The organism is Kitasatospora sp. NPDC034035, from assembly GCF_055575755.1.
In genome coordinates this window covers 1-55,023 of sequence record NZ_JBVISA010000002.1, presented here as the reverse complement: position 1 = coordinate 55,023, position 55,023 = coordinate 1, and the positions used below count along the sequence as shown (strand labels likewise).

Genomic DNA, 55,023 nt, shown 5'->3' with positions numbered 1-55,023 from the left:
GCGCCCCAGACCGCCAGGCCGAGCCAGACCGTGCCGGTGACCAGGTGCGGGGCGGCGGCGCCCCAGCTGCCGAGGAAGTCGGTCGGAGCGGCCGAGCCGTCGGTGCCGAACCAGCCGACCCGGATCAGCTGGAAGGCCGGGGTGGTCGGCAGCAGGCGGCACACGTCGGCCAGCTGCGAGGGCATCACCTCCAGCGGGACGAACAGGCCGGAGCCGAACTGCATGACCAGCATGACGGGCATGGTGGTGATGCCCGCGCTCTCCACGGTCTTGGTGAAGGCGCTGGACAGCGCGGCCAGGGCGATCATGGTGGCCAGCGTTAGCACCAGGCCGACCAGCATCAGCAGCGGGTTGACCGGCACCGCCAGGTGCAGGCCGAGACTGCCGCCGACCCCGATCAGGGCGGCCATCAGCAGGCCGAGGGCGAGCGAGGGGACGGCGGTGCCGAGCAGGATCTCCAGGTCCCTGGCCTCCCCGGTGCGCAGCCGCTTGAGCACCAGTTCGCCGCGCCGCCCGACGTAAGCGGCGGTCAGGTTGTAGTACACGACGAAGGCCAGGACCATCCCGACCGAGCCGTAGACCAGCATCGAGTCGATGTCCAGGCCGGGGTTGTCCTCGGCCTGCTTCTTGAGGATTCCGCGCAGCGAGCTGATCAGCACCACCGGCAACACCACGGCGGTGAACAGGGCGGTGCGGTTGCGCAGCAGCAGGGTGGCCTCGGCGCGGCCGAGGGCGAGCAGACGGCCGGCGGTGGTGCTCGGGGCACCCGTGCGGGTGGCGGGGGCGGCGGTGGTCATCGGGCGGATCCGATCAGGCGGCGGCGGGCGGGACGGGCGGGGGCGGCGGGCCCTGAAGGCGGTGCGGTGCGCGGCGGGGCCTGGTGGGCGGCCTCGGAGGCGATGGCGAGGAAGGCCTCCTCCAGGGAGGCACTGCGGGCGTCCAGGGCGCCCAGTGCGATCCCGTGGTGCCGGGCCCAGCCGAGCAGGTCGGTGAGGGTGTCCTGGAGGCCGGTGCTCTGCACGGTGACCTTGCGGCCGTCGACGGTGACCTCGGCGCCGGCCAGGACGGGCAGCGCGACCCCGGCGAATTCAGGGAGTTCGAAGGTGATCCGGGACGGCCGTCCGGCGATCACCTCGGCGACGGTGCCGGTGGTGACGACCCGGCCGCCGTGCAGGATCGCCAGCCGGTCGGCGAGCTCCTCGGCCTCCTCCAGGTAGTGCGTGGTGAGCAGCACGGTGGTGCCCTGGGCGCGCAGTTCGCGGACCAGCCGCCAGACGGCGGCGCGCGCCTCGGGGTCGAGGCCGGTGCTGGGCTCGTCCAGGAACAGCACCTCGGGGCGGCCGAGCAGGGCCATCGCGAGGTCGAGCCGGCGCCGTTCGCCGCCGGACAGCTGCTTGACCCGGACGGTGCGGCGGTGGGCGAGGCCGACCAGTTCCAGGGCCTCCTCGACCGGACGGGCGCCGCTGGTCATCCCGGCCCAGGCGCGGCCGGTCTCGGCGGCGGTGAGGTCGCCGGGGAAGCCGCCCTCCTGGAGCATGATGCCGATCCGCGGGCGGACGGCGGCGCGCTCCCGGTGGGGGTCGTGGCCCAGCACCCGGACGGTGCCGCCGCTGGGGGCGGCCAGGCCCTCGATGAGCTCCATGGTGGAGGTCTTGCCCGCGCCGTTGGTGCCGAGCAGGGCGAACAGTTCGCCGCGGCCGACGGCGAGGTCGACGCCCTGGACGGCGTGGTAGCCGGTGGCACCGCTGCCGTAGTGGCGGTGCAGGTCGGTGACCTCGATCACGGTGTCGCGGTGGCTGGCGGGCCGGCTTGTTTCCATGCCCCAAGCCTTCCGCCGCCCGGGCCGCGCGGGCAGTGCGCGCCGTCATGACATCGCGGTGCGGATCCACGGGTCGGCGATGACAAATGTCATGGACCATTTCGAGGTTCGAGGCTCGGGGCTCGCGGCGGGAATGCCGAAGGGCCCCCTCGATCGAGGGGGCCCTTCGTTCCTGAGCGGACGACGAGATTCGAACTCGCGACCCTCACCTTGGCAAGGTGATGCTCTACCAACTGAGCCACGTCCGCAGGTCTAACTATTGAGTTGTGCTGTGCTCGCGCACTGCGAGCGGACGACGAGATTCGAACTCGCGACCCTCACCTTGGCAAGGTGATGCTCTACCAACTGAGCCACGTCCGCACGGTGCCTTGTGGGGCACCAGCCGCCTCTTCGGATCTCTCCGTTGCGGCGACGAGGAATACTCTACAGCATCGTTCGGGGTGGTCGCCCCACCCTTTCGGTCCAGGCCATTGGGCCTGGGCAGGCAGGGCGACCGGGGGAGCGGGTGCCCCCGAGGGGCGGGGTCAGTTCGCCTCGGCGAACGCCTCGTACACGTGCTTGGGGATGCGGCCGCGGGCCGGCAGTTCCATCCCGCGGGACAGGGCCCAGGCGCGGACGGCGGCCGGGTCCGGGGTGAGCGCGGTGCGGCGGAAGGACTTTCCGGTGCGGCTCTGGCGGCGGCCCGCGGCGACGAACGGGGCGAGGGCCTCCCGCAGCTTTTCCGCGTTGTCCACGGACAGGTCGATCTCGTACGACTTCCCGTCGACGCCGAAGTGGACGGTTTCCGCGGCGGCGCCGCCGTCCAGGTCGTCGGAGAGCGTGACAACTACACGCTGAGCCATGGGTGTCAATCCTCTCGGGCAATTCGGCCACCGGTCCGCGGGGGTACGCCCGGGGCCTGATGTGCACCAACTCGCGCAAGCGCATACGGGCAGGCCTGGTGGCCCGCCTGATACGCAGCACTTGCCGCGACAGGTGGCCCTATTCTGCACCCGAAGGGGGTCGAAATCGAAGAGTCCGGCATTCTTTTCCGGATATTCACGTGTCTTCGCGGGACTGTCGGATACCGGTGAGCGGGACGGGCGGATCTGTCCCCAAGTGCCGTATTCGGGTGTTCTTCGGAGGGGGCCGTTCCGGGCGCCGAATCCGGGGAAACCGGGGGTGCCGGACGGGGGGCCAGGAGGCCGGATCCCTTGTGGCGTAAGGGGCCCGGGTCTACGCGCGTCGCTATCCCCGGCCAGCAATCCGGCCCGAAACCACCGGTAGTCTGGAGTTCCCCCGCCTCACCGAAGACACCACCGGGAGTGCCAGTGGCACGCGTCGTAGTCGACGTCATGCTCAAGCCGGAGATCCTCGACCCCCAGGGACAGGCGGTGCAGCGTGCACTGCCCCGTCTCGGATTCACCGGGATCGCCGACGTCCGCCAGGGCAAGCGTTTCGAGCTGGATGTGGAGGGCCCGGTCGACGACGCGGCGCTCGCCCGTATCCGCGAAGCCGCCGAGACCTTTCTCGCCAACACCGTGATCGAGGACTTCACCGTCCGGGTCGAGGAGGCGGCGAAGTGACCACCCGCGTCGGCGTCGTCACTTTCCCCGGCTCCCTCGACGACCGCGACGCCCAGCGGGCGGTCCGCCTCGCCGGCGCCGAGCCGGTCGCCCTCTGGCACCGTGACAAGGATCTCCACCAGGTCGACGCCGTCGTCCTGCCGGGCGGATTCAGTTACGGCGACTATCTGCGCTGCGGGGCGATCTCCCGCTTCTCCCCGGTGATGGAGACCGTCATCGAGCAGGCGAAGCTCGGAATGCCGGTGCTCGGTATCTGCAACGGCTTCCAGGTGCTCTGCGAATCCCACCTACTGCCCGGTGCGCTGACCCGCAACGACTCGCTGCACTTCATCTGCCGCGACCAGAAGCTGCGCATCGAGAACGCCGACACCGCCTGGACCCGGGATTACTCGGCGGGCCAGGAAATCGTCGTCCCGCTGAAGAACGGCGAGGGCCGCTTCGTCGCCGACGCGCACGTCCTGGACGAGCTGGAGGCCGAGGGCCGGGTCGTCGCCCGTTACCTGGACGTCAACCCGAACGGTTCGTACCGCGACATCGCCGGCATCACCAACGCCGCCGGCAATGTCGTCGGCCTGATGCCGCACCCGGAGCACGCCGTGGAGCCGCTCACCGGTCCGACCACCGAGGGCCTGGGCTTCTTCACTTCCGTCCTGAAGCAGCTGGTGAACGCCTGATGAGCCTCGACACCGTCAAGAACGCCGAGCAGACCCCGGACGCCGCCCAGCCCTGGGCCGAGCTCGGCCTCAAGGAGGACGAGTACACGCGCATCCGGGAGATTCTCGGCCGCCGCCCCACCGGCGCCGAACTCGCGATGTACTCGGTCATGTGGTCGGAGCACTGTTCGTACAAGAGCAGCAAGGTCCACCTGAAGCAGTTCGGCGACAAGAAGCCGGATTCGGACGCGATGCTCGTCGGCATCGGCGAGAACGCCGGTGTGGTCGACGTCGGCCAGGGCTACGCGGTCACCTTCAAGGTCGAGTCGCACAACCACCCGTCGTACATCGAGCCCTACCAGGGCGCGGCCACCGGCATCGGCGGCATCGTGCGCGACATCCTGGCGATGGGTGCCCGCCCGGTCGCCGTGATGGACCCGCTGCGCTTCGGCGCGGCCGACCACCCCGACACCCGGCGCGTGCTGCCCGGGATCGTCGCGGGCATCGGCGGCTACGGCAACTGCCTGGGCCTGCCGAACATCGGCGGCGAGGTCGTCTTCGACTCCTGCTACCAGGGCAACCCGCTGGTCAACGCGCTGTGCGTGGGTGTCATGAAGCACGAGGACATCCACCTCGCGCAGGCCTCCGGCGCCGGCAACAAGGTCATCCTGTACGGAGCCCGCACCGGCGGCGACGGCATCGGCGGCGTCTCGGTGCTGGCCTCCGAGACCTTCGACGACACCAAGCCGGCCAAGCGCCCGGCGGTCCAGGTCGGCGACCCGTTCCAGGAGAAGCTCCTCATCGAGTGCACCCTGGAGATCTTCCGCGAGAAGCTCGTCAAGGGCATCCAGGACCTCGGTGGCGCCGGCCTGTCCTGCGCCACCAGCGAGCTGGCCTCGGCCGGGTCCGGCGGCATGCGGATCGAGCTCGACACCGTGCACCTGCGCGACCACACGCTCTCGCCGGAGGAGATCCTCATGAGCGAGTCGCAGGAGCGCATGTGCGCGATCGTGGAGCCCGACAAGGTCGACCGCTTTCTCGAGATCTGCGAGAAGTGGGACGTCATCGCCAACGTCATCGGCGAGGTGACCGACGGCGAGCGCCTGGAGATCTACTGGCACGGCGAGCTCGTGGTGGACGTCCCGCCGCGCACCGTCGCCCACGAGGGCCCGACCTACCAGCGCCCGTTCGCCCGCCCGAGCTGGCAGGACGCGCTGCAGGCCGACGTCCCGACCGCCGAGCGGCTGGCCCGCCCGACCACCGGCGAGGGCCTCAAGGCCGACCTGCTGAAGGTCACGAGCCACCCGAACCAGGCCTCCAAGTCCTGGATCACCGACCAGTACGACCGCTACGTGCTCGGCAACACCGTGCTCTCGGTCGGCGAGGACTCGGGCATGATCCGGATCGACGAGGAGACCAACCTCGGCGTCTCGGTCGCCACCGACGGCAACGGCCGCTTCGCCAAGCTGGACCCGTACACCGGTGCCCAGCTGGCCCTGGCCGAGGCGTACCGCAACGTCGCGGCCGGCGGTGCCAAGCCGCTCGCCGTCTCCGACTGCCTCAACTTCGGCTCCCCCGAGGACCCGGACGTGATGTGGCAGTTCGCCGAGGCCACCCGCGGCCTGGCCGACGCCTGCCTGGTGCTCGGCACCCCGGTCACCGGCGGCAACGTCTCGCTCTACAACCAGACCGGCGAGGTCGCCATCCACCCGACCCCCGTGGTCGCGGTGCTCGGCGTCATCGACGACGTCACCCGGCGCACCCCGCTCGCCTTCGCCGAGGAAGGGCAGCTGCTCTACCTGCTCGGCGACACGGCGGACGAGCTCGGCGGCTCGGCCTGGTCCCAGGCCGTCCACGACCACCTCGGCGGCCTGCCGCCGAAGGTGGACCTGGAGCGCGAGCGGCTGCTCGGCGACATCCTGATCGCCGCCTCGCGCGACGGCATGATCGACGCCGCGCACGACCTCTCCGACGGCGGCCTCGGCCAGGCGCTCGTCGAGAGCTGCCTCAAGGGCGGCCACGGCGCGCGGATCATCGTGCCCGAGGGCACGGACCCGTTCGTCCTGCTGTTCTCGGAGTCGGCCGGCCGCGCCGTCGTGGCGGTGCCGCGCAGTGAGGAGCTCCGCTTCAACGACATGTGCACCGCGCGTGGCCTGCCGGCCACCCGGATCGGTGTCGTGGACGGCCAGGAGCTGGACGTCCAGGGGCAGTTCAGCGTCTCGCTGGCCGAGCTGAAGGACGCCCACACCGGCGTCATCGAGGCCCTGCTGGCCTGATCGCAGCACCCAGAGGGGCGGACGGTCCGATACGGAACCGTCCGCCCCTCGGCGTATGTTGGGGCCCATGCCTCCCAAGTCCCGTACGTACCAGCCGCAGAAGACGAGCGCCGCGCTGGCGGCGCAGAACGAGGCGCTGCGTGCCGTGGTGCACCGGCTGACCGCGCCGGACCTCGACCGGCCGACCCGGCTCGGCTCCTGGCGGGTGCGGGAGCTGGTGGCCCACCTGGGCCTGGCGCTGGGCCACCTGCCGGCCTCGGTGGACGACCAGGGGCCGGACGGGCCGGTGCTCTCGCTGGCCGGCTACGCGGAGCTGAGCAGGACGATGGCCGAGGCCGTCGACACCGCGGTGACCGAGCACGCGGTGACCGGGTTCGCCGGCCCGCCCGAGGAGGTGGCCGCCGCGTTCGACCGGCCGCTCGACGCCGTGAAGGCCGTGCTCGACGGGCCGCTGGTGGCGGAGCCGGGGCGGCGGATCACCATCCTGGGCGGCCGGTCGATGCTGCTGACCGACTACCTGGTGACCCGGCTGGTCGAGGCCGTGGTGCACGCCGACGACCTGGCCGACGCGCTCGGCCTGGACGCCTTCCCGCACGACCGCCGGGCCCTCGCCGCCGTCACCCGGATGCTGGCCGACGCCTTCGCGGAGCGCGCCCCCGGCGGTGCGGTCGAGCTGCGGATCCCGCCGTACGCCGTGGTGCAGGCTGTCGAGGGCCCCCGGCACACCCGGGGCACCCCGCCGAACGTGGTCGAGACCGACCCGCTGACCTGGATCCGGCTGGCCACCGGTCGGACCGACTGGCCGACGGCGGTGGAGGCGGCCGCGGTGTCCGCCTCCGGCGAGCGCAGCGACCTGGCGGCCCACCTGCCGGTGCTCGGGTAGCGCTCAGCCCAACTGGTCGGCCAGCGCCTGGGCGGCCTTGCGCAGCGGCTCGCCGGTGAAGGCCCGGTCCGGTTCGCCGTCGCCGACGTCCTGGGAGAGCAGCAGGGCGATGTCGCCCGCGCCCCTGGCCCTGATCCGGGCGACGGCCGCGGTGCCCTCCCCGGGGACGAGCTTGGCCTGCCCGGCGTCGGGCTGCTCGGTGGCGAACTGCCGGACCTGCGCGGCCCCGATCCGTGCGGCGACCTGGATGCGCGGGAGCAGCAGGTTGACCGCGCCGTACTGCGGGATCGCCAGCAACTCGATGCCGATCCGGGTCTCGCCGACCCGGTAGCCGCAGGTGACATCGGCGGTCGGGGGCACGGCCGGGACGGACGGCATGGTCGGCGGGTGGCTCATGCCGGACGGCCACGGCTGTGGCGACGTGCCGTCGCTGACGCTGCCGTCGGCCGCGGGCCCGTCCGCGGTGTCGGGGCCGACCGATCCGGGGATCCCGGCGGCCTTGAGGGCCTTGGCGAGGTCGAGGCCGAACGGGCAGCTGTTCTGCTGGTCCTGGTGCAGTTGCCGGGCGACCGACCGGACGCCGTCGTAGGAGACGCTGCCGGAGCCGGGCGGGCCACCCGGGGAGGAGGAGCAGGCGGCCGTGCCGAGGAGGATCCCGGCGGACGCGAACACGGCGGCGAGCCTACGGCGTTGGGCAGCGGTCATGACCGCAGGTTACGGCGCCGCGGCCCCGCCGGTTGCCGATTCGACCTCAACTCTGTTCCGAATCGGCGCTGTTCCGACTCCGCGCTGTTCCGCTCGACGGGGTCTTACGGGACCGGGGGCCCGCTCAGGTAGGTGCCGTCCGCCGAGTACGGCCAGGCGTTGGGCGTGCAGCCCTTGAGGCCGTAGATCTGCTGCATCATCGCGGGCGCGGGCTTTCCCGGGCCGGCGCAGCCCTCGTGCCCGTGGCCGATCCGGTGGCCCACCTCGTGGTTGACGATCAGGGCCCGGTACTCCTCGATCGGCCCGCTGAACTGCGGTGATCCGATGTTCCAGCGCTTGGAGTTGACGAGCACCTGGTTGCCGACGTTGCAGTTGACCTCGCCGTGGGTGTCCAGGCCGGAGGCGCCGCAGATCTTGTCCACGGTGGCGGGCGAGGCGATCTTCACGGTGAAGTCGTACGAGCCGTTCGCGACCAGCTGGAAGCCGTTCTTGTGGTCGTTGGTCCAGCCGCGCGGGTCGCCGAGGATGCCGTGGATCTGGGCGGCGGCGGCCGCGGCGTCGATCCCGATGCCGTCCTCCGCCTCGACCCGGTAGCGGCGCACGGTGCCGCGCCCGACCGCCTTGGCGGTGGCGGGGGCGATGGTGAAGGTGCCCGCGCCCGCGGTGGGGCCGGGGTCCGGTTCGGCGGGGGTGGGCGGGGCCGGCGGCGGGGGCGTCGGGGTGGGCGGCGGGGCGGTGACCGGGGCCGGGGGCGGTGACGCCGTGGTGGTCACCTCGCCCGGCGGGACGGCCCGCGCCTGGGTGGTCGCAGTGGCGGTCGGCGTGCCGGAGGGCCGGTGCAGCATGACCGCGGTGGCGCCCAGCACCAGGGCGGTCAGCACCAGTGCCGTGAGCATGCCAGGCCTTACTCTCCGGCGCGGCCGGCGGCGTCTGCGGCCGCCGTTTCGGGACGGGGCGGCGCGCCTGCTGGCGGGTCGGACTGCGGGCATGATCGTCACCTTGGCATGGCGAACGGGTGAATGTCCATGTACCCGGTATGCACATCTCGGGCCGGATCTCCGCCCGGCTCCCGTGGACCCGGGCGACCGGCAGGCCCAGCGAACGGACCGGGTCCAGCAGCTTGCGCACCGAGCGCACGGCGGCATGGGCACGCCGACCGCGGTGCGGCGGTTGACCCCTGCGTCTCGGGTGGCAGACTTCAGCTCATGGCGATTCACAGGAATCTTCTCGACGGCCCCGAACCGACCCACCTGCCCGAGGAGGAGCGGCCCTACCGGATGCTCGCGGAGGAGTCGGCCTCACCGACCCAGGTGGCGGCCGAGTTCCCGACCTTCTGCCTGGCCTGGGCCATGCTCGCCGACGACGCCTACGCGGCCGGCCGGTACGTCGAGTCGTACGCCTACGCCCGCACCGGCTACCACCGTGGCCTGGACGCGCTGCGGCGCAGCGGCTGGAAGGGCCACGGCCCGGTGCCGTGGGAGCACCGCGGCAACCGCGGCTTCCTGCGCTGCCTGGCGGCGCTCGCGCGGGCGGCCGGCGCGATCAAGGAGACCGAGGAGGAGACCCGCTGCTGGCAGTTCCTGAAGGACAGCAGCGCGGAGGCGTACGCGGAGCTCAAGCAGTAGGAACCCGACGTGCGGGTGCCCCCGGCGGTCCTCCGCCGGGGGCACCCGTGTCTCACGCGGCTATCGCGCCTGGTTCACGCGGCTATCGCGCTCACTTCACGCGGCTGCCGTGCTCACTTCAGGCGCTTGCCGGCCGAACGCAGCTGCTGGGCGGCCTCGAGCACGCGGGCGGCCATGCCGGCCTCGGCGAGCTTGCCCCAGGTGCGGGGGTCGTAGGTGTTCTTCTTGCCGACCTCGCCGTCGACCTTCAGCACGCCGTCGTAGTTGGCGAACATGTGGCCGGCGACCGGGCGGGTGAAGGCGTACTGGGTGTCGGTGTCCAGGTTCATCTTCACGACGCCGTTCTCCAGCGCGGTGGCGATCTCCTCGGCGGTGGAGCCCGAGCCGCCGTGGAAGACGAAGTCGAACGGGTCGGTCTTGTTGTACTGCTTGCCGATCGCGTCCTGCAGCTCGCGCAGCAGCTCCGGCTTCAGCACGACGTTGCCCGGCTTGTACACGCCGTGCACGTTGCCGAACGAGGCGGCCAGCAGGTAGCGGCCCCTCTCGCCCAGGCCCAGGGCCTCGGCGGTGCGCACGGCGTCGTTGACGGTGGTGTACAGCTCGTCGTTGATCTCGTGCGTGACGCCGTCCTCCTCGCCACCGGTCGGGGTGATCTCGACCTCGAGGATGATCTTGGCGGCGGCGGCCTGGGCCAGCAGCTCCTGGGCGATGGCCAGGTTGTCGGCCAGGGTCTCGGCGGAGCCGTCCCACATGTGCGACTGGAACAGCGGGTTCTCGCCCTTGGCCACGCGCTCGGCGGAGACCGCCAGCAGCGGGCGGACGTAGCCGTCCAGCTTGTCCTTCGGGCAGTGGTCGGTGTGCAGCGCGACGGTGATGTCGTACTTGGCGGCGACGATGTGGGCGAACTCGGCGAGCGCGACCGCGCCGGTCACCATGTCCTTGTTGTGCTGGCCGCCCAGGAACTCCGCGCCACCGGTCGAGATCTGGATGATGCCGTCGCTCTCGGCCTCGGCGAAACCACGCAGCGCGGCGTGCAGGGTCTGCGACGACGTGACGTTGATGGCCGGGTAGGCGAACTTGCCCGCCTTGGCCCGGTCCAGCATCTCGGTGTAGACCTCGGGAGTTGCGATGGGCATGCGATCCGCTCCTGTCGGGTTGCGGCGTACGGACGGTGCTGTCCGACGCTGTGTACGCCTTCGTGACGACTCCGTGCCGGCCCGCCGACGCGCGGCGTTGCGGTGTGGCTCTCCGGCACCAAGCTTCGAGGCGACCTCCGCGTACGGCCATGAGGGTGGTGGGCCGCCGCGGACCGGACGCCTGGGCCATCTTCCCAGACTCGTGCCCACAGGTCAGCAGGAGCCCGCCTGTCGGAACAGGGGTCCCGGGCACGGTACGCCCGCTCGCCCGCAAGGTCCGCCCGCTATCCTGCGCCCGTGGACTACAACCAGTTGGCCGTCAATCTGCTCGACGCCAAATCCCTGATCTCGTCCCTCGGCGCCATCGGGCTGATCGCGATCATCTTCGCGGAGACCGGCCTGCTCGTGGGCTTCTTCTTCCCGGGCGACTCGCTGCTGATCATCGCGGGCGTCGCTTCCTCGAGCGCCGCCTCGTCGGTGCTCGGTGAAGGCGCCAGGCTGCCGATCGGGGTCCTGCTCGTCGGCTGCCCGATCGCGGCGATCGCCGGCGCCCAGCTGGGGCACCTGATCGGCGCCAAGGTCGGGCCGAAGATGTTCGACAAGCCCGACTCGAAGATCTTCCGCCGCGAGTACGTGGTGAAGGCGGAGGAGTACTTCAACAAGTTCGGCTCCGGCAAGGCCGTGCTGCTGGCCCGCTTCATGCCGATCGTCCGCACCTTCCTGAACCCGGTCGCCGGCACCCTGGAGATGCCCGCCAAGACGTTCTTCCTGTGGAACGTCATCGGCGGTGTGCTCTGGACCGAGTCCATGCTGCTGATCGGCTACTTCTTCGGCGACGCGCTCGCCCCGGTCATCGACAAGTACCTGATCCCGGCGGTGCTGCTGATCGTGCTGCTGTCGATCTCGCCGATCCTGATCGAGGTCATGCGCGAGCGGAAGAAGAAGAAGGCGGGCGGCGCCGACCACACCGACGACACCTCGGCCCAGGCCGGCGGCGGCCGGCACCGGCGGGGCTGACCGCAGACGCACCAGAGGGCCGGGTCTGTTTCACGTGAAACAGACCCGGCCCTCTGTCGTTCGTCAGGCGGTCCCGTCAGGCTCCCGGCAAGGCGGTCCCGTCAGGCGGTTCCGTGCTGCGGCTCGGACGTCAGAGACCCAGGTCGTCCAGGGTGTACGCGGTCACGTACTCCAGGCCCTGCTCCGCGATGGCACCCGCGCCGCCGCGCTCCACGATCACCGCGACGCCGACCACCTCGGCGCCCGCCTCGCGCAGCGCCTCGACCGCGGTCAGCACCGAGCCGCCCGTGGTGGAGGTGTCCTCGACCGCCAGCACCCGGCGGCCCTTCACCTCGGGGCCCTCGATCCGGCGCTGCAGGCCGTGCGCCTTGCCCGCCTTGCGGACCACGAAGGCGTCCAGCTTCTGCCCGCGCGCGGCGGCGGCGTGCAGCATCGAGGCGGCCACCGGGTCGGCGCCCAGGGTCAGACCGCCGACGGCGTCGTACTCCAGGTGCGAGGTCGCATCCAGCATCACCCGGCCGACCAGCGGGGCGGCCTCGCCGTCCAGCGTGATCCGGCGCAGGTCGACGTAGTAGTCGGCCTCCTTGCCGGAGGAAAGGGTGACCTTGCCGTGCACGACGGCCTTGTCCTTGATCTGTGCCAGCAGGGCGTCGCGGTCGTTGCTCATGAGCGTTCAGTCTAGGGCCTGGCGATCCCCGCGGCGCTCCGGCCGACTAGCGGCGGCGCAGCGCCCTCACCAGCACCACGGCACCACCCAGCAGCGCCACCGAACCGCCGATCACCCACGGCACCGCACTACGGCCGCCGGCACCCGGCACCACGATCCCGCCCGCCTCGCCGCCCCAGCGGGACGCCGCCCGGGCCCGCGCGCTGCGGGACGGCAGCGCCGGGGCGTACGGACCGCGCGGCGGGGCGTGATCCACCTCCTCGGCGGACCGGCCGACGATGCTGCGGCGCACCGGGCCGGTGAGCACCGGCTCCTCCTCGTACGCGAAGAGCGGCTCGACGGGGATCTCCTCGGCGACGGCGTCCTGCTCGGCGGAGCCCTCCTCGACGTCGTCCGCCACCTCGGCGCCGCTGTCGTCCCCGTCCTCGTTCTGCCCGTCCTGGGCGTCCTCGTCCTCGTCCTCGTCCTCGTCGTCGGCGGAGCCGGTGGGGAGACCGAAGCGCTCGGCGTCGGCGTCGGAGAAGGCGATCAGATCGGAGAGGTCGTCGTCGAGGTCGTCACCGGGCTGGTCCAGGCGGTCCTCGATGAAGACCACTCCGGCGGTCCCGGCCTCGGCGTCCTCCTGGTCCTGGTCCTGCTCCTGGTCGCCCTCCTGGTCGCCCTCCGGGGCCACCAGGGCGGCGGCGAACCTGTCCAGCAGTCGGCGGCCGGTGGCGTCGAGGGACTCCCCGTCGAACTCGGTCAGCCGACCGGTGGCGCTCAGATCGCCGGTGAAGCGGATCACGGCGGTGCCGTCCTCGGCGCCGTCCGCGACGCTGACCCGCACGGTGGCCGTCGCCTCACCACTGCCCCGGGCCTCCTGGCCCTCGGCGAGCACGGTCAGCACGCCCTCCCGGCCCCCGATCAGCGACAGCACACCCTTGTACGTGATCGTGGAGCTGCCGATCCGCAGCTTCAGCCGCCCGCTGATCTCCTCGGCCGGCCCGCCCCCGACCGCAGCCGGCTCGGTGCTCAGCCCCGGCACACTCCGCGCCAGCAGTGCCGGATCCTGCAAGGCCTGCCGCACCAGCTCGGCGGGCATCGGGACGACAACCTCATGCTCCATGCCACGGAGCCTACCGACCCGAACCCGCCCGGTCCCTACCCACCACCACCCGACTTTCCCCACCTCACCCGCCCCACCCCGACCGACCCCTCACACCCCCGCCCGGCGCCTCGCGACCCGCCCGGCCCACCGTCGTTCCGATCGCTCGTGCTCCCCCGGAGGCCCGACTGCTCCTGAGGGTGCCTGTGACCGCCGGTCAGCGGGGGCTGAGGAGGGTGAGGGCGGCCGGAGGGTGGGCGGGGCGGAGGGTGGTGAGGCGGGTGGTGGAGGCGTGGAGGGTGTCGGGGGTGAGGGCGAGGGGCGGCGGGGCGTCGGGGGCGAGGGTGAGCGGGGGGCGGGTGGCGGCGGCGAGGAGGTAGTTCTGGGTGGTGTCCGGTGGGCCGGGGCGGCAGGTGGCGGTGGGGCTGCCGGGGACGGCGTACGGGGTGGTCTGCAGCCCGGCCGTGCGCAGACCGGAGTCGATCTGCCAGAGGCCGTCCAGGTCGCTTCCGGCCCGGACGGCGATCCGGCCGCCGGGGGAGAGCAGCCGGGCGGCGAGGCCGTAGAACTCCTGGGAGTGGAACTTGACCGGCCCGCCGTCGGCCGGTGCGGGCAGGTCGGCGAGCACCACGTCGTACGGTCCGTCGCCGCCGGAGGCGTCCGCGTCCGCGTCCGCGTCCGTGCCCGCGTCCGTGCCCGCGTCCGTGCCCGCTCCGCGCAGCCAGGCCATCGGGTCGGCGGCGGTGGTGCGGACCCGGGGGTCGTCCAGGGAGTGGCCGCCGAGGGCGGCGAGGGCGGGGTCGGTGCGGGCGAGCCGGGGGAGGGCTGGGTCGGCGTCGACCAGCCGGACGGAGCGGACGCCCCGGTGTCGCAGGACCTCCCGGAGGGCGAGCCCGTCGCCGCCGCCGAGCAGCAGGACCCGGGTGTCGGGGCCGGCGGCCATGGCGGGGTGGACCAGGCCCTCGCCGGCCCGGTACTCGTCGGGGCCGCAGACCGCGAGTCGTCCGTCGAGGTAGAGCCGGAGGGGGCCCTCGGCGGGGCCGGTGAGCACGATTTCCTGGTGCCGGCTGCGGGTGGCGTAGCGGACCTGGTCGCCGTAGAGGGCGTGCCGGGCGGCGCGTTCGATGCTCTCGGAGCCGGCGGCGGCCGCGGCGAGCACGGCGAGGACGAGCAGGCAGCCGCCCCAGAGGAGCCGTCGTATCGGCGGGGCCGGTTCTTCCCGGAAGAGCCAGAGCACGACGGCGGCGCCGGCGACGGCGTTGACGGCGCCGGTGACAAGTGCGCCGTCGCCGGGGCCGAGCGCGGGCAGGATCAGGAACGGGAAGGCGAGTCCGCCGATCAGCGCGCCCACGTAGTCGGCGGCGAACAGGTCGGCTGCGGCGCGGCCCGCGTCCTCGCGCCGGATCCGTTGGATGAGGGTCATCAACAGGGGGATCTCGGCGCCGATCAGGGTGCCGATGAGGCAGGTGAGGCCGACCATCGCGGCTTGGTAGCGGCCGAGCCAGGCCCAGCAGGAGTAGAGGGTGAGGACGGAGAGTCCGCCGGTGAGGGCGAGCGCGCACTCGACGAGGGCGAAGGCGGTGGCGGGTCGGCGGGTGAGCCGTTTGGCGAGCAGGGAGCCGAGGCCCATCGCGAACACCATGACGGAGAGCACGACGGAGGTCTGGGTGACGGTGTCCCCGAGCAGGTAGTCGCCGAGCGCGACGAGTTCGAGCTCGTAGACCAGTCCGCAGGCCGCGCAGACGAACGCGGCCATCAGGACGGTCAGGCGGGCGAGCCGGGGGCGGCAGCGCAGCCGGGACCGACGGCGGGCGGGCAGTGGGGCGAGGCCGTGCCCGGGGCGGGGTGGGGTGCCGTCGTCGAGGTCCACTCGCGGGCGTGCGGGCGGACCGGCCGGATGGTTGATCACGAACAAACGCTAGGGGACGTGCGGGACGGATAGCTGCGCCCATCCGACGGACAGTGAGCGACGTCGGATTGACGAATCGTTCCTGCGTACGATTCGGAGGCCTTCGTTTTGCGGCGTATGTCCGGATCGGTGCTTCCGTCCTGGCCTTCGGTGGTCATGGCCCCGACACCACGAGCGAGGAGCGGGTGCACACCAGCTGCCCCTCCTGCGGGTAGGCGTGCCAGGTCCGCCAGAGCAGGCGGTCCGTGCCGCCCTGGGTGACCAGTGCGGTGAAGGCGCTGGGGTCGCCCGGGAAGACCCCGGCGAGGCCCCGCGGGTGGCCTTCGACGAGGGTGAGCAGTTCCTGGGCGCGGGCGGCGAAGTCGTGCGGCGGCAGCGCCTCGATCCGGGCGGCGAACTCGTACTCCCAGCCGCCGACCTGTTTGGCCACCCGGGCCGGCAGCGGGGTGCGGCGGCCGGGCAGGCAGGCGACGGTCTCCAGGCACCGGCCGGGACCGGCGTCGATCACCACTTGGTGCGAGGCGCCCAGCAGCCGCAGCTGGAGGGTGCCGGTCGTGCCCGGACGGCCGCCTCCGGAGAGTCTCAGGTCGCGGACCGCGAGAGCGGGCAGCGGGTCGCCGCCGAGGCACCAGGCGAGGTCACCGGCGCGGGTGTCCGTGTAGGAGGTCTGCAGTGTGGTGAGCATGCTCGGCTCCGCGTTTCAGCTCCGTGCGCGCCCGCCGAGCAGCAGCGAGTAGGCCTAGGCGATCGCGAGGCTGTTCGTGGCTGTGCGGCCCTGGGCGCGGCCGACCGTGGAAGGAAGGATTCCGGCTGGAGATTCAGCAGCAGAGAAGCACGAATACGCCGGGTCCGCCGGTGATTTACCCAACTTTGTCAAGCATTCACCGTTTCGAGCACACCTGCTTCCCGGCTCTGATCGACCCGGTGTGCGAGTTTGCACAGCGCGCGCCCCTACCGCCGGGTCGTGCGCCGTGCGCGCCGGGTGTGCGCCGCCCGCGCGCATCACGCGCCGCCGCCCTCCCCGCACGGGGCGGAGAGGGCGGCGGAGGTGTGCCGGAAAGGCCGTCGGATGTGCCTCGCTGGCAGTAAACGGGCAAGCCGACCAAGCAAGTTGATGGCGCCTCAGAACTGTTGTCGGGGCGGGACCGCTCCTGTTCGAAGGGCGCGAAAGGGGGCGCGCGGGCCCTCAGAGGCGCTGCAGACGGGTCACGGCCTCCTGGAGGACATCGTCCTTTTTGCAGAAAGTGAAGCGGACCAGGCTACGGCCGGCGTCGACGTTGTCGTAGAACACGGCGTTCGGGATGGCGACGACCCCGCAGCGCTCGGGCAGGGCGCGGCAGAACTCGACGCCGTCCTTCTCTCCGAGTGGGGTGATGTCGGTGGTGACGAAGTACGTGCCCTCGGGGGTGAAGGCCCGGAAGCCGGCCGCCGCCAGGCCGTCGACCAGCAGGTCCCGCTTGCGCCGCAGGTCGGCGCGGAGGCTGTCGAAGTAGCTGTCGGGCAGCCGCAGCGCCTCGGCGACGGCGTACTGGAAGGGTCCGGCGCTCACGTAGGTGAGGTACTGCTTGGCGGTGCGCACGGCCGCGACCAGGGCCGGGCTCGCGGTGACCCAGCCGACCTTCCAGCCGGTGAAGGAGAAGGTCTTGCCGGCGGACGAGATGGTGACGGTGCGTTCGCGCATGCCGGGGAGGGCGGCGATCGGGTGGTGGGTGGCGCCGAAGACCAGGTGCTCGTACACCTCGTCCGTGACCACCAGCAGGTCGTGCTTGACGGCGAGTTCGGCGATGCCGCGCAGCTCGTCGGCGGTGAGGACGGTGCCGGTGGGGTTGTGCGGGGTGTTGATCAGCAGCAGCCGGGTGCGCGGGGTGATCAGGGCGCGCAGCTCGTCCAGGTCCGGGCGGAAGTCCGGGGCCCGGAGGGTGAGCGGGATGCGGACGGCGCCGGCCATCGCGATGCAGGCGGCGTAGGAGTCGTAGAAGGGCTCGAGGGCGATCACCTCGTCGCCCGGCTCCAGCAGGGCCAGCAGGGCGGCGGCGATGGCCTCGGTGGCACCGGCGGTGACCAGCACCTCGGTGTCCGGGTCGTACGACAGGCCGTGGAAGCGCTGCTGGTGCTCGGCGATGGCGGTGCGCAGCTCGGGGACGCCGGGCCCGGGCGGGTACTGGTTGCCCCGGCCCTCGCGCAGCGCCCGCACGGCCGCTTCGCGGACCTCCTCGGGCCCGTCGGTGTCCGGGAATCCCTGCCCGAGGTTGATCGAGCCGGTTGCCGTGGCCAGGGCCGACATCTCGGCGAAGATCGTCGTGCCCATCCCGGCCAGTCGGCGGTTCAACAGCGGCCTCGTACCCATCAGCGGCTCCTCACGGCTCGTAGTGACGGCCATCCTCTGACGGCCGGCGAGCAATGGAAAGCACGCGCACCCGCCGAGCCCGCCCGGCCCGAGGAGAGGCGGCCGTCCTGGGACAGCCGGGGGCCGGGGACAGGAACGGCCCGCCACCGACGCGAGCGTGGTGGCGGGCCGTACCGGACGGTGCCGGGGTGTGCCCGGCGGTGCCGGGCGGGGTGCCGGGGCGGGATCAGGCCTCGTCGGTGCCCTCGGGGGCCTCGCCGTCCTCGCCCTCGATCTCGTTCTGCAGGCCCAGGCGCTCGACGATCCACTGCTCGAAGCCGACCGCGGCCTGGGTCCAGTTGGCGGTGGTGCTCACGAAGTAGTCCAGGTTGACGCCGGTGCCGACGATCATCTGGGCCTCGCCGATCAGGCGGACCACGCCGTCCTCGTGGGTGTGGGTGTACACCTTGGGCCAGAGGGTCTCGCGGTTCCACTCGTCGATCAGGTCGAGGATCTCGCCCTTCTTCTCCAGCGGGTACGCACGGTCGTAGAACGCGCGCACCGCGAAGAGCTCCTTCTGCTCGCCGCGGAACATGTAGTAGACGCGGAAGCCCTCCCAGGGGGCGGTGAGGTCGCCCTCCTCGTCCACGACGTGCTTGAGCTGCATCTGGTCGAGCAGCTGGGCGACCAGGCTCTGGTCCGGGACGATGATCGGCGGCGGACCGGCCGGGCCGCCGCCCTGGCCGCCGGGCTGGCCGCCGGGCTGGCCGCCCTGGGGCGCGCCGAACGACGGGATGGACGACGGGTCGATGCTCATGGGGGTCCTCTTCCTCAGTGCACGTGGTGGCCGGCAATGAGAGGCCGCCCTTTCCACCTCCCATCCTGCCTCATTCGGGGCCTCGCTCACAGGGGCACCCGGAGGCGCGTCGATCTTCGTTCCGGCGCTGTTCGGGGGTGCTCGACGGGGCTCGCGCGGGGCTCGCACGGGGCTCTCGACGGGTGTCGGTCACGGAGGGTGTCCGGGGGTGGGAGGGGGCCGCGTGACGGGGTCTTGAGTGAGCCACGTCACGCGCCCGGCGCACGGGTTCGCCTGCCGTGCGGGCCGGATGCGGTTAGCGTGCGACGGAACTCACTTCACGCAAAGCCCGTCCCGCACGGGCAAGTTGAGCTGTTCTGAGTTGAGGGGGGAACAAACATGGACGGAACGGTGACGGGGGAGGGCGCATCGCTCGGTGCGCTGCTGCGGACCATCCGGCTGGACCGGGGGATGACGCAGGAGCAACTGGGTGACGCGACGGGGTTGAGCGTGCGGTCGATCCGCGACCTGGAGCGGGGCGTCTCCTGCCCGCGCGTCTCGACGTTACGGCTGCTGACCCAGACCTGGGACCTGCCGGAGGCCCAGGTGGCCGAGCTGCACCGGCTGGCGCGCAGCTGGCGGGACCGGTCGAGGCGGCGGCAGCGCCGGGGCGCGGCCGACTGACCCTACGGGGCCCTACGGGGGCCCTACGGGGGCCCTATGGGGCTCTACGGGGCCCGCTGACCGTACGGGCGCGGTCGACCGAACGCAGCGGCGCGGGCCGCCCTCCTTCCACACGGAAGGAAAAGCGGCCCGCGCACGGCACTGCTTCACTACTTCTCCAGCGGCCCCCGGCCGCGGACGGTGAGGCGGTCGCCCTCCTCGTCCCGTTCGACCAGGACGGTGTCCCCGTCGTGCACCGCGCCGGACAGGATCGCCCGGGCCAGCTGGTCGCCGATCGCGGACTGCACCAGCCGGCGCAGCGGGCGGGCGCCGTACGCCGGGTCGTAGCCGGTGAGCGCCAGCCAGTCGCGGGCGGCCTCGGAGACCTCCAGGGTGAGCCGCCGCTCGTTCAGCCGCTCGCCGAGGCGGGCCAGCTGCAGGTCGACGATCCGGCTCAGCTCGCCGGTGCCCAGCGGCTCGAAGACCACGATGTCGTCCAGCCGGTTGAGGAACTCCGGCTTGAACGCGGCCCGGACGGCGCCCAGCACCAGCTCCCGCTTCTCCGTGTCCGGGGTGGTCGGGTCGACCAGGAACTGGGACCCCAGGTTGGAGGTGAGGATCAGGATGGCGTTGCGGAAGTCCACCGTGCGGCCCTGGCCGTCGGTGAGCCGCCCGTCGTCGAGCACCTGGAGCAGGACGTCGAAGACCTCCGGGTGCGCCTTCTCGACCTCGTCCAGCAGGACGACGCTGTACGGGCGGCGGCGGACCGCCTCGGTGAGCTGGCCGCCCTCCTCGTAGCCGACGTACCCGGGCGGGGCGCCGACCAGGCGGGAGACCGAGTGCTTCTCGCCGTACTCGCTCATGTCGATCCGGACCATCGCCCGCTCGTCGTCGAACAGGAAGTCGGCCAGGGCCTTGGCGAGTTCGGTCTTGCCGACCCCGGTCGGGCCGAGGAAGAGGAAGGATCCGGTCGGGCGGTCCGGGTCGGCGATGCCGGACCGGGTGCGGCGCACCGCGTCCGAGACGGCCTGCACGGCCTCCGCCTGGCCGATCAGGCGCCTGCCCAACTCCTCCTCCATTCGCAGGAGTTTGGCGCTCTCTCCCTCCAGCAGGCGGCCGGCCGGGATGCCCGTCCAGGAGGCGACCACATCGGCCACGTCGTCCGGGCCGACCTCCTCCTTGACCATCGGGGCGGAGGCCGCCCCGGGCTCGTGGTCCGCCGTCGCCGCTCGCTCCTGGGCGTCGGTGAGTTCCTTCTCGGCGGCCGGGATCTCGGCGTACATCAGCTTGGACGCCCGCTCGAAGTCCCCGTCGCGCTGGGCGCGTTCGAGCGCGCCGTGCAGGTCGTCCAGCCGCTCCTTGAGCTCGCCGACCCGGTTGAGGCTCTTCTTCTCCTGCTCCCAGCGTGCCGTGAGCACGCTCAACTGCTCGTTCTTGTCGGCGAGATCGCGCCGCAGCCGGGCCAGTCGGTCGACCGAGGCCGGGTCCGACTCCTTCTCCAGGGCCAGCTCCTCCATGCGCAACCGGTCGACGGAGCGCTGGAGTTCGTCGATCTCGACCGGGGAGGAGTCGATCTCCATCCGCAGCCGGGAGGCCGCCTCGTCGACCAGGTCGATCGCCTTGTCGGGCAGGAAGCGGGAGGTGATGTAGCGGTTGGACAGGGTGGCCGCGGCGACCAGGGCGGCGTCCGAGATCTGCACCTTGTGGTGCGCCTCGTACCGGCCCTTGAGGCCGCGCAGGATGGCGATCGAGTCCTCGACGCTGGGCTCGCCGACCAGCACCTGCTGGAAGCGGCGCTCCAGGGCCGGGTCCTTCTCGATCCGCTCGCGGTACTCGTCCAGCGTGGTGGCGCCGACCATCCGCAGCTCGCCGCGGGCCAGCATCGGCTTGAGCATGTTGCCCGCGTCCATCGCGGAGTCGCCGCCGGCGCCCGCGCCGACCATGGTGTGCAGCTCGTCGATGAAGGTGACGACCCGGCCGTCGGAGGCCTTGATGTCGTTCAGGACGGCCTTCAGCCGCTCCTCGAACTCGCCGCGGTACTTGGCGCCCGCGACCATCGCGCTGAGGTCCAGCGCGACCAGCCGCTTGCCGCGCAGCGACTCCGGCACGTCGCCGGCCACGATGCGCTGGGCCAGGCCCTCGACCACGGCGGTCTTGCCGACGCCCGGCTCGCCGATCAGCACCGGGTTGTTCTTGGTCCGGCGGGAGAGCACCTGGACGACCCGGCGGATCTCGTGGTCGCGGCCGATCACCGGGTCGAGCTTGCCGTCCCGGGCGGCCTGGGTGAGGTCGGTGCCGTACTTCTCCAGGGCCTTGTAGGTGCCCTCCGGGTCCGGTGAGGTGACCCGGCTGCTGCCGCGGACGTCCTTGAAGGCGGCGAGCAGGGCCTTCGGCGTCGCGCCCTGGTGCGCCAGCAGCTCGGCGACCGGCCCGCCCTCGGCGGCCAGGCCGACCATCAGGTGCTCGGTGGAGACGTACTGGTCGTCCAGGTCGTCCGCGCGCTTGCCGGCCTCGGTGAGCACCGCCAGGGTGTCCCGGGCGAGCTGCGGCGCGGCGACCGTCGAGCCCATCGCGCTGGGCAGCGCGGCCGACTGGCGGCGCGCCTCGGCGCCGACCCGGGCGACGTCTGCCCCGACCGCCTCCAGCAGGGGCCGGGCGATGCCCTCGGGCTGCTCCAGCAGGGCGATCAGGATGTGCACCGGCTTGACGTCCGGGTTGCCGGCCGCGCCCGCCTGCCGGATCGCGGCGGACAGGGCGTCCTGCGTCTTGGTGGTGAACTTGCTGGCGTCCACTGCTGGGGGGTCCTCCCTCGTCGTCGGTTCACTACTGCTGGCTACAGCATGCACTAAGTTGAGTCTATTCCGCTCAACCTTTGGTTCAATCCCCTCGCGCTCAACTTCTGGCTGAACGCTTGGGGGCGTTCCTCCGGGTCAGCACCAGCAGCTCCCGGGCCGGGCCGCTCGGCCGCTGACCGGCCGGCCACACCGCGCGCAGCGGCCGCCGCAGATCCAGGCCCTCCGCCAGCGGCACCTCGACCAGCCGCCGGGTCGCCAACTCCTCCACCACCGCCAGCTCGCTCAGGCAGACCGGCCCCGCCCCGGTCATCGCCCCCGCCTTCAGCGCGGTGGACGAGGCCAGTTCGAGGCGGGGCTGCGCGGCGCCCCCGAACGGCCGCAGCGCCATCTCCAGCACCTCCCGGGTGCCCGAGCCGGGCTCGCGCAGCACCAGCGGGGTGGCCGCCAGCTCGGGCCCGGTCAGCGGGGCGCGGCGGCGCGCCCACGGGTGGCCGGGCGCCACCACGACCACCAGCCGGTCCGCCGCCACCACCGCGCCGGCCAGCCCGGGCGGGGTGGCCGGGCCCTCGACGAAACCCAGGTCGGCGTGCCCGGCCAGGACGTGCCCGGCGACCTCCGCCGAGTTCGCCGTCCGCAGCGTCACCGCGGTGCCGGGACTGGTCTCGTAGAGCCCCAGCAGCCAGCCCGGCATCAGGTACTCGGCGACGGTCAGACTGGCCACCACCCGCAGCTTGGCGTCCCGGCGCTCGCGCAGCGCGTCGATCCCGGCGTCCAGCGCCTGCGCCGCCTCCACCACCTGCCGGGCCCACTCGACCACCAGCCGGCCCGCCTCGGTCGGCTTGCTGCCCCGGGGCGAGCGGTCCAGCAGCGGAACGCCGATCTGCCGCTCCATGCCCTTGATCCGGGCGCTGGCGGTCGGCTGGCTGACACCCAGCTCGGCCGCCGCCCGTCCGACGCTGCCCAGCCGGGCGACCGCGAGCAGCAGTTCCAGGGCGCCGAGTTCGGGGACGTGCGGGGAGAGGGCCATAGATCCAGGCTATGCCCCCATAGGATCCTCGGCGCTACCGGTGGCCCGCCTTCGGACCGATGGTGGGGAGCATGTCCACCTTGGCCGAGCTCCGCCCCCTCACCCGCCCCGCCGTCCGCCGCTCCCGGTACGACCTCTCCCAGCTCGGCCCCAACTGGTACGCCGCCGTGATGGGCACCGCGATCCTCGGCAACGGCGCCGCCGCCCTGCCCGTACGACTGCCCGGGCTGGTCGGCTTCGGCGAGGTGATGTGGGCGCTCGGCCTGGCCGCCCTGCTGGTGCTGGGCTCGGCCCGGCTGGTCCACCTCACCCGGCACCGCGAGGCCGCCCGCGCCCACCTGCTGGAGCAACCGGCCGTCGCCGTCTTCTACGGCTGCCCGCCGATGGCCCTGCTCTCGGTCGGCCTCGGGACGATGACGGTCGGCTCGCGGGTCATCGGCACCGGCCCGGCCGTCGTCGTGGACGCCGTGCTGTGGGGCGTCGGCACCCTGTACGCGCTGGCCGTGGCCGGCGGCATCCCGTACCTGATGATCACCCGGCACCCGGTCTCCGTGCTGGAGTCCAACCCCACCTGGCTGCTGCCGGTGGTCGCGCCGCTCGTCGCCTCCGCCTGCGGCCCGGTGCTGATCCCGCACCTGCCGGCCGGGACGCCGCAGCAGGCCATGCTGTACGCCTGCTGCGGACTGTTCGGGGTCGGGCTGCTGGCCACCCTCGTGCTGCTGCCGGTGGTGTTCGCCGGGCTGCTCCACAGCAAGCTGCCCACCGTGGCGCTCACCCCCTCGCTGTTCCTGGTGCTCGGCCCGCTCGGCCAGTCCGTCACCGCCGTCCACCAGCTCTCCGACGCCGCCCGCCCGGTGCTGCCCGCCCTGGCGCCCGCCATGCTCGACCTCGCCGAGCTGTACGGCGTCGCGGTGATCGGGGTCGCCATGCTCTGGCTGGCCGTCGCGCTCGCCGCCAACCTGCGTGCCCGCCGGGCCGGGATGCCCTTCGCGATGACCTGGTGGGCGTACACCTTCCCGATCGGCACCTGCGTCACCGGCGCCTCCGCGCTCGCCCGGCACACCGGCTTCGGGGGCTTCACCGCGCTGGCCGCCGGGCTGTACCTGCTGCTGGCGGTCGCCTGGGTGCTCGCGGCGGGTGGCACGGCGGCCGGGCTCGCGCGCGGGCGGCTGCTGGCGCGCTGAGGCGGGCGGGCGGACCGTGGGTGCGCCGAGGTGTACGGGCGGACCGCGCCGGGGATCTCGCCGGTGACAGCGGGGCGGCCGACGCCGCCCCGCTGTCACCGCGCGTAGACACGCAGCTCAGGACCATGCCGCCGTTGCAGGAACGCGCACCCGCAGCCTGACCGGAGACAGCCAACCGGCGGTACCGCCGGGCGCCTCCCGCGCCCCCTGCTGGCCTCGGCCTTTACCGGAATCCGCCCCGCCGCCTCCCTCCTCGCCCCCGCCCCGCAGTGCAGGTAACTGCAATTGCGCGAACATGCACTCGGGCGGCACTTGTTCACCGGCCGTCACACTGTGAGGGTGGAGACACGCCAAGTCGCCCGGGCAACCGCAGCCCGACGGTGGCGACTTGCTCTTCGGAACTGACCGCAGGCGCACCATTCCCGCGCCGGTGGAACGGGGGGGAAGAGCGCCGGCCGGGGACCATGTGTGGTGATGGCCCCCGGACCCGGAGCCGTCGAGGCGTTGCTGCTCCGCCTCGACGGAATCGCCGTGGCATTGGCGTGCAGACGGCGGGCCCCGATGTCCCGGTGTGCGACGGCACCCGGGCCCGGGTGCCCGCCGTTCCGACCGCGGTACCGCGACCGCCCGAGCGCGGACCGCCGGACCGCATGATCGCGTCGGACCGCGTGATCACGCCGGACCGGCACCCGGTACCGTGAGCCCGCCCGGCACCCGGTACCCGCGGTTCGCGCGGCGGTGGAGCGCGGGCAGCACCAGGGGAGACACGTCCGGCAGGGAGAGTGCGACGTGACGGCGGAACCGGCGGTCGCGCCGCACCAGGCAGGACCCGTGGGCGAGGAACCCGACGAGGCCGCCCGACAGCTGTACCTGGCGATCATCGCCGAGGGCGGCCGCATCCCCTGCGGAGCGGTCGCGGACGCCGACCGGGGCGCCCTCCAACAGCTCATCGACATCGGCCTGCTGATGGTCAACCCGATGGACCGCTGCTACACCGCCGTCAGCCCCCGCTCGGTCAGCGACCGCCTCGGCTCCGAACTCCGCAGCGAGGCCACCCGGTTGCTGGTCCGCGCCGAAAACCTCCCGGGCGCCCTGGACGGCCTCACCCGCGCCTACGACGCGATGCCCCGCCCCTCCGGCCGGGCCGGCGGAGCCGTCCACGTCGAAGGGCACGTCCACATCCGCCAGCGGATCTCCCAACTGGTCTCCGACTGCCGCTCCGAAGTCCTCACCGCCCAGCCCGGCCACCGGCCCGCCGACACCCTGCAGGTCGCCCTCCGCCAGGACGTCCAGCTCCTCCAACGCGGCTGCTCACTGCGCACCATCTACCAGCCGATCGCCCTCGCCGAACCGCCCGCCCTCGCCTACGCCGAGGAAGTCACCCGGCACGGCTCCCTCATCCGCGTCCTCGACGAACCCTTCCAGCGGCTCATCGTCTTCGACCGGACCGTCGCCGTGATCTCCGCCAGCGACGACAACAGCACCGCCGCCTTCATCAGCGACCCCGCCACCATCACCTTCCTCGTCGGCACCTTCGAACGCGACTGGGCCCGCGCCGACAGCGCCGAAGCCACCGCCGCCCTCGGCCAAGGACCCGCCCGCACCATCCCCGACCGGGTCGGCCGCCTCCTGGCCCGCGGCCTCACCCAGCGCGCCGTCGCCACCCGCCTCGGCCTCAGCGAACGCACCGTCGCCGGCCACATCTCCCGCCTCCGCGACCGCCACGGCGCCCAAACCCTCTTCCAGCTCGGCTGGCTGATGAGAGGCGCCCGCGATGACCGATGAACCCGGCCCGGCCGAGCAGGCCCTCTACCTCAACGCCGTCCGCTGCGGCGGCCGACTGCGCCCCGAACGCCTCGCCCCCGCCGACCGCCCCGCCTTCGCCGCCCTCGTCGCCCGCGGCCTCCTCACCACCACCGCCACCGGCTGGACCGCCGCCAACCCGCGCGCCCTCGGCGACCGCCTCGGCGCCGAACTGCGCACCCGCGCCACCCGCCTGCTCCAGCACGCCGAACGGCTCCCGGACGCCCTCGCCCCGCTCACCCTCGCCTACGACGCCGTCCGCCGCCCGGACGGACCCGGCGGCGACCCCGTCCACGTCGACGGCAACGCCGACATCCGCCAGCGCATCTCCGAACTCATCTCGGAATGCCAGGAAGAAGTCCTCGCCGCCCAACCCGGCCCCCGCCCCGTCGAGGGCCTCCGAACGGCCCTCGCCCAGGACCTCTCCCTGCTCCGCCGCGGCTGCTCACTGCGCACCATCTACCAGCCGGCCACCCTCACCGACCACACCGTCCAACGCCAGATCGCCCTCCGCACCCGCCAGGGCGCCCGGGTCCGGCTGCTCGCCGAACCGTACGAACGGCTGCTCGTCTTCGACCGCAAAGCAGCCGTCATCCGCGCCGCCGAGGACCGCAGCCGCGCCACCTTCCTCACCGACCCCGCCGTCGTGGCCCACCTGGTCGCCCATTTCGAACGCGACTGGGCCCGTGCCACCCCCGCCGACCGCCACCTCGAACCCCCGCACCCCACCACCGTCCGCATCGGCCGCCTCCTCGCCCGCGGGCTCACGCAGCGGGCGATCGCCAGCCGGATGGGGCTGAGCGAGCGGACGGTGGCCGGTCACATCGCGCGCCTACGGGAGTCGTACGACACGGAGACGCTGTTCCAGCTGGGCTGGCAGATGAGGGGAGCCCGTGATGCCTGAGCCCGATCCGCCCGACGCCGCCGTCCGTGAGCTCTACCAGGAGATCCTCAGGGAAGGTGGGCGGATCCGCGTCAGCGACATCCGGCCGGAGGACGAACCGGCGGTCAAGCAGCTTGTCGACCTCGGCCTCCTGGTCCTTCGGATCGCCGACAGCGCCTACAGCGCGGTGAATTCCGACCCGCGAACCGTCGAATACGCGATGCGGTCGACGCGGGTCGGTGCCCCGATCCGGCTGCTGGAGGGCCCCTTCACCAAGACGCTCGTCTTCGATCGGGCCGTCGCGCTGATCCCGGCCACCGCCGATCACACGGTGGCCGCTGTGGTGGAGGATCCCGCGATGGTCGCCTACCTGGTCGACGTCTTCGAGCGGCAGTGGGAGCAGGCCCAGGTGGTGGACCGGCAGACGCTCGCGGACGGATCCGCCGGGCCCACGGCGTTCGAGCAGGTGGGCCGGCTGCTTGCCCGCGGGCTCACGCAGCGGGCGATCGCCAGCCGGATGGGGCTGAGCGAGCGGACGGTGGCCGGTCACATCGCCCGGCTGCGTGAGCTGTACGACGCGGAGACACTGTTCCGACTGGGCTGGCAGATGCGGGGAGCCCGGACGGGGAGTCCGGTGGGTGAGCGCTGCTCAGCCGGTGGCGGCGCCGGTCGGCCAGTAGCCGGGGACCGGGGGCTGCTGCCGGGGGACGTTGAACTGCTCGCCGGGGGCGGTCCAGAAGCCCTCCCGGAGGGAGAGCGCCATGCCGGCCCAGTCGAGGGCGGTCTCCACCGTGTGGTTGAGGGCCTCCTGCGACCAGGTGTCGTCGAACACCAGCGGCAGGACGGGGGCGACCTGCTCGATCGTGGCGATCAGCGGGTTGTGGGTGATGGCCTCGTCGACGAGGAGGACGATCGGCTTCCGCAGCGCCGACGCCCACCCCAGCTCCAGGCTCACGCCGGCCGAGAGCGGCGCTCCCACGTAGGCGAACACGAGGTCCGCGGACTGCAGGGCGCGGAAGTCGGACGGAACGCGGGGCTCCGGTGCGCGGCCGGAGATGGTCCAGGCGTCACTGTGGTGCGCGCTGTACACGGCGGCACCGCTGCGGAGCAGGGTGGTGCGAAGCGTCGTCAGCCGCGTCCGGCTGGCGAGCGTCACCACACTGTCGGCCGGTCCGGTCAGCCGCATCAGCGGCGCGGCCAGGAACACACGCGCACGCCGACCCTCGGGGGCCTGGCTGTCGTGGTGACGCAGGTAGGGCTCGGTCATGTCGACTCCGGGGAAAGGCCGACCGGGTGAGAAACGTGGTGCCGGCGGGCGCTGAGGACAGTGGTTTTCGCGTCGGAGACCCGGTGGAGATTTGGGCGGATATTTGACGGTACAGCGGCAAGTTCGCTATCTCCGTGGGACCGTCGGTGGCGAACTGATCGTCTATCAGTGGTCGCGGTTCCGTCCAGCGATCCGCCCTGTCATCTCGATGCCTGGCAGAGAGATGACGCTCGACGGAGCGGCCGGGAGATGACACCCTTGCGGAACGTACGGCATCATGTGGATGCTAGTTCTATTGGTCCGGTTCACAGAGTTCGAGAGAAGGAGGGTGGGTCCGTGTCCGTACGTCGACTCGTCCGTAAGGCCGCGCTTCCGATCCTCATCGGAGTAGCGGTGCTCACCACTGGTCTTCTCTCCTCCGGCGGCGGGCAGGCGGCCACTGCCGACACCGCAATCGTTGCCGTTGCCGACGACCTGCACTGGAACTGAACCTGACAGCGACTCCTGATCGAGGCGGCGCGCGGAACGGCCGGATCCGGTGCCGCGGACGGGGTGCCTCCGTCTTCCGGCTTTCAGTCGGTTTCTGCTCGCGGTGACCGGCCGAGCACATATCCGAGCTGGAAGAGTGAGTCGACGTTGTGCTCCTCTCTCATCTCCGCGATGTGCCGCGCGAGCGTGCGCTCGCTGATGCCGAGCCTCCGTGCGATGGCCCGGTGGTTGGTGCCGGCCAGCATGAGGTCGATGATGGTCTGCCGGAGCCTGGACACCACCTGGTGCGGGACGGCCCGATTGCCGTCGAATTCCAGGGCTCTGCCCCAGCTCCGTTCGAAGACCTCCTCGATCAGGAAGCTGATGACGGCCGGATCGTGGACGAAGGCGGCCGCGCTGTAGTCGGCGGCGACCGGGATGACGGCCACGCGGCGATCCACGATGATCAGCCGGGCGTACGGTTCGTCCAGCGTCCGGAACTGCCACCCTTCTGCCGTCAATTGCGCCACGTAGTCACGTGTTGGCTGGTGGTAGCGGGTGCTCGCGTGGTAAATCGTCCGCATCGAGGCGCCGTGGCGGAGGATTTCCAGGTCTCGTTCCAGAAACGAGGTGAGCATTTCGGCGGGCCTTGGTCCACCGGGCTGCATGGAAAGTCCTTCCAGGACCCCCGGGGCTGCCGACTGTTGGAGCCTCTGATTAATCAGAGCCTTTCCGTGGACATATTCGACCGAGCCGCCGGTGGTGTCCGGGGCGTGGAATGCCTCGGAGAGGTCGCTGAGATCGGCCGGCAGGGAAACTGCTTTTGACAGCAAATCGAGTGCTTGTCGTTGCCATGCCGAACTCAGGCTGCTCGCGAGTTGTGCCGGATCGGCAGCCAGCAGTGCTCCGGGTTCTTCGCTGTCGGGTATGAGTAGCCCGAGATCAAGCAGCTCTTCGAGAGCGGGGCTTCCGGCAGCCGGGCCGGCATCCGGAGTGATACGACCGTTTTCATTCACGGCCTGCAGGTAGAGCTTCCGGGCGTCCTCGGACAGGATCCGTGATGCGGCAGGTCCCGTCCCTGCGTGCTCTTGCCCACTCATCTTCGGCTCCTAGTGCTGACCGTCACGTAGTCAACGCGATTGTCGTCTGCTGTGGCAAGGATCTTAGGTGGCGGTGATGAGTCGACTGACGAGACGCCTTGCCACAGGTAGATCGACGACTTCTGCCTAGGACAGAACTCTCTCACTGCAAAAGTGCCGCCGGCACCCCCCGAACAGGAGGGGGCCGGCGGCGGTGTCTGTGCGGCCGTGGTCAGCGCTTGGGGCGCCAGACGACGAGGGCGCTGGACTGCGGCGTGGGGGGCTGGTACGGGACGAGGTCGCGGCGGTAGGAGGCGTGGACGGCGGCCTCGCGTTGCTGGAGGGCGGCGGCGGCGCCTTCCAGGGAGTCGGCGAGTTCCGCGACGCGGGACCGGAGGGCGGTGACCTGGTTCTCCAGCTCGATGATCCGCTTGATGCCCGCCAGGTTGATGCCCTCGTCCTGGGAGAGCCGCTGGACCTCGCGCAGTTGCTGGATGTCGCGGGAGGAGTAGCGGCGGCCGCGGCCCGCGGTGCGGTCGGGGCAGACCAGGCCGAGACGGTCGTACTGGCGCAGGGTCTGCGGGTGCAGGCCGGACAGTTCGGCGGCCACGGAGATGACGTACACCGGAGTGTCCTCGGTGAGGACGTACGGCGGAGGGGCCGAGGGGGCCCGGCGGGGGCGGCGGTTGCCGTTGCCGGGCAGGCCTTCGCCGATGCCGGGGCCGATCGGGGTGTCGGGGTTGATCGGATTCATCGGGGACATCTGGTCGTCACGCTCCCTTCGCCGCCCGGAAGAGGGCTGCTCGCGGATCGTCGGAGGCGGTGGCCTCGCGGTACTGCTCCAGGGCGTTCAGCGCGTCGCCGGTGACGTGCTGCGGCACCACGACCTCGACGGTGACGAGGAGGTCGCCGCGGGTGCCGTCCTTGCGGGTGGCGCCCTTGCCGCGGGCACGCATGGTGAGGCCGTTGGCGCTGCCCGGGGGCAGCTTGAGCTTCACGGCGGGGCCGCCGAGGGTGGGTACCTCGATGGTGGCGCCGAGGGCCGCCTCGGGGAAGGTGACCGGGACGGTGACGGTGAGGTTGTCGCCCTTGCGGCCGAAGACCGGGTGCGGGTCGACGTGCACGGTGACGTAGAGGTCGCCGGGCTGGCCGCCGCGTTCGCCCTGGGCGCCCTTGCCCTTGAGCCGGATGCGCTGGTCGGCCTGGACGCCGGCCGGGATGCGCACCTGCATGGTGCGGGCGGAGGTGGCCCGGCCGCTGCCGTGGCAGTCGGTGCACGGGTCGTCGACGATCATGCCCCGACCGCGGCAGTCCTTGCACGGCTCGGAGAGCGCGAAGGCGCCCTGGCCGCGGCTGACGGTGCCCGCGCCGACGCAGGTGGGGCAGACCCGCGGGGTGGTGCCGGACTTGGCGCCGGTGCCGTTGCAGGTGCGACAGGGGGCCTGGCTGGTCATCCGCAGCGGGACGGTCGCGCCGTCGACCGCTTCCTCGAAGGAGAGCGTCACCTCGGTCTCGACGTCGGCGCCGCGCCGGGGCTGGGCCTGCCGGGTGCCGCCGCGGTTGAAGAGGCCGCCGAAGACGTCGCCGAGCCCGCCGCTGCCGCCGGCGTTCTGGTTGCCGCTGAAGAGGTCGCCGAAGTCGAAGCTGTAGCTGCCGGCACCGCCGGGTCCGCCGCCGGACCGGAAGCCGCCGTTGGCGAAGAGGCTGCGGGCCTCGTCGTACTCCTTGCGGCGCTTCTCGTCGGAGAGGACGTCGTACGCCTCGGAGATGTCCTTGAACCGCTCCTCGGCCTTGGCGTCACCCGTGTTGGCGTCGGGGTGGAACTCGCGCGCGAGTTTGCGGTAGGTCTTCTTGATCTCGGTGGCGGTGGCGTCCTTGGGCACGCCGAGGACCTTGTAGTAGTCCTTCTCGACATAGTCCTTGCCACTCATGCGTCCACCTCGCTTCGCTCGGCAGCCGCTGAGCGGTACACGCGCCCCTTAACGGTTCGCTCGCTGCGCTCGCTCACGGCTCCCGTCACCTCCCGATGTCCATCGTCACTGTGCTGTCAACAGCAAGGGAACGCAACGCCGTTGACAGCGCGCTGCGGAGCCGGCCGCCGTTCTGGCCGGCGTACGACTCCGCAGCGCACTGGTTGTCAGCTGTCACAGGTTGTCAGCTGTCCGAGCCACCGTCGGACTCGTCCGCGTCGCCGGACTTCGCGTCGGCGTCGCCGACGGTCTGGGTGCCCGGCTGGGGCTCCGCGACGGCGACCATCGCCGGGCGGATGATCCGCTCACCGATGCGGTAGCCGGGCTGGAGGATCTGCACGCAGGTGTCCTCGGTGACGTCCGAGGAGTAGCTGTGCATCAGCGCCTCGTGCATGGTCGGGTCGAAGGGCTCGCCCTCCTTGCCGAACTGCTGCAGGCCCAGCTTGGCGACGACCGTCTCCAGGGACTCGGCGACGGACTTGAAGCCGCCCGTGACCTCGCCGTGCTCGCGGGCGCGGCCGATGTCGTCCAGGACCGGGATCAGGGACTCCAGGATGTTGGAGACCGCGATCTCGCGGACGGTCAGCCGGTCGCGCTCGACCCGCTTGCGGTAGTTCTGGTACTCGGCCTGCAGGCGCTGCAGGTCGGCGGTGCGCTCGGTCAGCTCGCGCTTGACGGTGGCGAGCTCCTCCGGGGAGCCCTCGGCGGCACCGGCCGCCGCGGCTTCCTCGGCGGCCTTGATCACGGCCTCTTCGGCGGCGGAGTCGTCGCCGGGCTTTCCGCCCTGCGGCTTGTCCGTCATGCCGACGCACCACCCTTGGGCTTCTCGTCGTCGACGATCTCGGCGTCGACGACGTCGTCGTCGGCCTTGGCCTGGGCGGAGTCGTCGGCCGCGGCGGCACCGGCGGGGGCGTCGGCGTTGGCGTAGAGCGCCTGGCCGAGCTTCTGCGCGGTGGTGGAGACCTTCTCCGAGGCCTCGCGGATCGTCGCGATGTCCTCGCCCTTCAGGGCCTCCTTGAGCTCGCCGATGGCGGTCTCGACCTCGGTCTTGACGTCGGCGGGGAGCTTGTCGGTGTTGTCGGCGATGAACTTCTCGGTCGAGTAGACGAGCTGCTCGGCGGAGTTGCGGGTCTCGACGGCCTCGCGGCGCTTGTGGTCGTCCTCGGCGTACTGCTCGGCCTCGCGGCGCATGCGGTCGACCTCGTCCTTCGGCAGCGAGGAGCCGCCGGTGACGGTCATCTTCTGCTCCTTGCCGGTGCCGAGGTCCTTCGCGGCCACGTGCATGATGCCGTTGGCGTCGATGTCGAAGGTGACCTCGATCTGGGGCAGGCCGCGCGGCGCCGGCGGCAGGCCGGTCAGCTCGAACATGCCGAGCTTCTTGTTGTACGCCGCGATCTCGCGCTCGCCCTGGTAGACCTGGATCTGCACGGACGGCTGGTTGTCCTCGGCCGTGGTGAAGATCTCGGAGCGCTTGGTCGGGATCGTGGTGTTGCGCTCGATCAGCTTGGTCATGATGCCGCCCTTGGTCTCGATGCCGAGGGACAGCGGGGTGACGTCGAGCAGCAGGACGTCCTTGACCTCGCCCTTGAGGACACCGGCCTGGAGCGAGGCGCCGATGGCGACGACCTCGTCCGGGTTGACGCCCTTGTTGGCGTCCTTGCCGCCGGTCAGCTCCTTGACGAGCTCGGCGACGGCCGGCATGCGGGTCGAGCCGCCGACCAGGACGACGTGGTCGATCTCGGAGAGCGAGATGCCGGCGTCCTTGATCACGTTGTGGAACGGGATCTTGCAGCGCTCGAGCAGGTCGGCGGTCAGCTGCTGGAACTGGGCGCGGGTGAGCTTCTCGTCCAGGTGCAGCGGGCCCTCGGCGGAGGCCGTGATGTACGGCAGGTTGATCGAGGTCTCGGAGGACGAGGACAGCTCGATCTTGGCCTTCTCGGCGGCCTCGCGCAGACGCTGCAGGGCCATCTTGTCCTTGGACAGGTCGACGCCGTGGCCGCTCTGGAACACCTTGACCAGGTGGTCGACGACCTTCTGGTCCCAGTCGTCGCCGCCGAGGTGGTTGTCACCGTTGGTGGCCTTCACCTCGACGACCCCGTCGCCGATCTCCAGCAGGGAGACGTCGAAGGTGCCGCCGCCGAGGTCGAAGACCAGGATGGTCTGGTCGTCCTTGTCGAGGCCGTACGCCAGGGCGGCCGCGGTCGGCTCGTTGACGATGCGCAGGACGTTGAGGCCCGCGATCTCACCGGCCTCCTTGGTGGCCTGGCGCTCGGAGTCCGAGAAGTACGCCGGGACGGTGATGACGGCGTCGGTGACGGTCTCGCCCAGGTACGCCTCGGCGTCGCGCTTCAGCTTCTGCAGGATGAAGGCGCTGATCTGCTGGGGGTTGAAGTCCTTGCCGTCCAGGTTGATCTTCCACCCGGTGCCCATGTGGCGCTTGACCGAGCGGATGGTGCGGTCGACGTTGGTGACCGCCTGCCGCTTCGCCACCTCGCCGACCAGGACCTCGCCGTTCTTGGCGAAGGCGACGACGGACGGCGTGGTCCGGGCGCCCTCGGCGTTCGTGATGACGGTGGGCTCGCCACCTTCGAGAACGCTGACGACCGAGTTCGTCGTGCCGAGGTCGATGCCGACCGCGCGTGCCATCGTAAATACCTCCACGGAAGAGTTGAGCTTTACGGGCTCAAGGATGCATGACTCGACGGGCAGCGTCAACAGCCATGAGTGGAAGTCGCTCAACTTTGCTGAGCGGGATCGTGGAGCGGGGCCGGTGCGGTGCGGGTTCGGCGCGGTGCCGGTGCGGTCACGTGACTGTCGCCATAGCTTGGGAACCTTCTGGAGAACTGTTGGCGACCGGTATTGTCCGGGCCGTCGGCCCGGCAAGTTACCGACCAGTACACTCAGTCGAAGTCCGCAGAACCGCAGAGCCTGCTCAACCGCAAAGCCGCAGGAGACGGAGAGCCGATGCAGCTAGCAGCGATCGTCATCTCGCTGGTCACATTCGTGATCGGCACCGCGCTCGCCCTTCGTGCGGCGTGGCACATCTTCAAGGTGGTGCTGACCGGCGCGCCGGACACCACCCGCTTCGGGAAGCCCGCCCAGCGCGTGAAGACCGTCGCGGTCGAGTTCATCGGCCACACCAGGATGAACCGCTGGGGGATCGTGGGCATCGCCCACTGGTTCGTCGCCGTCGGCTTCTTCAGCCTGGTGCTGACCATCGTCAACGCCATGGGCCAGCTCTTCGACGCCGAGTTCGAGCTGCCGATCATCGGTCACTGGATGATCTGGCAGCTGTTCGTCGAACTCGTCGGCACCCTGACCACGCTGGGCATCGCGACCCTGATCGTGATCCGGCTGATGAGCCTGCCGTCCAGGTCGGGCCGCAAGTCCCGGTTCGCCGGCTCGATCGCCTGGCAGGCCTTCTACGTCGAGTACACGATCCTCGGCATCGGCCTCTGCATCCTGATGCTGCGCGCCCTGGAGGGCGCCCTCAACGGCGTCGACTCGTACGGCCCGGCGCACCTGGTCTCGTACCCGATCGTCTCCGCGCTCAGCGGGCTCTCGCACGGCACGCTGGAGAACCTGGTCTGGCTGTTCGCGATGCTGAAGATCTGCATCTCGTTCGCGTGGGCCATCACCATCGGCATCAACCCCTCGATGGGCGTGGCCTGGCACCGGTTCCTGGGCTTCTTCAACATCTACTTCAAGCGCGCGGAGGACGGCGGCACCGCGCTCGGCGAGCTCCGTCCGATGACCAGCAAGGGTCAGCCGATCGACTTCGAGGACCCGGCCGAGGACGCCGTCTTCGGCGTCTCCCAGGTCGAGCACTTCTCCTGGAAGGGCATCCTCGACTTCTCCACCTGCACCGAGTGCGGCCGCTGCCAGTCGCAGTGCCCGGCCTGGAACACCGGCAAGCCGCTCTCCCCCAAGCTGCTGATCATGAGCCTGCGCGAGCACGCCTACGGCAAGGCGCCGTACCTGCTGGCCGGCGGCGGCAAGGACATGGAGGGCAACGAGCAGGCCACCTCCGAGCAGCTCAAGGACGTCCCGGCGGCCGCGCTGGCCGAGGCCGAGCGCCCGCTGATCGGCACCGCCGAGGAGAACGGCGTCATCGACCCGGACGTGCTGTGGTCCTGCACCACCTGCGGCGCCTGCGTCGAGCAGTGCCCGGTGGACATCGAGCACATCGACCACATCGTCGACATGCGCCGCTACCAGGTGATGATCGAGAGCAACTTCCCGACCGAGGCCGGGACGATGCTCAAGAACCTGGAGAACAAGGGCAACCCGTGGGGCATGGCCACCAAGGCGCGCCTGGACTGGGTCAAGGAGCTCAAGAAGGAGACCGGCATCGAGGTGCCGGTGATCGGCGAGGACATCGACCCCGCCGAGGTCGAGTACCTCTACTGGGTCGGCTGCGCCGGTGCCCTGGAGGACCGCGCCAAGAAGACCACCAAGGCCTTCGCCGAACTGCTGCACACGGCGGGCGTGAAGTTCGCCATCCTCGGCAAGGAGGAGACCTGCAGCGGTGACTCCCCGCGCCGCCTGGGCAACGAGTTCCTGTTCCAGATGCTCGGCGCGCAGAACGTCGAGACGCTGAACGCCGCGCTGGAGGACGCCCCGACCAAGCGGATCGTGGCCACCTGCCCGCACTGCTTCAACACCATCGCCAACGAGTACCCGCAGCTCGGCGGGCACTTCGAGGTGATCCACCACACCCAGCTGCTGCAGCACCTGATCGACGAGGGCAAGCTCGTCCCGGTCAACCCGGTCGAGGGCCTGATCACCTACCACGACCCCTGCTACCTGGGCCGCCACAACAAGGTCTACAGCCCGCCGCGCGAGATCATGGACAAGGTCCCCGGTCTGCGCCAGCAGGAGATGCACCGCCACAAGGAGCGGGGCTTCTGCTGCGGCGCCGGCGGCGCCCGGATGTGGATGGAGGAGCGCATCGGCAAGCGGATCAACACCGAGCGCGTGGACGAGGCGCTGTCGCTCAACCCGGACATCGTCTCCACCGCCTGCCCGTTCTGCCTGGTGATGCTCTCCGACTCGGTCAACGGCAAGAAGAACGAGGGCGCGGCCAAGGAGCACCTGAAGGTGGTCGACGTGGCCCAGCTGCTGCTCGACTCGGTGAAGGCCACCCCGCCGGCCGAGGCCGAGGAGCAGGCCGCGACGGTGGACGCGTAGCCGTCCGCTGACCGACAGCCCCGCTGTTCGACAGTTCTGCTACAACTGCCCGGCCCGGTGGACGCCGCCAACGCGCCCACCGGGCCGGTCTTTTGGGCCGACACGACGGCTCCCGGCGACAGCCCGGGCGGGCGGGGAGTGATGTCCGTCGCACAGGCGCCGGACGGGCATTCGGTTGGAAGGAAATACAGTAGGCGCCGGACCGGCTTCGTGCCGGTCGACCCGTTCCGGACACAAGGCCGCACGGGTGCCGACCCGAGCCGGCCGCCCGGGTCGAGAACACCGACGGAGGCATCGGCCCGCCGGGCCGGGCCGCAGAGACACAAGGGGAACAGCGCAGACCATGACCGAGGCGATCATGCTGGTCGGTGGTAAGGGCACGCGACTGCGTCCGCTGACCACCCACACCCCCAAGCCCATGCTGCCGGTGGCAGGCGTCCCGTTCATCGCGCACCAGCTGGCCCGTGCGGCCGCCGCCGGCGTCACCCGCGTCGTGCTGGCCACCTCGTACCTGGCCGAGGTGTTCGAGGACCACTTCCAGGACGGCACCCCGTACGGCATCGAGCTGGTCTACCTGACCGAGCGCGAGCCACTGGGCACCGGCGGGGCCATCCGCAACGCCGCCTCCGGCCTGACCTGCGGCCCCGACGAGCCGGTCCTGGTCTTCAACGGCGACATCCTCTCCGGCGTCGACATCGCCGCCCTGCGTGACGGCCACGTCGCCGCCGGGGCCGACGTCACCCTGCACCTGACCCGGGTCGAGGACCCGCGCGCCTTCGGCCTCGTCCCGACCGACGAGACCGGGCGGGTGCTGGAGTTCCTGGAGAAGCCGGAGACCCCGGAGCAGATCGTCACCGACCAGATCAACGCCGGCTGCTACGTCTTCACCCGCTCCGTGATCGACCGCATCCCGGCCGGCCGCGAGGTGTCCGTCGAGCGCGAGACCTTCCCGGAGCTGCTGGCCACCGGCGCCCTGCTGCGCGGCGTGGTCGACACCTCGTACTGGCTGGACCTCGGCACCCCGGCCGCCTTCGTCCGCGGCTCGGCCGACCTGGTGCTCGGCAAGGTCGACTCCCCGGCCGTCCCCGGCCCGACCGGCGACGCCCTGCTGCTGCCCGGCGCCACCGTCCACCCCGGCGCGGTGCTCAGCGGCGGCACCGTGGTCTCCGCGGACGCGGTGGTCGAGGCCGGCGCGATCGTCGAGGGCAGCGTGATCCTGCCCGGCGCGGTGATCGGCCCGGACACCCTGGTCAAGGACTCGATCGTGGGCGCCTACGCGACCGTCGGCGACCGCTCGGCACTCGACGGCGCGGTGATCGGCGACGGCGCCATCGTGGAGTCGGACAACGAGCTGCCGAACGGCATCCGGATCGCCTGCGGCACCCTGCTGCCGGTCGGCGCCGTCCGCACCACGGCCGGCCCGGGCGGCTGCCCGGCCGGCACCGCCGCCGCGGCGGCGGTGCACGGGCCGTCGGTCACCGCGCAGCGGTAGCTCCGGGTTCCCGGTAGCCCTGTTTCCCGGTAGCCCTGTTTCCCGGCAGCCCCGTTTCCCGGTGGCTCCGGTTTCCCGGCAGCCCCGCGCTCCGGTTTTCCGGAGCGCCGGGGCGGCTTTCGGCCCCGTTCGTCTCAGCCTCGCTGCAAACCGGCCCCGGCTTCGTTCGGGGCCGACGCGCGTTGGGCCGGACGGGTACCTTCAGAGCGTGGCTGGTAATCGATACGACAGCGGTCAGGGTGCCGACCGTCCGCACGGCGGGTGGTCGGCACCTCCGCCGCCGCCGGCAGGGGCGTCCGGGGGGCACGGGCAGACGGACGGGCCGGAGTACTTCACGGCCCCGCACCCGGGAGCCGCGGGCGGACCCGGGGGGACGGCAGGCGACGGGTACGACCCGTACGCGGCCGACCGGCCGGGGAACACCCGCGCCTTCCCGACGGGCGACCCGTACCCGGGCGGCGGCCCGTACGGGCAGGAGCCGCCGCACCAGGGCTACTACGACCAGGGGCAGTACCCGGACCAGGGACAGCAGCCGCCGTACGGGCAGCCGCCGTACCAGCAGGAGGCGCCGTACGGCCACGGCCCCTACGGCCAGGACCAGGACGGCCAGGACCCCTACGGCCAGGACAACGTCGCCGTCTACCGGGCCGGCGGCCAGTCCGCCCCGCACGTCGCCGGCCCCCGGCCGCACTGGCGCGAGCTGTTCATCGGCCTCTTCCGCAGCCCGACCGCGATGTTCGACCGCACCCGCGACCACCAGGTCTGGCTGCCCGCCCTCACCGTCTCGCTGCTGTACGGCTCGCTCGCGGTGCTCGGCATCGGGCTGACCCACGACGACATCGTCAACTCCACCTTCACCGTGGCGCTGACCGGCATCGTCGCCGCCGCCCTCGGCTTCACCGTGGCCGGCGCGGTCTTCGGCACGGTCACGTACGCGCTGGCCCGGCAGCTGGGCGGCGACGGCCCGTGGAAGTCGACCGTCGGCCTGGCCGCGCTGATCGGCTGGCTGACCGACGCGCCCCGGCTGCTCCTCGACCTGGTCCTGCCCTCCGGCAGCGCCGTCGTCCAGGTCGTCGGCTGGGCGACCTGGGCGCTCTGCGCGTTCCTGCTGGCCGGCATGGTCCGACGGCTGCATGACCTGCCCTGGGGCAAGGCCGCCGCCGCGTCGGCGCTGCAACTGCTCGCCCTGCTGGTGCTGATCAAGCTGCCGACGCTGGGCTGACGGGCGAAGGGCAGAATGGTGGACGGGCCGCGGTCGAGCGCCGGGGCCCGTCCACCCTCGTCGTCCCACGTCCACCGGAGCCAGGCATGACCCTCCCCACCACCCACGTCAGCTTCCCGGCCGGGGCGGTGACCGGCGAGTCCCCGGTGCTCGCGGTGCACCCGCTGGCCGACGGCCGGTACGCCGTCGTGACCGGGGCGACCCCGTTCCACCCGCTCGACCACACCTGGCCCGACCAGCCGGCCGACCTCGGCACCCTCACCGTGGACGGCACCGAGCTGGCCGTGGTCGACTGCCTGACCGGCGCCGTCGGCCCGGCCGACGACGCGCTGCTGGTCGGCGCCGACATCCCGGTCCGGCGCGGCGACGAGGAGTGGTCCTGGCTGGTCCTGCACGTCCTCGCCACCGACCCCGGCGACATCGTCGGCCGCACCGCCGCGCTCGCCGTCGACGCCGAGCGCCGGGGCGCTCTCAGCGCCTCGCACAGCGGCTGCCACCTGCTCGCGCTCGCCCTCAATGCCGCGCTCGCCCCGCGCTGGCGCAAGGACCCGGGCCGCTCGGACGCCTTCGGCAACCCGGACTTCGACAGCCTCGCCATGGCGAGCTCGGTGATGGACACCCAGGCCAGCACCGACACCTACCGGCTCGGCAAGTCGCTCAAGAAGAAGGGCTTCACGGCGGACGCCACCGAGGAGTTCCCCGCCCTCGCCGACGCCCTGCCCGCCCTCACCGAGGCCGTCAACGCCCGGCTCGCCGCGTGGGTCGCCGCCGACGCCCCGGTCCGCATCGAGGTGCCCGGCCCCGAGCTCACCGCACGCCGCCAGTGGCACTGCGAACTGCCCGAGGGCGGCGCGCAGATCTTCTGCGGCGGCACCCACCTGCACCACCTCGGCGAGCTGGCCGAGCTGCGCACCGAGCTGCGGCTGTCCGAGGACGGCACCGAGCTGATCGCCGTCACCAGCCCCAAGCGGGCCTGAGAAACGCCGCGGGCGGCCACCCCTCGCTGAGGGGTGGCCGCCCGGTTGCGTGCGGCTCCGCTGGGTCCTCGCTGCTGGGTCGTCGCTGTGCGCTCAGACCTTGCTGCGGTGGAAGTTCAGGTACGAGCGGGACGGCGTCGGGCCGCGCTGGCCCTGGTAGCGCGAGCCGTAGCGCGCCGAGCCGTACGGGTGCTCCGACGGCGAGGAGAGACGGAACAGGCAGAGCTGCCCGATCTTCATGCCCGGGTACAGCTTGATCGGCAGCGTCGCGACGTTCGACAGCTCCAGCGTCACGTGGCCGCTGAAGCCGGGGTCGATGAAGCCGGCCGTGGAGTGGGTGAGCAGGCCCAGCCGACCCAGGCTCGACTTGCCCTCCAGCCGGGAGGCCACGTCGTCGGGCAGCGAGATGACCTCGTACGTCGAGGCCAGCACGAACTCGCCCGGGTGCAGGATGAACGCCTCGTCCCCGTCCGGCTCGACCAGCCGGGTCAGGTCCGGCTGCTCCTCGGAGGGGTCGATGTGCGGGTACTTGTGGTTCTCGAACACGCGGAAGAAGCGGTCGAGGCGCACGTCGATACTCGACGGCTGGATCATCGCCGGGTCGAACGGGTCGATCGAGACCCGGCCCAGGTCGATTTCGGTCCGGATGTCCTTGTCAGAGAGCAGCACGCTTCGAGGTTACGTGCAAGAAAGGGCCCCGGACGAATCCGCCCGGGGCCCACCTGCCCGTCCGCCTGCCGTCAGGCCAGGAACTCCGCGGCCTCCAGCCGCATCGCCTGCGCCAGTTGCGGCTCCGACAGCTCCCGCACGTCGGCCAGCACCGAACTCCGCAGCCGTCCGCACTGCGGACAGCGGATCAACCGCCCGGGCCCGATCCGGCCGGGACCGAGGTTCTGCATCGGGAACGTGGTGGTGCTGAACAGGTGCCCCTCGGCACAACGAACGACGGCGCGCTGCTCCATCGATCCCCTTCCCATCCCTAACCCAGTACTCACCCGTACTCACACGCCCCGGCGGCCGAGCCCCGGGACAGCGTCACATTAGGGGATGTTCCGGACATTCCTCACCGTGGCTCGCCGCCCGACCCCACCCGCCGGAGCACTCGTGCGCGGCCCACACAGTACGCCTCCACCCCTGCCCCCACCCGGCTCCGCCGCACCCCCGGAGCCCCCGTGCAACGGCAGTCGCGAATGGGGTACAGTGACACTGGATCGAGCGGTCTCTGACGGCTCATCAGGCGGGCGTAGTTTAATGGTAGAACATGAGCTTCCCAAGCTTAGAGCGCGAGTTCGATTCTCGTCGCCCGCTCCAGCAGTAAAGGCCCAGCTCAGGGGCATGATCCCCGAGCTGGGCCTTTTGCGTTTCCGGGCTGCCGTGCCCTCTGTGTGCCCCTATGGCTGGTCGGGCGGCGTCGTGCCCCGACCGAGCGTGCGGCTGATCTCGGCATCCATGCCGTCTGCGATCTTCTGGTCCCGTTCGCGAGTGGCGTGCTGGTAGATCATCGCGGCCCGGACGGAGGACTGCCCCATGCGCGCCATCAGTTCCTTGAGGCTGGCCCCGGTCGCGGCGGCCAAGGTGTTGCCGGTGTGCCGGAGGTCGTAGAAGCGGAAGCCCGGCATACCCGCCTTGGCACGTGCCTTCCGCCACACCCGGCCGAAGGTGGTTCGGCGGAATGGAGCGCCCTTCTCGCCGACGAACAGCAGATCCTCATCCCCCTTCTCCGCGAACAGTTCCAGGTGCAGCCGGACATCAGGCAGGACAGCCGCGGGGATAGTGACGACCCGCTTGCCCGCTTCGGACTTCGTGTGGCCGAGCGCCCGCCGGCCGGTGTTGAGTTCGGGGGCCGCGAGCCGGACCTGGACCGTACCGGCCACAAGGTTGATGTCCTTGCGCCGAAGTTCGGCCAGCTCCTCCGGGCGGAGCGTCGTGAAGGCGGCGAGCAGGACCATGGAGCGCCAACGCAGCCCCACCAACTCGGCCAGCTCGTAGACCTGCTCGATGCTGGCGATGCCACGCTCCTCGGCCGACTCCTTGCCCGCGCCCTTGATTCGGCACGGGTTCCGGCGGATCAGCTCGTCATCGGTCGCGGTGGCCATGACGGACTTCAGCAGGCGGTACGCCTTCGCGGCCGTGGTGTGCTTGCCGGTGGCCCGGAGTTCAGCCCGCCAGGCGCGGACCAGCGGAGGCGTGATCTCGTCCAGGTCGAGGTCCCCGAAGGTCGGTTCGAGGTGCAACCGCAGCAGTCGGCGGTACAGCTCCAGGGTGGTCGGCATCAGACCGCGCTCAGTGATCCAGGCGTCGGCGTACTTGGCGAAGTCGACCGCCCCGGCGTCGGGGTCGCGCCAGTCCTTCTTCCGGATGCTGGTCTGCATCTCGGCCAGCCAGTCATCCGCGTCGGTCTTCGTCTCGAAGGTCTCCGGCGCCGGCCGAAGCATGCCGTTCGGGTCGAGGTACCGAGCCTGGAAGCGGCCGGACGGGAGCTTACGGATACGGCCGAACTGCCTTCGCCTGCTTGCCACTTAGGCCACCGCCTGCAGTCGGCGGGACCGGGGCTGAACGGTGTCGGCGGCCACGTAGTCGGAGAGGGCCGATTCCGTGATCCGCACGTGGCGACCGACCTTGACGAAGGCGATCCGGCGTTCCGCGACCAGGCGTCGCGGGAAGCGTTCCCCGCTTGTGTCCCAGGTGCCGAGGCGCTCGGCCACCTCCTTGACTGTCAGCAAGCGGTCCATGCCTCCCCCTCCTCTTGCGCGAGTTGTGCGCGCATCTCCTGTCGGTCGATGGTGTGTCGTTCGTGGATGTCCCGGGCGATGGTGGCGGCGAGCAGGGATTCGCCCGGGGAGTTCCCGGCGCCGGCGAAGGCCCAGTGGGCGACGACCAGGGTCTCTGCCTCGGGCAGGTCGTCCAGGTCCGGCAGTCCGGCGGCGAGGAGCCGTTCCCGGAGTTCGGTGCGGGCTTGGTCGGCGCGGTAGTCGGCGCGGACCTGCCGGAGGGCGCCGAGGGTGGTCGAGTAGGTGGGGGACTTGCTGGAGAAGTGACCGCGGAAGCCGAGCATGTGGGACCAGTGCGCGAGCAGGCGGCCCGGGTAGTGCCGGTCGAGGTCCCAGCAGGCCTCGATCAGCCGGCGGGTGTGGGCGGGCAGATCGTGCCGGTCGAGTTCGTGACGCTCCAGGATCCGGCGGTCCACCGTCTCGGTGGTCTCAGCGGACTTGGTGGCGTACTTGGCCACGTACGAGGCCACCGCCTGCTCCGTGATCTCGCCGGTCGAGAAGGCGCCGATCGGGCGGACATCGACCTGCGTTCCCCACCCCAGGACGCGGGCAGGCTGGTCACCTCCGGCGGCGACGGGAACGCCGGCGCGGCGGGCGGCGGCCCGGATCGCAGCGTCCAGGAGCGCGACCGTCGCCCAGCCGGGCGGCGGCGTGCCGGGACCCTTGGGTCCGTCGATGCGGATGACGGCGTGGAAGTGGACGGCGCCCCGGCGCTGGTACTCGGCGACCTTGCCGAACGAGACCTTCGCCTGCTCCTTGAACTCGTACTGGTACAGCCCGGCCATCTTCGCCATGGTCCGGAACAGGTAGATGGTGAAGCGGCGCCACAGGTCCGGGGCGTGGTTGTTCCACAGCACCGCGTGCCCGTAGTCGTACGTCTCCGGGTCCAGCGGCGTCCCGAGCAGGGGCGACCCGGCCGGGTGGTCGAAGCCGCAGCGGCAGGTGCCCTTGTCGGGCCGGTTGTGGACCGGGCCGAAGCTGGGTGCGGTGAGGGTGGCGAAGACGCGGGGATGCGAGCGGACCGTGGCCGGGACGCCCTTGGCGGTGTCTCCGGCGAGTCCTGCGCGGATCAGGTGGAAAGTGTCCGCCGAGTACGTCCGGGCGCACGAGGGGCAGCGGGAGGAGCGGCGGTTGCCGCAGGCGACCTTGAGACGCTGGCCGGGTTCGTGCTCGGTGGAGTAGCGGTGCCAGACGGCGCCGGTCGGGGCGTGGGTGAGGGTGCGGAAGCCCTTGAGGTGGATCGGGTTGGAGCAGCCGCCGGTCCGGCGTAACTGGTCCTGAAGCTTGGGGAGGTCGCCCCGGGAGGCGAGCCGGGCCAGGTCCGCGAGGACCAGCCGGTCCACCCCGCCGGGGAGAACGGGAGCGTGGGTCACGCGGCCACCGCCAGGACGGGCCGGGCGTTCGGGGTGTGCTCGGGGCAGGGCCGGAAGTACGGGGCGTCGTCGGTCCACTCGTTCAGCGGGACCGGGACCCAGCCGGTGTGGCCGTCGTTGTCGTCCCACACGTCGATGTGGCACGGGCAGGCGCCGTACCGGCCGTAGTGGTGGCTGCCGATGCAGTCGCACGGCACGAAGGCGCCGGTGGCGCCGGACAGGGCGCCGTCGAGGTCGACGACCCGCAGCGTCCCCGAGCAGGACGGGCAGGCGTCGGCGTCGGTGGGGGCGGCGTGGAGGGAGCAGGACACGAAGTCGCCCAGCGCGGCCCGGTACTTCGGCGGGACCGGGATGCGACCGGTTCCGGCGCACAGGCAGTGGACGAGCGCGACGGCGAGACCGGCGAGGGGGGCAGCAGGCATGATGGAGGCTCCCTTGAACGAGGGGCGAAGGGGACGACGCGCGGCTTGGCGGTTGAGCGTCGTCCCCGCTGCATGTGCTGGCGGCGGCGTGTTCAGCGGCCCCTAAGGACCGCCGGGGATCGTGGCGGCGTGCTCGGCAGTCACACCGTTTGGAGGAGCAACTGCCGGGGATTTCACAGGTCAGCTACATGGGCCAACCTTGTGCACTCATGTACATGAGTGACTGATAGAAGAGTGCCTGAGTCCTGTACATGAGTCAACCCGTCACGAGAAAGAATCCCAGGACGGGTTGCGAGAGTTGACCAACAGTCAGTCGCGCGCGGCGAACCGGTAGTCCAGTACGAACTGATCAGCGGCCATCACCGTGTCGCAAACCTCGACGACCCGGCCGCCATCGGTCATGGCGTCCCGGACCAGATGGATCACAGGGGCCCCCGGGCTGAGCGCAAGAGCCGAGGTCTCCGGCTTGGTCGCCAGGCGAGCACGAACGGTCTCCGTGAATTCCGCGAGCGTATGGCCGTGCTCCTCCAGGCGGGCGTAGATCCCTCCGCCGCCAGGGTTCTCAGCGAACATCTCCGGGATGTCCTTCACCACATCCCAGGGCAGGTACGAGGTCGCTTCCTCGGTGGGCACGCCGTCCCGGAAGTACCTTCGCTTACGAGCCAAGACCTTCGCGCCGGCGGGAACACCCAGCCGCTCGGCGATCTCGGCAGGCGCATCGGCCGGGCCGACGAAGAGGACCGTCACCGAGGGGGTACCGCCTGACTGCTCCGCCTCCGCAAGGTAGGCCGCCTTACCGGCCTTCCGGTGAGCCCGGCGGAACCGATCTGAGGACTTTCGTTGCACTGGCGGGCGGGATCGAACGAAGGAGCCCCGTCCGTGGTGCGTCTCGATGAGCTGAGCTGTCCGCAGCTCGGCGATGGCCTTGCGCACGGTGCCGGAGGCCACGCTGTAGCGCTCCATCAGCTCGGCTTCGCTGGGCACCGAGGCCCCGGGAGCGAGGGTCCCGGACTTGATCTGGGCCGCCAGGTCATCCGCGATCTGGAGATACTTGGACTTGGCCGTCGAGGCCACCTCATTGCTCGCCATGGTCCTACTCATCTCCTATGCTCCTGTACATGAGTAGCAGCCCCGCACTGAAAGCGTCAACGCCCCTCCACTCCGTGTCTGTGGCGGGGGCTGTGGTGCGTGAGGACGGGCGAGTCCTGGTGATCCAGCGGGCCGATAACGGCACCTGGGAGCCTCCGGGTGGCGTGCTTGAACTCGGCGAGACCGTGGAGGACGGCGTTCGGCGCGAGGTCTTCGAAGAGACCGGGCTCCTCGTTCGGCCGGAGCGACTGACCGGCGTCTACAAGAACATGAACCGGAGCATCGTGGCCCTGGTGTTCCGTTGCCGGGTCGAAGGCGGCAAGGAGCAGACCACAGACGAGGCGACGGCCGTCCGCTGGTTCACCCCTCAGGAGGTCCGGGAGAGCATGGGCGAGGTCTTCGCCGTACGCATCCTTGACGCACTGAGCGGCCCCGGGGGCGATGCCCCGCACATCCGGGCCCATGACGGCCGGAAGCTGATCGGGTAGGGCCGAGGAGAACGCCGGACGCGCCAAGCGCCCCAGACGGGCCGAGATGGGGATAGGGGTAGATAGCTGGGAGTGGGTGTGAGGGGGTGGGGTGTGAAGGTGACTGTTATGAGTTTCGCTACTGATTCAAGGGCGCGCACAGCGCGCCAGCGCGCGGCCCTGGCCGCTCGCCGTCGCTCCTGTCTGCGCCCCGCTCCGTCGGCGGCCGGCCGCGCACGTCGAGCGTGCGGCCGGGAGGGTTGCCGAGGTCAGAGCCCGCCGGGGCTGGGGGCGGGCGGCTGCGCGGTTTTACCCACCTCCCCGGCTCGGGACCCGCGTCGAGCAAGAACGGGGGGCCACTCGGCCAAGTTGCGGTCAGGCCCAAAGAGCCCTGACCGAGTCGCAACAGCTTACGGCCCCCCGATCATGCTCGACCCCAAGCCAGGCAGGACACCGGCCAAAACCGCTACGCCACCCTCGCAGTGGCGAAGTGTCAGCAGTGACGGGGGGCTTAGGATCTAGGATCGGCGTTGTACGGCTTCGCTCTCATCTCAACGAATCGGAGTCCCGAATGGCCAGCTACGAAGAACATGCCCAGGCCGCGAGCCAGCTCTTGGCGCCGGTCAAGATTGGCAAGCTATCCAGCTACGAACTCCGCACGCAGGTCGCACAGGTCGAAGCTCTGCTGGCGCTCGCCGCAGCCATCGCTGGCCGATCCGGAGACGCCGCTGACAGGCAGCGCCAGGCGTATTGAGCCGTGCCCTATCCGTGCCCCAAGGGGCGGTGTTGGGCGGTAAGTCACGGTGAACAGCGGGGTCATCGATCGAGGCCGAAGCAGGCCCGAGGTCCGGATGTCTGCACGTCAGAGCACTTGTGGGCCAGGAGAGTGGGCGAGATTCCCAAGCTTAGAGCGCGAGTTCGATTCTCGTCGCCCGCTCCACACTGAAAGCCGCAGGTCATCTGACCTGCGGCTTTCTTGTTGTGCGGTGCGGCCGGCTCCGGGCTTGACCCTCACATCGGTGGGAATGTTCGAGGATCCCGTCAGGACAATCAACGATCCGTCTATCGAAGGAATCATCGATGAGTGACCTGACCGGAAAGGTAGCGCTGGTGACCGGCGGCAGCCGGGGGATCGGCGCGGCGATCGCGAAGCGGCTGGCCGACGCGGGGGCGGCGGTGGCGCTGACCTACGTCCAGGCGGAGGACAAGGCGCGCGAGGTTGCCAAGCAGATTGAGGCGGACGGCGGCCGGGCCCTGGTCATCCAGGCTGATCTGACCCAGCCGACCGCTGCGGCGGACGCCGTGGAGCAGACGGTGCGGGAGCTGGGCCGTATCGACATTCTGGTGAACAACGGCGGCTTCCTCGCCTACGGCCCGCTGGCCGAGGTGACCGCTGACGAGCTGGACCGCGTGCTCGCCGTGGACGTCAAGTCGGTCTTCCTGGGCGCCCAGGCCGCCGCCAAGCACATGGACCACGGCGGCCGGATCATCAGCGTCGGGTCGTGCTTCAACGGGCGCGTCCCCGGTGCGAACTTCGTCCTGCAGGCGACGGCCAAGACCGCGCTCATCGGTCTGACCAAGGCACTTGCCCGGGAGCTGGGGCCGCGCGGGATCACCGTCACCACCGTGGACCCGGGCCCGATCGACACCGACATGAACCCGGCCGAGGGCGAGAGCGCCGACTTCCAGAACGGCCTCACCGCCCTGGGGCGCTTCGGCGTGGCCGAGGACATCGCTGCCGCGGTGACCTTCCTGGCGGGCCCCGGTGGCCGCTACATCACCGGCACCGGTCTCGCCGTGGACGGCGGGTACACCGCCTGACGGCGAGCCGTCCCCGCCCCCTCGGAGGGCGGTTGCGACAAGGCTCCCCGGCCGAAGAGTTGAGACCTGAGACATCTCGACTCGACGGCCGGGGAGCCTTGTCGTATGTCGGCGTAGCGCGGACGAACAGAGCCGTGCGGGGTGCCGGTGATGGTCACGAGCACCCCGCGGCGAGAGGTTCGAAGCCCTGGAACGCCTCCTCAACTCGTCTCGGCGGCCCGCAGATAAGATAAAGAAAACTTTTTTTCGTAAAGATTGGCAGGTGATCTCATGACCGGGCGGGTCGTGAAGCAGGAGCGTGCCGAGCGGACCCGGGCCGCTGTGGTGCGGGCGGCGGCGGAGGTGTTCGGGCAGCTCGGCTTTGCCGGCTCGAGCGTGGTGAAGATCGCCGACCGGGCGGGGGTCACGCTCGGCGCCGTGTACTTCCACTTCCGGAACAAGGAGGAGCTGGCCCGGTTCATCGTCTCCGGTCAGCCGGACCTGGTGGTCCCGCCGCAGCTCTCGCAGGGCCTCCAGCGCGCCGTGGACATCACCCTCACCTGGGCCTGTCAGCTGCTCGACAACCCCATTCTGCAGGCCGGCGCCCGGCTGGTGTGGGAGCAGGAGCGGTTCCTCCCTCCGGAGGAGAACTCCCACCGGCAGTGGGCCAAGCTCGTGCTGGAGGACCTTCGCATGGCCCAGGCCAAGCGGGAGTTGAAGACCGGGACGGACATCGAGGCGTTCGCCCGACTGCTGGTCAACGCCTGTACCGGCGCCCAGATGCACTCCTACGTCGAGGCCGGGCACGCGGATCTGCCGCAGCGGGTGGCGGAGATCTGGCGGTGCATGCTGCCGGCGATCGCGGTGCCGAGCACCGTCCGGCGGATCGAGCTGGGCGAGGAGCGGGGGAGGCCGGCCCGTGATGCCGCCCCGGTGGCGGCGGCCGGTTCCTGAGTCATTGTTCGGACGGCGCTTCCCGACCGCACCCGGCGGCTGCCGGCAATACGTCACCTGCCCCACCGCGACCTGGGTCTCGGCGTAGCCCTGGATGCGGACCGCCGCCGCGTGGTCCTCCTCGACCGCACAGCCAGGCTTCAAAAAAAGAGAACTATTAATTATCTTATGGCGTGAGGCTGTATCAGTGATGCACCCTGGCGGAACTGGCGGCACTGGCAGACGGTGAGACAGGAGGTGGGCCAGATGCGGATCGGAGAGCTGTCCGAGCGCACCGGAACCCCGCGCCGATTACTGCGCTACTACGAGGAGCAGGGGCTGATCGCCCCGGAGCGCTCCGCGAACGGCTACCGGGAGTACGACGAGCGCTGCGTCGACCGCGTCCTGCAGATCCGGGGGCTGCTCGACTCCGGACTGCCGACCCGGATCATCAAGCAGCTTCTTCCGTGCCTGAGCTCCCGAGTGATCCACGTTGCCGGCGCGACCGCGGAGACGATCACGACCCTGGAGCGGGAGCGGGAGCGGATGGGCGAGCGCATCGAGTGCCTGATCCGCAGACATGAAGCCATTTCGGGCTACCTCGATGCCGTACGTCGCGCGCAGCAGCCTACGGCCGCGGCGCCGGTCGCGCGGGAGACGACCGGCGCCGCGGAGTTTCGGCCCTACGGCCTGGTCGCAACGGTCTGGCCGACCTGGACCGGATTGGCCAGCAGGTTTCCGCCCGGACGATTCCGGTGCGTGCCGGATCCGTGCCAGAGCGGGTGGTGAGCGGCGGTCAGCAGCGGTCTGCGCCCGGTGTCCGAAGGGCCGATTGCGGTGGCATCGTTGCAGGTCAGGAGCGCTTTGGGTCCGGAAGCCCAAAGATTCCCGAGCTTGGAGCGCGAGTTCGATTCTCGTCGCCCGCTCCCTACCGAAAGCCGCAGGTCACATGACCTGCGGCTTTTGCGTTGTCCGGGGCCGGGGGTGCGGGTCCATGGATGCGCAGGATTTCCTACCATCGGCGGGTGACTACCGCGGCCGCGCAGCATCTGCGCATTCTTCCGGAATCCCTCTGCGTCGAACGTCCGGCCGATGAGGCGTCGGCCCTGGCGTCGCGCTGGGTCTCGCTGGTTCGGGCCCCCGAGGGGCTGACCGTGGTGCGCGAGGTGGACGAGCGGGTGGACGGCGCGTCCGTCGAGCGCTGGACGGCGCTGTACAGCGGTGACAGTGCCCACGCGCTCGACCTGCCGGGCATGTTGTCCTTGCTCATCGCGCCGCTGGCAGCCGCCGGAGTGCCGGTGTTCGTGGCCTCGACGTACGACGCGGACCTGGTGCTGGTGCCTTCGGAGCGGCTCACCGACGCCTTGGCGGCCCTGCGGTCGGCCGGTCACCGCGTGGAGGAGCAAGACGAGTAAGAGGAGTAGGGCGAGTAGGACGAGTAGGACGAATAAGCAGGCGCGCAGGCAGACAACCCGGTGCGGGTGTGCGGCGGGCCGAACCACACAGACGTTGAAGGATGACGATGCACAGGAGTGCCGCCGTACGCGTGGACGCGATGCTCGAGGACCTGCGGAGGCTCGTCGAGGTCGAGTCCCCGTCCCGCGACCCGGACGCCCTGCGGGTCTCCGCCGAGGCCGTCGCGGCGGTGATCGAGAGCCGGCTGGGCGGGCGGGCCGTCCTGGTGGAGAGCGTGGCGGGTCCGCACGTCCACTGGTCGGGCGGCGGCGATCCGCAGGTGCTGGTCCTCGGCCACCACGACACGGTGTTCCCGCTCGGCACGCTCGCCCGGCGTCCCTTCCGGGTGGAACACGGCCACGCGACCGGACCCGGTGTCTTCGACATGCTCGGCGGTCTCGTGCAGGCCGTCCACGGGCTGGCGGCGCTGGACGATCCGACCGGCGTGGAGATCCTGGTGACCGCCGACGAGGAGGTCGGCTCCGGCGCCTCGCGGGCGCTGATCGAGGAGCGGGCCCGCGCCTGCGGGGCGGTCCTGGTGTTCGAGGGGGCGGCCGAAGGTGGCGCTCTGAAGACCGGTCGCAAGGGGTGCGGCACGTTCGAACTGTCCGTCAGGGGCCGGGCGGCGCACGCCGGGCTGGAGCCCGCTGCCGGAGTCAACGCGCTGGTCGAGGCGGCCCACCAGGTCCTGGACCTGGCGGCGCTGAGCCGACCGGAGGCCGGGACGACGGTGACGCCGACCATCGCGTCGGCAGGGACCACCGACAACGTGGTGCCGGCGGAGGCGACGGTGACCGTCGACGTCCGCGTCGAGACGGCCGGGGAGAAGGAGCGGATCGAGTCCGCGTTCGCGAACCTGCGCCCGCACCTGGACGGGGCCGAGATCGTGGTCCGGGGCGCGGTGGGCCGGCCCCCGATGCCGGAGTCGGCGTCGGAGCAGCTGTTCCGGCTGGCACGCCGACTCGTTCCGGGCCTCTCGGGTACGGCGGTCGGCGGAGGCAGCGACGGCAACTTCACCGCCGCCCTGGGCATACCGACGCTGGACGGCCTGGGCGCGGTCGGCGGGGGCGCCCACGCCGACCACGAGTACGTCGTGGTCGACGCGATGGTGCCGCGGGCGCGCCTGGTGACCGGACTGGTGAACGCGATCCGGGAGGAGTTCGCCCCGGCCGCCCGCGGGTGAGAGACCGTCCGGTCGGGTTCGGCCGTCCGGCCGAACCCGACCGGGCCATGGCTCAGCGGGTGGTGAGGGCTTCGAGGGTGGGGACGAGGGCGGTCGGGGTGGGGAGGGCGGCGTTCTCGGCCTGGAGCCGGTGGGCGGCGTCGCGGAGGTCGGGGTCGGTGAGGAGGCGGTCGAGGAGGGCGGTGTCCACGGCGTCGGAGGAGGAGCTCAGGGCGGCGCCGCTCGCGGTGAGCGCCTCGGCGTTGATGAAGTGGTCCGCGCCCTGGGGGAGGAGCAGCTGGGGCAGGCCGGCCTGGAGGGCGGTCAGCATGGTGCCGGAGCCGCCGTGGTGGATCAACGCGTCGGCGCGGCTGAGCAGTTCGTTGAGCGGGACCCAGGGCAGTCCGCGGACGTTGTCGGGCAGGGTGCCGAGCGGGGCGAGGTCGGCGCCGCCGACGGCGAGCAGGAAGTCGGCGTCGACCTCGGCGGCGGCCTCGACCAGGCGGGCGACGGCCCGGACGCCGTCGAGTTCGGCGAGGACGGTGCCCAGGGTGACGGCGATCCGCGGGCGGTCGGCGGTGCGGAGGAACTCGGCCGGGACCATGCCGCCGCCGTTGTAGGGGATGTAGCGCATCGGCAGGCCGTCCGGGTCGCCGCCGAGCGGGCCGATGTTGAGTGCGGTGGCGGGGGCCGGGCCGGCCAGGCCGTGCCGCTCGTAGACGTCGGTGAAGTGGGAGGCGAGCAGGCGGCTCATGGGGAGGCCGGGGTTGACCCCGAAGTTGTGGACCACCGACGGGATCTTGAGCAGGGTCGCCACCAGCGGTGCGGCGGCCTGGAAGGAGTCGTGGACGAGCAGGTCGGCGCCCCACTCGGTGGCGGCCTCCAGCAGGCCGTCGACGGTGGGGCGGGAGGCGTGCGCGAAGATCGCGGCCGCCGTGTCGAAGATCTCGTCCTGCGACCTGTCCGGGGTGACGTACTGGATCTTGTTCCCGAGGCGCTCCTCGAACAGCTCCATCAGGCCCCGGCCGTCGCCGATCTCGACGATCGGGAAGCCCGCGCGGCGGAGCTGGTCGAGCGGCTGCCCGCAGGCGAACAGGACCTCGTGCCCGGCGGCGCGCAGCGCCTGGGCGGTCGGCACGAGCGGGAAGAGGTGGCCGGCCGAGGCGGGGCCGGTGAAGAGTATGCGCATGGTCTGCTCCTTGCCGGTGTGACTGACGAAGCAGTCTCACCTTGCAAGTTGACGTTCAGTCAATTTCATTCCGATCACCAGGCGCGGTAATCGGCCTTTTTGAACAGGGACTTGTTACCCGGGCGGCGGTGTGCTCCGACTCCCCCTTCCGCCGCCCGTCGCCGGGTCCCCGTTCCCCGGTGCCGATGGCCCGCCGCCCGCCGCTCATGCGGCGTCGAGGAACTCCCGGACGGTCCTGGTGAACGCCTCGGTCTCCTCGGCGAGCACGATGTGGCCGGTGTCGAACTCGGCGTAGACGCTGCCCGGGAGGGCGGCGTGCAGGCGCCGCGCGTTGCGCACCGGGACGGTGGCGTCCTGGGTGCAGCCGATCACCAGGGCCGGGGCCTGGACGTGGGGCAGCAGCGGGGTGAGGTCCAGGCTGAGGTCGAGGGCGATGTGCCGCAGGGTGCCGGGAGTTGGCTGCATGTAGGCGGTGTTGGCCTCGACGGCGGCGCGGCCGATCCGGTCGAGGAAGCCGCCGCTGAAGGCGGTGAGGGTGGCGTAGCCGCCGAAGGCGCCGGGGTGGTCGGCGAGTGACAGCCAGGTGGCCATGGACAGGCGCAGGTACTCGTCCTGTTCGGCGCTGATCCAGCCGGCGGCGGCGACCAGGCGGCGGACCTGGTCGGGGCGCCGGGCGGCCGCCGCGGTGGCGACGACGGCGCCGAGCGAGAAGCCGAAGACGTCGGCGGGGCCGCGGTCGGCGTCGTCGATCACGGCGTTGACCTGGGTGGCGAGGGTCTCCAGGGTGAGCGGGGAGCCGTCATCCTCGGCGGCCTCGCTGCCGGAGAGGTCGGGCAGCAGCACGGTGTAGCGGTCGGTGAAGGAGTCCAGCAGGCCGTCCCACATGCCGGATCCGGGGCCGGTGCCGTGGACCAGGACGAGGGTGTCGGGGCCGTCGCCGACGACGCGGTAGGGGATGCGGGCGGTGCCGACGGTGATGGTGGGCATGGCGGGAGTCCTTTCGTGGACGGTGGTGCCGCCGGGCTGTTCCCGTTGGCGGCACGAGAAGTAAACTACACAGTGCAGAGCAGTGATTCAACTGCACCGTGCAGTGCAATTCGAAAGGTGTGGGGATGGTGGGGATGGAACTGCCCGTACCCGTCCACCGTCCAAGCAGTGACGGAATCCCAGCCCGGGTTGATCGCCGGGAGGAGTACGGAGGGCCCTGTGCAGTCAGGTGGTGCCGAACTCAACGTCGGATGCCCGGGCGGCTGCCCCGATGGTGCGCCGGCCGTGCCCGCCTGGCGGTGGTCGAGGCCGGAACCAGGTGTGACGGCCGATCAACTCGATGCCGCAGAGCGCTGCGAGACGCTGCTTCAGGACACCCTGGACGCCATCGACCCGATGCCCGCCTGGCAGGAGGCGGCGCCCCGGTCGGGCGCGCGGTTGCCCCGGCCGGGGCGCGAGTCGGCGGTGCGCTGGTACGTCACCCGGGGGCGCGACATCCTCACCGTCGTCTCGCTGCCCCGGCGGGCGGCGCTGGTGGACGCAGTGGAACGGCACTGGCGGCGGCGCGGCTGGACGATCACCTCGCTGAACACCGACTGGGACCGCCCCGGGGTGGCCGCGACCACCCGGGACGGCTACCGACTGGCGCTCCGCTTCGGGGAGTCGGGCGAGGCCGGGCTGACTGCGAGCTCGCCCGGGGTGGCCCGCTCGGAGCGGCTCCCGGTGCTGTCCGGGGGTGGTGGCCCAAGCTCGGCGCCACTGCCGTACGTGTGTTGCCCGTACTGGAGCGCGCTGGCGTAGTCGAAGGCCGAGAGGGACCGGGGGAGGCGTGGGGGGGGGGGCCCCCAAACCCCTCCCCCCCCCCCCCTCTCGCGGATCCTGCGTGGTGCGTCT

50 protein-coding genes, 3 tRNA genes and 2 pseudogenes (1 of these 55 only partly in view) are annotated in these 55,023 nt (G+C 71.5%); 24 read left to right on the top strand and 31 right to left on the bottom strand.

Annotated elements, in window-relative coordinates; all coding sequences use genetic code 11:
- From ACZ52J_RS03015 to ACZ52J_RS02995, 5 genes are all read right to left on the bottom strand, one after another.
- On the bottom strand, positions 1–797 hold the 5' portion of the coding sequence (locus tag ACZ52J_RS03015) for an ABC transporter permease (RefSeq protein ID WP_465615358.1). It extends 34 nt beyond the left edge of the window; the window shows 797 of its 831 coding nt (coding positions 1–797); its start codon is at positions 795–797; the stop codon falls past the left edge of the window.
- Positions 794–1,819 (bottom strand): ABC transporter ATP-binding protein, encoded by a 1,026-nt coding sequence (locus tag ACZ52J_RS03010; RefSeq protein WP_465615356.1) that lies wholly within the window; start codon positions 1,817–1,819, stop codon positions 794–796. Before ACZ52J_RS03010 ends, ACZ52J_RS03015 begins: the two co-directional genes overlap by 4 nt.
- 175 nt (positions 1,820–1,994) lie before the next feature.
- Positions 1,995–2,067 (bottom strand) — tRNA-Gly (locus ACZ52J_RS03005).
- 39 nt (positions 2,068–2,106) lie between these two features.
- Positions 2,107–2,179 (bottom strand) — tRNA-Gly (locus ACZ52J_RS03000).
- A 164-nt stretch (positions 2,180–2,343) separates the two neighbouring features.
- Positions 2,344–2,661 (bottom strand): histone-like nucleoid-structuring protein Lsr2, encoded by a 318-nt coding sequence (locus ACZ52J_RS02995; RefSeq protein ID WP_030056585.1) that lies wholly within the window; start codon positions 2,659–2,661, stop codon positions 2,344–2,346.
- 468 nt (positions 2,662–3,129) lie between these two features.
- Between ACZ52J_RS02995 and purS the strand changes: the two genes are divergently transcribed.
- The 4 genes from purS (at position 3,130) to ACZ52J_RS02975 (ending at position 7,196) form a co-directional block, all read left to right on the top strand.
- Complete coding sequence (gene purS, locus ACZ52J_RS02990) at positions 3,130–3,384, top strand: phosphoribosylformylglycinamidine synthase subunit PurS (protein WP_030232982.1); 255 nt, start codon at positions 3,130–3,132, stop codon at positions 3,382–3,384.
- Positions 3,381–4,058, top strand: a complete 678-nt coding sequence (purQ, locus tag ACZ52J_RS02985; RefSeq protein ID WP_465615353.1) for a phosphoribosylformylglycinamidine synthase subunit PurQ — start codon at positions 3,381–3,383, stop codon at positions 4,056–4,058. Before purS ends, purQ begins: the two co-directional genes overlap by 4 nt.
- A complete protein-coding gene (purL, locus tag ACZ52J_RS02980) occupies positions 4,058–6,313 on the top strand; it encodes a phosphoribosylformylglycinamidine synthase subunit PurL (RefSeq protein ID WP_360502373.1) in 2,256 nt (751 codons plus the stop codon). Before purQ ends, purL begins: the two co-directional genes overlap by 1 nt.
- Before the next feature lie 67 nt (positions 6,314–6,380).
- The gene (locus ACZ52J_RS02975) at positions 6,381–7,196 is read left to right on the top strand and encodes a maleylpyruvate isomerase family mycothiol-dependent enzyme (RefSeq protein ID WP_465615351.1); all 816 of its coding nucleotides are present in this window, start codon (positions 6,381–6,383) and stop codon (positions 7,194–7,196) included.
- A 3-nt stretch (positions 7,197–7,199) separates the two neighbouring features.
- Here the strand turns inward: ACZ52J_RS02975 and ACZ52J_RS02970 are convergent, their stop codons facing one another.
- Both ACZ52J_RS02970 and ACZ52J_RS02965 read right to left on the bottom strand, forming a co-directional pair.
- The gene (locus tag ACZ52J_RS02970; protein WP_465615349.1) at positions 7,200–7,901 is read right to left on the bottom strand and encodes a hypothetical protein; all 702 of its coding nucleotides are present in this window, start codon (positions 7,899–7,901) and stop codon (positions 7,200–7,202) included.
- Positions 7,902–8,005: 104 nt separating this feature from the next.
- On the bottom strand, positions 8,006–8,797 hold the full coding sequence (locus tag ACZ52J_RS02965) for a DUF3152 domain-containing protein (RefSeq protein WP_465615347.1): 792 nt from the start codon (positions 8,795–8,797) through the stop codon (positions 8,006–8,008).
- A gap of 309 nt (positions 8,798–9,106) precedes the next feature.
- Between ACZ52J_RS02965 and ACZ52J_RS02960 the strand changes: the two genes are divergently transcribed.
- Positions 9,107–9,526 carry a DUF3151 domain-containing protein gene (locus ACZ52J_RS02960; protein WP_360502362.1) on the top strand — a complete coding sequence of 140 codons (420 nt, stop codon included), beginning with the start codon at positions 9,107–9,109 and terminating at the stop codon, positions 9,524–9,526.
- Between the two features lie 113 nt (positions 9,527–9,639).
- Here the strand turns inward: ACZ52J_RS02960 and fbaA are convergent, their stop codons facing one another.
- A complete protein-coding gene (gene fbaA / locus ACZ52J_RS02955) occupies positions 9,640–10,662 on the bottom strand; it encodes a class II fructose-bisphosphate aldolase (protein ID WP_465615345.1) in 1,023 nt (340 codons plus the stop codon).
- Between the two features lie 297 nt (positions 10,663–10,959).
- On the opposite strand from fbaA, the gene ACZ52J_RS02950 reads away from it, so the two are divergent.
- A complete protein-coding gene (locus tag ACZ52J_RS02950) occupies positions 10,960–11,679 on the top strand; it encodes a DedA family protein (RefSeq protein ID WP_360502357.1) in 720 nt (239 codons plus the stop codon).
- Positions 11,680–11,809: 130 nt separating this feature from the next.
- On the opposite strand, the gene pyrE is transcribed toward ACZ52J_RS02950, so the two are convergent.
- The 6 genes from pyrE to ACZ52J_RS02920 form a co-directional block, all read right to left on the bottom strand.
- On the bottom strand, positions 11,810–12,346 hold the full coding sequence (gene pyrE / locus ACZ52J_RS02945; protein ID WP_360502354.1) for an orotate phosphoribosyltransferase: 537 nt from the start codon (positions 12,344–12,346) through the stop codon (positions 11,810–11,812).
- Between the two features lie 46 nt (positions 12,347–12,392).
- Positions 12,393–13,451 (bottom strand): SRPBCC family protein, encoded by a 1,059-nt coding sequence (locus ACZ52J_RS02940; protein WP_465615343.1) that lies wholly within the window; start codon positions 13,449–13,451, stop codon positions 12,393–12,395.
- A gap of 196 nt (positions 13,452–13,647) precedes the next feature.
- Entirely contained in the window at positions 13,648–15,186 is a 1,539-nt protein-coding gene (locus tag ACZ52J_RS02935) for a spermine/spermidine synthase domain-containing protein (protein ID WP_465615855.1), read from the bottom strand.
- 307 nt (positions 15,187–15,493) lie between these two features.
- Positions 15,494–16,024: a DUF2617 family protein gene (locus ACZ52J_RS02930; protein WP_465615341.1), complete on the bottom strand. Its 531-nt coding sequence runs from the start codon at positions 16,022–16,024 to the stop codon at positions 15,494–15,496.
- Between the two features lie 501 nt (positions 16,025–16,525).
- Entirely contained in the window at positions 16,526–17,686 is a 1,161-nt protein-coding gene (locus ACZ52J_RS02925) for a pyridoxal phosphate-dependent aminotransferase (RefSeq protein WP_465615339.1), read from the bottom strand.
- 226 nt (positions 17,687–17,912) lie between these two features.
- Complete coding sequence (locus ACZ52J_RS02920; RefSeq protein WP_465615337.1) at positions 17,913–18,482, bottom strand: type III secretion system chaperone family protein; 570 nt, start codon at positions 18,480–18,482, stop codon at positions 17,913–17,915.
- A 378-nt stretch (positions 18,483–18,860) separates the two neighbouring features.
- Between ACZ52J_RS02920 and ACZ52J_RS02915 the strand changes: the two genes are divergently transcribed.
- The gene (locus ACZ52J_RS02915) at positions 18,861–19,145 is read left to right on the top strand and encodes a helix-turn-helix domain-containing protein (protein ID WP_360496663.1); all 285 of its coding nucleotides are present in this window, start codon (positions 18,861–18,863) and stop codon (positions 19,143–19,145) included.
- A gap of 149 nt (positions 19,146–19,294) precedes the next feature.
- Here ACZ52J_RS02915 and clpB read toward each other — a convergent pair whose 3' ends face one another.
- Both clpB and ACZ52J_RS02905 read right to left on the bottom strand, forming a co-directional pair.
- Positions 19,295–21,916, bottom strand: coding sequence for an ATP-dependent chaperone ClpB (clpB, locus tag ACZ52J_RS02910; protein ID WP_360496660.1), 2,622 nt, complete (start codon positions 21,914–21,916; stop codon positions 19,295–19,297).
- 100 nt (positions 21,917–22,016) lie between these two features.
- Entirely contained in the window at positions 22,017–22,946 is a 930-nt protein-coding gene (locus ACZ52J_RS02905; RefSeq protein ID WP_465615335.1) for a LysR family transcriptional regulator, read from the bottom strand.
- Positions 22,947–23,017: 71 nt separating this feature from the next.
- On the opposite strand from ACZ52J_RS02905, the gene ACZ52J_RS02900 reads away from it, so the two are divergent.
- The 3 genes from ACZ52J_RS02900 (at position 23,018) to ACZ52J_RS02890 (ending at position 26,837) form a co-directional block, all read left to right on the top strand.
- Positions 23,018–24,130: a TDT family transporter gene (locus ACZ52J_RS02900; protein ID WP_465615333.1), complete on the top strand. Its 1,113-nt coding sequence runs from the start codon at positions 23,018–23,020 to the stop codon at positions 24,128–24,130.
- A gap of 789 nt (positions 24,131–24,919) precedes the next feature.
- A complete protein-coding gene (locus tag ACZ52J_RS02895; protein WP_465615331.1) occupies positions 24,920–25,915 on the top strand; it encodes a LuxR C-terminal-related transcriptional regulator in 996 nt (331 codons plus the stop codon).
- A complete protein-coding gene (locus tag ACZ52J_RS02890) occupies positions 25,905–26,837 on the top strand; it encodes a LuxR C-terminal-related transcriptional regulator (protein WP_465615329.1) in 933 nt (310 codons plus the stop codon). Before ACZ52J_RS02895 ends, ACZ52J_RS02890 begins: the two co-directional genes overlap by 11 nt.
- Before the next feature lie 628 nt (positions 26,838–27,465).
- On the opposite strand, the gene ACZ52J_RS02885 is transcribed toward ACZ52J_RS02890, so the two are convergent.
- On the bottom strand, positions 27,466–28,083 hold the full coding sequence (locus tag ACZ52J_RS02885; protein ID WP_051709310.1) for a TIR domain-containing protein: 618 nt from the start codon (positions 28,081–28,083) through the stop codon (positions 27,466–27,468).
- Positions 28,084–28,419: 336 nt separating this feature from the next.
- Here ACZ52J_RS02885 and ACZ52J_RS02880 point away from each other — a divergent pair, with 336 nt between their 5' ends.
- The gene (locus tag ACZ52J_RS02880; RefSeq protein ID WP_360496646.1) at positions 28,420–28,572 is read left to right on the top strand and encodes a hypothetical protein; all 153 of its coding nucleotides are present in this window, start codon (positions 28,420–28,422) and stop codon (positions 28,570–28,572) included.
- An 83-nt stretch (positions 28,573–28,655) separates the two neighbouring features.
- Here ACZ52J_RS02880 and ACZ52J_RS02875 read toward each other — a convergent pair whose 3' ends face one another.
- From ACZ52J_RS02875 to dnaK, 5 genes are all read right to left on the bottom strand, one after another.
- The gene (locus ACZ52J_RS02875) at positions 28,656–29,651 is read right to left on the bottom strand and encodes a helix-turn-helix domain-containing protein (RefSeq protein ID WP_360496643.1); all 996 of its coding nucleotides are present in this window, start codon (positions 29,649–29,651) and stop codon (positions 28,656–28,658) included.
- A gap of 211 nt (positions 29,652–29,862) precedes the next feature.
- Positions 29,863–30,393, bottom strand: coding sequence for a heat shock protein transcriptional repressor HspR (locus ACZ52J_RS02870; protein WP_360496640.1), 531 nt, complete (start codon positions 30,391–30,393; stop codon positions 29,863–29,865).
- A 7-nt stretch (positions 30,394–30,400) separates the two neighbouring features.
- Complete coding sequence (gene dnaJ / locus ACZ52J_RS02865) at positions 30,401–31,561, bottom strand: molecular chaperone DnaJ (RefSeq protein WP_360496637.1); 1,161 nt, start codon at positions 31,559–31,561, stop codon at positions 30,401–30,403.
- A gap of 223 nt (positions 31,562–31,784) precedes the next feature.
- The gene (grpE, locus tag ACZ52J_RS02860; RefSeq protein ID WP_360496634.1) at positions 31,785–32,402 is read right to left on the bottom strand and encodes a nucleotide exchange factor GrpE; all 618 of its coding nucleotides are present in this window, start codon (positions 32,400–32,402) and stop codon (positions 31,785–31,787) included.
- A complete protein-coding gene (gene dnaK / locus ACZ52J_RS02855) occupies positions 32,399–34,246 on the bottom strand; it encodes a molecular chaperone DnaK (protein ID WP_360496631.1) in 1,848 nt (615 codons plus the stop codon). The genes grpE and dnaK overlap by 4 nt, the downstream gene beginning before the upstream one ends.
- 318 nt (positions 34,247–34,564) lie before the next feature.
- On the opposite strand from dnaK, the gene ACZ52J_RS02850 reads away from it, so the two are divergent.
- From ACZ52J_RS02850 to ACZ52J_RS02835, 4 genes and pseudogenes are all read left to right on the top strand, one after another.
- Entirely contained in the window at positions 34,565–36,790 is a 2,226-nt protein-coding gene (locus ACZ52J_RS02850; protein WP_360496628.1) for a (Fe-S)-binding protein, read from the top strand.
- Between the two features lie 343 nt (positions 36,791–37,133).
- Positions 37,134–38,198: pseudogene (gene manB, locus ACZ52J_RS02845) on the top strand (mannose-1-phosphate guanylyltransferase); the annotation flags it as partial.
- Between the two features lie 292 nt (positions 38,199–38,490).
- Positions 38,491–39,504: a Yip1 family protein gene (locus ACZ52J_RS02840; RefSeq protein ID WP_465615325.1), complete on the top strand. Its 1,014-nt coding sequence runs from the start codon at positions 38,491–38,493 to the stop codon at positions 39,502–39,504.
- An 86-nt stretch (positions 39,505–39,590) separates the two neighbouring features.
- On the top strand, positions 39,591–40,481 hold the full coding sequence (locus ACZ52J_RS02835; RefSeq protein WP_465615323.1) for an alanyl-tRNA editing protein: 891 nt from the start codon (positions 39,591–39,593) through the stop codon (positions 40,479–40,481).
- 93 nt (positions 40,482–40,574) lie between these two features.
- On the opposite strand, the gene dcd is transcribed toward ACZ52J_RS02835, so the two are convergent.
- Entirely contained in the window at positions 40,575–41,150 is a 576-nt protein-coding gene (dcd, locus tag ACZ52J_RS02830) for a dCTP deaminase (RefSeq protein ID WP_360496619.1), read from the bottom strand.
- Between the two features lie 71 nt (positions 41,151–41,221).
- Positions 41,222–41,443, bottom strand: coding sequence for a hypothetical protein (locus ACZ52J_RS02825; protein ID WP_465615321.1), 222 nt, complete (start codon positions 41,441–41,443; stop codon positions 41,222–41,224).
- A 275-nt stretch (positions 41,444–41,718) separates the two neighbouring features.
- Between ACZ52J_RS02825 and ACZ52J_RS02820 the strand changes: the two genes are divergently transcribed.
- Positions 41,719–41,792, top strand: a tRNA-Gly gene (locus tag ACZ52J_RS02820).
- An 80-nt stretch (positions 41,793–41,872) separates the two neighbouring features.
- On the opposite strand, the gene ACZ52J_RS02815 is transcribed toward ACZ52J_RS02820, so the two are convergent.
- The 5 genes from ACZ52J_RS02815 to ACZ52J_RS02795 form a co-directional block, all read right to left on the bottom strand.
- On the bottom strand, positions 41,873–43,000 hold the full coding sequence (locus ACZ52J_RS02815) for a tyrosine-type recombinase/integrase (RefSeq protein WP_465615319.1): 1,128 nt from the start codon (positions 42,998–43,000) through the stop codon (positions 41,873–41,875).
- Complete coding sequence (locus tag ACZ52J_RS02810; RefSeq protein WP_465615317.1) at positions 43,001–43,213, bottom strand: excisionase family DNA-binding protein; 213 nt, start codon at positions 43,211–43,213, stop codon at positions 43,001–43,003.
- On the bottom strand, positions 43,198–44,625 hold the full coding sequence (gene repSA / locus ACZ52J_RS02805) for a replication initiator protein RepSA (RefSeq protein ID WP_465615315.1): 1,428 nt from the start codon (positions 44,623–44,625) through the stop codon (positions 43,198–43,200). Before repSA ends, ACZ52J_RS02810 begins: the two co-directional genes overlap by 16 nt.
- A complete protein-coding gene (locus ACZ52J_RS02800; protein ID WP_360253870.1) occupies positions 44,622–45,047 on the bottom strand; it encodes a hypothetical protein in 426 nt (141 codons plus the stop codon). Before ACZ52J_RS02800 ends, repSA begins: the two co-directional genes overlap by 4 nt.
- A gap of 309 nt (positions 45,048–45,356) precedes the next feature.
- Positions 45,357–46,136: a GntR family transcriptional regulator gene (locus ACZ52J_RS02795; RefSeq protein ID WP_360253868.1), complete on the bottom strand. Its 780-nt coding sequence runs from the start codon at positions 46,134–46,136 to the stop codon at positions 45,357–45,359.
- Positions 46,137–46,153: 17 nt separating this feature from the next.
- Here ACZ52J_RS02795 and ACZ52J_RS02790 point away from each other — a divergent pair, with 17 nt between their 5' ends.
- The 7 genes and pseudogenes from ACZ52J_RS02790 (at position 46,154) to ACZ52J_RS02760 (ending at position 51,974) form a co-directional block, all read left to right on the top strand.
- A complete protein-coding gene (locus tag ACZ52J_RS02790) occupies positions 46,154–46,624 on the top strand; it encodes an NUDIX hydrolase (protein WP_360253866.1) in 471 nt (156 codons plus the stop codon).
- Positions 46,625–47,174: 550 nt separating this feature from the next.
- Entirely contained in the window at positions 47,175–47,357 is a 183-nt protein-coding gene (locus ACZ52J_RS02785) for a hypothetical protein (protein WP_360253864.1), read from the top strand.
- A gap of 326 nt (positions 47,358–47,683) precedes the next feature.
- Complete coding sequence (locus tag ACZ52J_RS02780; RefSeq protein WP_465615312.1) at positions 47,684–48,424, top strand: SDR family NAD(P)-dependent oxidoreductase; 741 nt, start codon at positions 47,684–47,686, stop codon at positions 48,422–48,424.
- A gap of 270 nt (positions 48,425–48,694) precedes the next feature.
- Complete coding sequence (locus ACZ52J_RS02775) at positions 48,695–49,357, top strand: ScbR family autoregulator-binding transcription factor (protein WP_465615310.1); 663 nt, start codon at positions 48,695–48,697, stop codon at positions 49,355–49,357.
- 246 nt (positions 49,358–49,603) lie between these two features.
- A pseudogene (locus ACZ52J_RS02770) lies at positions 49,604–49,981 on the top strand (MerR family transcriptional regulator); the annotation flags it as partial.
- A 380-nt stretch (positions 49,982–50,361) separates the two neighbouring features.
- Positions 50,362–50,751, top strand: coding sequence for an ACT domain-containing protein (locus ACZ52J_RS02765; RefSeq protein ID WP_465615308.1), 390 nt, complete (start codon positions 50,362–50,364; stop codon positions 50,749–50,751).
- A gap of 101 nt (positions 50,752–50,852) precedes the next feature.
- The gene (locus tag ACZ52J_RS02760; protein WP_465615306.1) at positions 50,853–51,974 is read left to right on the top strand and encodes a M20 family metallopeptidase; all 1,122 of its coding nucleotides are present in this window, start codon (positions 50,853–50,855) and stop codon (positions 51,972–51,974) included.
- A gap of 52 nt (positions 51,975–52,026) precedes the next feature.
- Here the strand turns inward: ACZ52J_RS02760 and ACZ52J_RS02755 are convergent, their stop codons facing one another.
- Positions 52,027–53,142: a nucleotide disphospho-sugar-binding domain-containing protein gene (locus ACZ52J_RS02755; protein WP_465615304.1), complete on the bottom strand. Its 1,116-nt coding sequence runs from the start codon at positions 53,140–53,142 to the stop codon at positions 52,027–52,029.
- A 204-nt stretch (positions 53,143–53,346) separates the two neighbouring features.
- Positions 53,347–54,129 (bottom strand): alpha/beta fold hydrolase, encoded by a 783-nt coding sequence (locus tag ACZ52J_RS02750; protein ID WP_465615302.1) that lies wholly within the window; start codon positions 54,127–54,129, stop codon positions 53,347–53,349.
- 321 nt (positions 54,130–54,450) lie between these two features.
- On the opposite strand from ACZ52J_RS02750, the gene ACZ52J_RS02745 reads away from it, so the two are divergent.
- Positions 54,451–54,930: a hypothetical protein gene (locus ACZ52J_RS02745; protein WP_360496598.1), complete on the top strand. Its 480-nt coding sequence runs from the start codon at positions 54,451–54,453 to the stop codon at positions 54,928–54,930.
- Positions 54,931–55,023 lie beyond the last annotated feature (93 nt).

What these genes read in the sequence shown, in the direction of transcription:
- ACZ52J_RS03010 (WP_465615356.1), bottom strand. Translation starts at nt 1,819, where the DNA reads ATGGAAACAAGCCGGCCCGCCAGCCACCGCGACACCGTGATCGAGGTC.
- ACZ52J_RS02995 (WP_030056585.1), bottom strand. Translation starts at nt 2,661, where the DNA reads ATGGCTCAGCGTGTAGTTGTCACGCTCTCCGACGACCTGGACGGCGGC.
- purL (WP_360502373.1), top strand. Translation starts at nt 4,058, where the DNA reads ATGAGCCTCGACACCGTCAAGAACGCCGAGCAGACCCCGGACGCCGCC.
- ACZ52J_RS02975 (WP_465615351.1), top strand. Translation starts at nt 6,381, where the DNA reads ATGCCTCCCAAGTCCCGTACGTACCAGCCGCAGAAGACGAGCGCCGCG.
- ACZ52J_RS02970 (WP_465615349.1), bottom strand. Translation starts at nt 7,901, where the DNA reads ATGACCGCTGCCCAACGCCGTAGGCTCGCCGCCGTGTTCGCGTCCGCC.
- ACZ52J_RS02965 (WP_465615347.1), bottom strand. Translation starts at nt 8,797, where the DNA reads ATGCTCACGGCACTGGTGCTGACCGCCCTGGTGCTGGGCGCCACCGCG.
- ACZ52J_RS02960 (WP_360502362.1), top strand. Translation starts at nt 9,107, where the DNA reads ATGGCGATTCACAGGAATCTTCTCGACGGCCCCGAACCGACCCACCTG.
- fbaA (WP_465615345.1), bottom strand. Translation starts at nt 10,662, where the DNA reads ATGCCCATCGCAACTCCCGAGGTCTACACCGAGATGCTGGACCGGGCC.
- pyrE (WP_360502354.1), bottom strand. Translation starts at nt 12,346, where the DNA reads ATGAGCAACGACCGCGACGCCCTGCTGGCACAGATCAAGGACAAGGCC.
- ACZ52J_RS02940 (WP_465615343.1), bottom strand. Translation starts at nt 13,451, where the DNA reads ATGGAGCATGAGGTTGTCGTCCCGATGCCCGCCGAGCTGGTGCGGCAG.
- ACZ52J_RS02935 (WP_465615855.1), bottom strand. Translation starts at nt 15,186, where the DNA reads ATGGCCGCGTTCGTCTGCGCGGCCTGCGGACTGGTCTACGAGCTCGAA.
- ACZ52J_RS02930 (WP_465615341.1), bottom strand. Translation starts at nt 16,024, where the DNA reads ATGCTCACCACACTGCAGACCTCCTACACGGACACCCGCGCCGGTGAC.
- ACZ52J_RS02925 (WP_465615339.1), bottom strand. Translation starts at nt 17,686, where the DNA reads ATGGGTACGAGGCCGCTGTTGAACCGCCGACTGGCCGGGATGGGCACG.
- ACZ52J_RS02920 (WP_465615337.1), bottom strand. Translation starts at nt 18,482, where the DNA reads ATGAGCATCGACCCGTCGTCCATCCCGTCGTTCGGCGCGCCCCAGGGC.
- ACZ52J_RS02915 (WP_360496663.1), top strand. Translation starts at nt 18,861, where the DNA reads ATGGACGGAACGGTGACGGGGGAGGGCGCATCGCTCGGTGCGCTGCTG.
- ACZ52J_RS02905 (WP_465615335.1), bottom strand. Translation starts at nt 22,946, where the DNA reads ATGGCCCTCTCCCCGCACGTCCCCGAACTCGGCGCCCTGGAACTGCTG.
- ACZ52J_RS02900 (WP_465615333.1), top strand. Translation starts at nt 23,018, where the DNA reads ATGTCCACCTTGGCCGAGCTCCGCCCCCTCACCCGCCCCGCCGTCCGC.
- ACZ52J_RS02890 (WP_465615329.1), top strand. Translation starts at nt 25,905, where the DNA reads ATGACCGATGAACCCGGCCCGGCCGAGCAGGCCCTCTACCTCAACGCC.
- ACZ52J_RS02885 (WP_051709310.1), bottom strand. Translation starts at nt 28,083, where the DNA reads ATGACCGAGCCCTACCTGCGTCACCACGACAGCCAGGCCCCCGAGGGT.
- ACZ52J_RS02875 (WP_360496643.1), bottom strand. Translation starts at nt 29,651, where the DNA reads ATGAGTGGGCAAGAGCACGCAGGGACGGGACCTGCCGCATCACGGATC.
- ACZ52J_RS02870 (WP_360496640.1), bottom strand. Translation starts at nt 30,393, where the DNA reads ATGTCCCCGATGAATCCGATCAACCCCGACACCCCGATCGGCCCCGGC.
- dnaJ (WP_360496637.1), bottom strand. Translation starts at nt 31,561, where the DNA reads ATGAGTGGCAAGGACTATGTCGAGAAGGACTACTACAAGGTCCTCGGC.
- grpE (WP_360496634.1), bottom strand. Translation starts at nt 32,402, where the DNA reads ATGACGGACAAGCCGCAGGGCGGAAAGCCCGGCGACGACTCCGCCGCC.
- dnaK (WP_360496631.1), bottom strand. Translation starts at nt 34,246, where the DNA reads ATGGCACGCGCGGTCGGCATCGACCTCGGCACGACGAACTCGGTCGTC.
- ACZ52J_RS02850 (WP_360496628.1), top strand. Translation starts at nt 34,565, where the DNA reads ATGCAGCTAGCAGCGATCGTCATCTCGCTGGTCACATTCGTGATCGGC.
- ACZ52J_RS02835 (WP_465615323.1), top strand. Translation starts at nt 39,591, where the DNA reads ATGACCCTCCCCACCACCCACGTCAGCTTCCCGGCCGGGGCGGTGACC.
- ACZ52J_RS02825 (WP_465615321.1), bottom strand. Translation starts at nt 41,443, where the DNA reads ATGGAGCAGCGCGCCGTCGTTCGTTGTGCCGAGGGGCACCTGTTCAGC.
- ACZ52J_RS02810 (WP_465615317.1), bottom strand. Translation starts at nt 43,213, where the DNA reads ATGGACCGCTTGCTGACAGTCAAGGAGGTGGCCGAGCGCCTCGGCACC.
- ACZ52J_RS02800 (WP_360253870.1), bottom strand. Translation starts at nt 45,047, where the DNA reads ATGCCTGCTGCCCCCCTCGCCGGTCTCGCCGTCGCGCTCGTCCACTGC.
- ACZ52J_RS02795 (WP_360253868.1), bottom strand. Translation starts at nt 46,136, where the DNA reads ATGGCGAGCAATGAGGTGGCCTCGACGGCCAAGTCCAAGTATCTCCAG.
- ACZ52J_RS02790 (WP_360253866.1), top strand. Translation starts at nt 46,154, where the DNA reads ATGCTCCTGTACATGAGTAGCAGCCCCGCACTGAAAGCGTCAACGCCC.
- ACZ52J_RS02785 (WP_360253864.1), top strand. Translation starts at nt 47,175, where the DNA reads ATGGCCAGCTACGAAGAACATGCCCAGGCCGCGAGCCAGCTCTTGGCG.
- ACZ52J_RS02780 (WP_465615312.1), top strand. Translation starts at nt 47,684, where the DNA reads ATGAGTGACCTGACCGGAAAGGTAGCGCTGGTGACCGGCGGCAGCCGG.
- ACZ52J_RS02775 (WP_465615310.1), top strand. Translation starts at nt 48,695, where the DNA reads ATGACCGGGCGGGTCGTGAAGCAGGAGCGTGCCGAGCGGACCCGGGCC.
- ACZ52J_RS02760 (WP_465615306.1), top strand. Translation starts at nt 50,853, where the DNA reads ATGACGATGCACAGGAGTGCCGCCGTACGCGTGGACGCGATGCTCGAG.
- ACZ52J_RS02755 (WP_465615304.1), bottom strand. Translation starts at nt 53,142, where the DNA reads ATGCGCATACTCTTCACCGGCCCCGCCTCGGCCGGCCACCTCTTCCCG.
- ACZ52J_RS02750 (WP_465615302.1), bottom strand. Translation starts at nt 54,129, where the DNA reads ATGCCCACCATCACCGTCGGCACCGCCCGCATCCCCTACCGCGTCGTC.